At 70.1% G+C, this 57,671-nt stretch carries 46 protein-coding genes and 2 pseudogenes; 11 read left to right on the top strand and 37 right to left on the bottom strand.

What is annotated here, in order from left to right; genetic code table 11:
• Positions 1–83 precede the first annotated feature (83 nt).
• Together ACS04_RS18315 and ACS04_RS18310 are read right to left on the bottom strand one after the other, a co-directional pair.
• Positions 84–1,199, bottom strand: coding sequence for a substrate-binding domain-containing protein (locus ACS04_RS18315; protein ID WP_048477697.1), 1,116 nt, complete (start codon positions 1,197–1,199; stop codon positions 84–86).
• A gap of 117 nt (positions 1,200–1,316) precedes the next feature.
• Positions 1,317–2,519, bottom strand: a complete 1,203-nt coding sequence (locus ACS04_RS18310) for an ROK family transcriptional regulator (RefSeq protein ID WP_048477696.1) — start codon at positions 2,517–2,519, stop codon at positions 1,317–1,319.
• 608 nt (positions 2,520–3,127) lie between these two features.
• Here ACS04_RS18310 and mgtA point away from each other — a divergent pair.
• On the top strand, positions 3,128–5,848 hold the full coding sequence (mgtA, locus tag ACS04_RS18305; RefSeq protein ID WP_107438630.1) for a magnesium-translocating P-type ATPase: 2,721 nt from the start codon (positions 3,128–3,130) through the stop codon (positions 5,846–5,848).
• A 19-nt stretch (positions 5,849–5,867) separates the two neighbouring features.
• A pseudogene (locus ACS04_RS39360) lies at positions 5,868–6,056 on the top strand (MgtC/SapB family protein); the annotation flags it as partial.
• Between the two features lie 114 nt (positions 6,057–6,170).
• Here the strand turns inward: ACS04_RS39360 and ACS04_RS18295 are convergent.
• The 5 genes from ACS04_RS18295 to ACS04_RS18275 all read right to left on the bottom strand — a co-directional run bounded on the left by ACS04_RS18295 (position 6,171) and on the right by ACS04_RS18275 (position 13,746).
• Positions 6,171–7,106 carry a carbohydrate ABC transporter permease gene (locus tag ACS04_RS18295; protein WP_048477695.1) on the bottom strand — a complete coding sequence of 312 codons (936 nt, stop codon included), beginning with the start codon at positions 7,104–7,106 and terminating at the stop codon, positions 6,171–6,173.
• 13 nt (positions 7,107–7,119) lie between these two features.
• Positions 7,120–8,064, bottom strand: coding sequence for a carbohydrate ABC transporter permease (locus ACS04_RS18290; protein ID WP_048477694.1), 945 nt, complete (start codon positions 8,062–8,064; stop codon positions 7,120–7,122).
• A gap of 22 nt (positions 8,065–8,086) precedes the next feature.
• Positions 8,087–9,511 (bottom strand): N-acetylglucosamine/diacetylchitobiose ABC transporter substrate-binding protein, encoded by a 1,425-nt coding sequence (ngcE, locus tag ACS04_RS18285; protein WP_048477743.1) that lies wholly within the window; start codon positions 9,509–9,511, stop codon positions 8,087–8,089.
• 304 nt (positions 9,512–9,815) lie between these two features.
• Positions 9,816–12,530: an aconitate hydratase AcnA gene (gene acnA, locus ACS04_RS18280; protein WP_048477693.1), complete on the bottom strand. Its 2,715-nt coding sequence runs from the start codon at positions 12,528–12,530 to the stop codon at positions 9,816–9,818.
• A gap of 199 nt (positions 12,531–12,729) precedes the next feature.
• On the bottom strand, positions 12,730–13,746 hold the full coding sequence (locus tag ACS04_RS18275) for a LacI family DNA-binding transcriptional regulator (RefSeq protein WP_078864931.1): 1,017 nt from the start codon (positions 13,744–13,746) through the stop codon (positions 12,730–12,732).
• Positions 13,747–13,850: 104 nt separating this feature from the next.
• On the opposite strand from ACS04_RS18275, the gene ACS04_RS18270 reads away from it, so the two are divergent.
• Positions 13,851–15,764 (top strand): amidohydrolase, encoded by a 1,914-nt coding sequence (locus ACS04_RS18270; RefSeq protein WP_048477692.1) that lies wholly within the window; start codon positions 13,851–13,853, stop codon positions 15,762–15,764.
• 145 nt (positions 15,765–15,909) lie between these two features.
• Complete coding sequence (locus ACS04_RS18265) at positions 15,910–17,439, top strand: helix-turn-helix domain-containing protein (protein WP_048477691.1); 1,530 nt, start codon at positions 15,910–15,912, stop codon at positions 17,437–17,439.
• Positions 17,440–17,451: 12 nt separating this feature from the next.
• Here the strand turns inward: ACS04_RS18265 and ACS04_RS18260 are convergent, their stop codons facing one another.
• The 14 genes from ACS04_RS18260 to ACS04_RS18195 form a co-directional block, all read right to left on the bottom strand.
• The gene (locus tag ACS04_RS18260; RefSeq protein ID WP_048477690.1) at positions 17,452–18,729 is read right to left on the bottom strand and encodes a tyrosine-type recombinase/integrase; all 1,278 of its coding nucleotides are present in this window, start codon (positions 18,727–18,729) and stop codon (positions 17,452–17,454) included.
• 71 nt (positions 18,730–18,800) lie between these two features.
• The gene (locus ACS04_RS18255; RefSeq protein WP_048477689.1) at positions 18,801–19,037 is read right to left on the bottom strand and encodes a helix-turn-helix domain-containing protein; all 237 of its coding nucleotides are present in this window, start codon (positions 19,035–19,037) and stop codon (positions 18,801–18,803) included.
• Positions 19,038–19,485: 448 nt separating this feature from the next.
• Positions 19,486–20,961, bottom strand: coding sequence for a hypothetical protein (locus ACS04_RS18250; RefSeq protein WP_048477688.1), 1,476 nt, complete (start codon positions 20,959–20,961; stop codon positions 19,486–19,488).
• Between the two features lies 1 nt (position 20,962).
• Entirely contained in the window at positions 20,963–21,817 is an 855-nt protein-coding gene (locus ACS04_RS37525) for a bifunctional DNA primase/polymerase (RefSeq protein ID WP_048477687.1), read from the bottom strand.
• 85 nt (positions 21,818–21,902) lie between these two features.
• The gene (locus ACS04_RS18240; protein ID WP_048477686.1) at positions 21,903–23,180 is read right to left on the bottom strand and encodes a DNA cytosine methyltransferase; all 1,278 of its coding nucleotides are present in this window, start codon (positions 23,178–23,180) and stop codon (positions 21,903–21,905) included.
• Between the two features lie 77 nt (positions 23,181–23,257).
• Entirely contained in the window at positions 23,258–23,437 is a 180-nt protein-coding gene (locus tag ACS04_RS18235) for a hypothetical protein (RefSeq protein WP_048477685.1), read from the bottom strand.
• A gap of 26 nt (positions 23,438–23,463) precedes the next feature.
• Positions 23,464–23,793 (bottom strand): hypothetical protein, encoded by a 330-nt coding sequence (locus ACS04_RS18230; protein ID WP_048477684.1) that lies wholly within the window; start codon positions 23,791–23,793, stop codon positions 23,464–23,466.
• Between the two features lie 6 nt (positions 23,794–23,799).
• The gene (locus ACS04_RS18225; RefSeq protein WP_078864923.1) at positions 23,800–24,267 is read right to left on the bottom strand and encodes a hypothetical protein; all 468 of its coding nucleotides are present in this window, start codon (positions 24,265–24,267) and stop codon (positions 23,800–23,802) included.
• Positions 24,268–24,448: 181 nt separating this feature from the next.
• Complete coding sequence (traB, locus tag ACS04_RS18220; RefSeq protein WP_048477682.1) at positions 24,449–26,497, bottom strand: plasmid transfer protein TraB; 2,049 nt, start codon at positions 26,495–26,497, stop codon at positions 24,449–24,451.
• Between the two features lie 13 nt (positions 26,498–26,510).
• Positions 26,511–27,092, bottom strand: a complete 582-nt coding sequence (traA, locus tag ACS04_RS39355) for a plasmid transfer protein TraA (RefSeq protein WP_245236433.1) — start codon at positions 27,090–27,092, stop codon at positions 26,511–26,513.
• The gene (locus tag ACS04_RS18210) at positions 27,092–27,604 is read right to left on the bottom strand and encodes a hypothetical protein (RefSeq protein WP_158977325.1); all 513 of its coding nucleotides are present in this window, start codon (positions 27,602–27,604) and stop codon (positions 27,092–27,094) included. Before ACS04_RS18210 ends, traA begins: the two co-directional genes overlap by 1 nt.
• A gap of 30 nt (positions 27,605–27,634) precedes the next feature.
• The gene (locus ACS04_RS18205) at positions 27,635–27,976 is read right to left on the bottom strand and encodes an RRQRL motif-containing zinc-binding protein (RefSeq protein ID WP_048477680.1); all 342 of its coding nucleotides are present in this window, start codon (positions 27,974–27,976) and stop codon (positions 27,635–27,637) included.
• Positions 27,973–29,028: a hypothetical protein gene (locus ACS04_RS18200; protein ID WP_048477679.1), complete on the bottom strand. Its 1,056-nt coding sequence runs from the start codon at positions 29,026–29,028 to the stop codon at positions 27,973–27,975. Before ACS04_RS18200 ends, ACS04_RS18205 begins: the two co-directional genes overlap by 4 nt.
• On the bottom strand, positions 29,025–29,282 hold the full coding sequence (locus ACS04_RS18195) for a DUF6284 family protein (protein ID WP_048477678.1): 258 nt from the start codon (positions 29,280–29,282) through the stop codon (positions 29,025–29,027). Before ACS04_RS18195 ends, ACS04_RS18200 begins: the two co-directional genes overlap by 4 nt.
• Positions 29,283–29,965: 683 nt before the next feature.
• Here ACS04_RS18195 and ACS04_RS36335 point away from each other — a divergent pair.
• A complete protein-coding gene (locus ACS04_RS36335) occupies positions 29,966–30,397 on the top strand; it encodes a GntR family transcriptional regulator (RefSeq protein WP_245236432.1) in 432 nt (143 codons plus the stop codon).
• On the opposite strand, the gene ACS04_RS18190 is transcribed toward ACS04_RS36335, so the two are convergent.
• From ACS04_RS18190 to ACS04_RS36330, 4 genes are all read right to left on the bottom strand, one after another.
• Complete coding sequence (locus ACS04_RS18190; RefSeq protein WP_048477677.1) at positions 30,391–31,335, bottom strand: NAD-dependent epimerase/dehydratase family protein; 945 nt, start codon at positions 31,333–31,335, stop codon at positions 30,391–30,393. The genes ACS04_RS36335 and ACS04_RS18190 overlap by 7 nt on opposite strands.
• An 11-nt stretch (positions 31,336–31,346) precedes the next feature.
• Positions 31,347–32,753: a helix-turn-helix domain-containing protein gene (locus ACS04_RS18185; protein WP_048477676.1), complete on the bottom strand. Its 1,407-nt coding sequence runs from the start codon at positions 32,751–32,753 to the stop codon at positions 31,347–31,349.
• Between the two features lie 675 nt (positions 32,754–33,428).
• Positions 33,429–34,370 (bottom strand): hypothetical protein, encoded by a 942-nt coding sequence (locus ACS04_RS38200; RefSeq protein ID WP_158977322.1) that lies wholly within the window; start codon positions 34,368–34,370, stop codon positions 33,429–33,431.
• Positions 34,371–34,414: 44 nt separating this feature from the next.
• Positions 34,415–35,593, bottom strand: a complete 1,179-nt coding sequence (locus ACS04_RS36330; protein ID WP_078864917.1) for an AAA family ATPase — start codon at positions 35,591–35,593, stop codon at positions 34,415–34,417.
• 652 nt (positions 35,594–36,245) lie between these two features.
• Between ACS04_RS36330 and ACS04_RS18175 the strand changes: the two genes are divergently transcribed.
• The 4 genes from ACS04_RS18175 (at position 36,246) to ACS04_RS18160 (ending at position 41,955) form a co-directional block, all read left to right on the top strand.
• Positions 36,246–37,631 (top strand): 3'-5' exonuclease, encoded by a 1,386-nt coding sequence (locus tag ACS04_RS18175; RefSeq protein WP_048477674.1) that lies wholly within the window; start codon positions 36,246–36,248, stop codon positions 37,629–37,631.
• On the top strand, positions 37,628–38,347 hold the full coding sequence (locus ACS04_RS18170) for a DarT ssDNA thymidine ADP-ribosyltransferase family protein (protein WP_048477673.1): 720 nt from the start codon (positions 37,628–37,630) through the stop codon (positions 38,345–38,347). Before ACS04_RS18175 ends, ACS04_RS18170 begins: the two co-directional genes overlap by 4 nt.
• A complete protein-coding gene (locus ACS04_RS18165; protein ID WP_048477672.1) occupies positions 38,344–40,074 on the top strand; it encodes an ADP-ribosylglycohydrolase family protein in 1,731 nt (576 codons plus the stop codon). Before ACS04_RS18170 ends, ACS04_RS18165 begins: the two co-directional genes overlap by 4 nt.
• A gap of 471 nt (positions 40,075–40,545) precedes the next feature.
• The gene (locus tag ACS04_RS18160) at positions 40,546–41,955 is read left to right on the top strand and encodes a cytochrome P450 (RefSeq protein WP_048477671.1); all 1,410 of its coding nucleotides are present in this window, start codon (positions 40,546–40,548) and stop codon (positions 41,953–41,955) included.
• A gap of 58 nt (positions 41,956–42,013) precedes the next feature.
• On the opposite strand, the gene ACS04_RS18155 is transcribed toward ACS04_RS18160, so the two are convergent.
• Entirely contained in the window at positions 42,014–43,564 is a 1,551-nt protein-coding gene (locus ACS04_RS18155) for an MFS transporter (RefSeq protein ID WP_048477670.1), read from the bottom strand.
• A 97-nt stretch (positions 43,565–43,661) separates the two neighbouring features.
• Here ACS04_RS18155 and ACS04_RS18150 point away from each other — a divergent pair, with 97 nt between their 5' ends.
• Positions 43,662–45,731 carry a S9 family peptidase gene (locus tag ACS04_RS18150; protein WP_048477669.1) on the top strand — a complete coding sequence of 690 codons (2,070 nt, stop codon included), beginning with the start codon at positions 43,662–43,664 and terminating at the stop codon, positions 45,729–45,731.
• 49 nt (positions 45,732–45,780) lie between these two features.
• Here ACS04_RS18150 and ACS04_RS18145 read toward each other — a convergent pair whose 3' ends face one another.
• The 6 genes from ACS04_RS18145 to ACS04_RS18120 all read right to left on the bottom strand — a co-directional run bounded on the left by ACS04_RS18145 (position 45,781) and on the right by ACS04_RS18120 (position 52,467).
• Positions 45,781–46,452 (bottom strand): HAD family hydrolase, encoded by a 672-nt coding sequence (locus tag ACS04_RS18145; protein ID WP_048477668.1) that lies wholly within the window; start codon positions 46,450–46,452, stop codon positions 45,781–45,783.
• An 85-nt stretch (positions 46,453–46,537) separates the two neighbouring features.
• Positions 46,538–47,473, bottom strand: a complete 936-nt coding sequence (locus tag ACS04_RS18140; protein WP_107438639.1) for an ABC transporter ATP-binding protein — start codon at positions 47,471–47,473, stop codon at positions 46,538–46,540.
• 98 nt (positions 47,474–47,571) lie between these two features.
• Positions 47,572–48,696 carry an ABC transporter ATP-binding protein gene (locus ACS04_RS18135; RefSeq protein WP_078864912.1) on the bottom strand — a complete coding sequence of 375 codons (1,125 nt, stop codon included), beginning with the start codon at positions 48,694–48,696 and terminating at the stop codon, positions 47,572–47,574.
• Positions 48,696–49,682, bottom strand: a complete 987-nt coding sequence (locus ACS04_RS18130) for an ABC transporter permease (protein WP_048477666.1) — start codon at positions 49,680–49,682, stop codon at positions 48,696–48,698. Before ACS04_RS18130 ends, ACS04_RS18135 begins: the two co-directional genes overlap by 1 nt.
• Positions 49,679–50,704: an ABC transporter permease gene (locus tag ACS04_RS18125; protein WP_048477665.1), complete on the bottom strand. Its 1,026-nt coding sequence runs from the start codon at positions 50,702–50,704 to the stop codon at positions 49,679–49,681. Before ACS04_RS18125 ends, ACS04_RS18130 begins: the two co-directional genes overlap by 4 nt.
• A gap of 20 nt (positions 50,705–50,724) precedes the next feature.
• Positions 50,725–52,467, bottom strand: a complete 1,743-nt coding sequence (locus ACS04_RS18120; RefSeq protein WP_048477664.1) for an ABC transporter substrate-binding protein — start codon at positions 52,465–52,467, stop codon at positions 50,725–50,727.
• A 131-nt stretch (positions 52,468–52,598) separates the two neighbouring features.
• Between ACS04_RS18120 and ACS04_RS18115 the strand changes: the two are divergent.
• Positions 52,599–52,940 (top strand): annotated as a pseudogene (locus ACS04_RS18115) (SMP-30/gluconolactonase/LRE family protein); the annotation flags it as partial.
• Between the two features lie 87 nt (positions 52,941–53,027).
• Here the strand turns inward: ACS04_RS18115 and ACS04_RS18110 are convergent.
• The 5 genes from ACS04_RS18110 to ACS04_RS18090 all read right to left on the bottom strand — a co-directional run.
• Positions 53,028–53,747 carry a GntR family transcriptional regulator gene (locus ACS04_RS18110; RefSeq protein ID WP_048477663.1) on the bottom strand — a complete coding sequence of 240 codons (720 nt, stop codon included), beginning with the start codon at positions 53,745–53,747 and terminating at the stop codon, positions 53,028–53,030.
• Between the two features lie 56 nt (positions 53,748–53,803).
• Positions 53,804–54,766: an ornithine cyclodeaminase family protein gene (locus tag ACS04_RS18105; protein WP_245236431.1), complete on the bottom strand. Its 963-nt coding sequence runs from the start codon at positions 54,764–54,766 to the stop codon at positions 53,804–53,806.
• Complete coding sequence (locus ACS04_RS18100; RefSeq protein ID WP_048477662.1) at positions 54,763–55,851, bottom strand: proline racemase family protein; 1,089 nt, start codon at positions 55,849–55,851, stop codon at positions 54,763–54,765. Before ACS04_RS18100 ends, ACS04_RS18105 begins: the two co-directional genes overlap by 4 nt.
• Positions 55,848–56,852: a proline racemase family protein gene (locus ACS04_RS18095; RefSeq protein WP_048477661.1), complete on the bottom strand. Its 1,005-nt coding sequence runs from the start codon at positions 56,850–56,852 to the stop codon at positions 55,848–55,850. The genes ACS04_RS18100 and ACS04_RS18095 overlap by 4 nt, the downstream gene beginning before the upstream one ends.
• A gap of 17 nt (positions 56,853–56,869) precedes the next feature.
• On the bottom strand, positions 56,870–57,671 hold an 802-nt coding region (locus tag ACS04_RS18090; RefSeq protein ID WP_048477660.1), incomplete at its 5' end, for a dihydrodipicolinate synthase family protein.

The following is a 57,671-nucleotide window of genomic DNA, read 5'->3' as shown; positions in this document are numbered from 1 at the left end:
CCGGAGGGCGCGGGGCGCTCCTCCGGCCGGCGGGACGACGGGCCTCGCGGGAGGCCGGGAGGGCCTGGATCGGGCCCTTGGGCCTACTTCAGGCCGAGGGTGGTGCAGGCGGCCGCGTACTTGTCGGTGCAGATCTCGTCGGCCGTGTAGACACCGTCCTTGATGACAGTGTCCTTGATGTTGTTCTTCGTCAGCGAGACGACGGGGACCAGGACCGAGGGGACGCCCTTGGTGGTGGGGCTGTCGACCTTGGAGGTGGTGACACCGTCGAGCTTCTCGCCCTTGGCGAGCGCGACGGCCATCTTCGCGGCGGCCTCGGCCTCGGGGGCGTACGGCTTGTAGACGCTCATGAACTGCTCACCGGCGACGATGCGCTGCACGCCGGCGAGTTCCGCGTCCTGGCCGGTGACCGGGGGCAGCGGGTCCATGCCGGCGGCCTTGAGGGCGGTGATGATGCCGCCCGCCATGCCGTCGTTGGCGGAGTAGACGCCGACGATCTTGTCCTTGCCCAGCGCGGAGATCGCACCCGCCATGTTGGTGTTGGCGTTCTCCGGCTTCCACTCCTTGGTGTCGTACTCCTTGCCGATGGTCACCTTGCCGTCGAGGACGGAGTGCGCGCCCTTCTTGAAGAGGGCCGCGTTCGGGTCGGTGACCGAGCCGTTCATCATGACGATCTGGCCGGAGCCGGCCTTGTCGCCCAGCGCCTCCAGCAGGGCCTTGCCCTGGACCTTGCCGACCTCTTCGTTGTCGAAGGAGGTGTAGGCGTCGATCGGACCCTCGGCGAGGCGGTCGTAGGCCACGACGGGGATGCCCGCGTCCTTGGCCTTCTTGACCGAGCCGGCGATGGCCTTGGAGTCCACCGCGTCGACGACGAGGACGTTCACCTTGTTGGTGATCATCGTGTCGACCTGGGAGTTCTGGGTGGTGGCGTCCTGCTTGGCATTGGCGTAGACCACCTCGGCCTTGCCGCCGGTGAGTTCGGCGACCTTCTTCTCGAAGAGCGGCTTGTCGAACTTCTCGTAACGCGCGGTCTGGTTCTCCGGCAGGAGCAGACCGATCTTGATCGCACCACCCGCGGCGGCGGAGCCGGACTCCTTCGGCTTCTCGCCGGCCTCCTTGGCGCTGCCACAGGCGGCAAGGGAAGCGGCCATGGCGGTGGCGGCTACGGCAACGGCGGCTCTGCGCATACGCGTGTTCATTTCCTGAACCTCCCTGACGAGGCCGCAACATTGCGGCCGAGGTGGACGTGAGTCAACCTCGGCCGCAGTTTGCCGTCAAGGAGTGAATCCTTAACGAGATGACAACGGTGCCATCCGTTATCTAACTGAAGGCAAGAGCTTGAGGGTCGGCGAGCCGGCCAGAAGGGTCGAATCGCCCATCTCGCTCAGCACCAGGGCCAGCGCGCCCAGCACTTCGGCCCGGCCGCCCAACGAGCCCGTGAGCACGGAGAGTTGACGTGCCGCACTGGGGATCGCGTACCTCCCCACCGACTCACGTATGGGGGCCAGGATCAGTTCACCGGCCTCCGCCAGAGAGCCGCCGAGGACCACCCGGCTCGGGTTGAGGACATTGCACAGGTTCGCGACACCACTACCCACATGGCGGCCCACGTCGGCGATCACGCGCCGGCAGCCCGGATCGCCCTCCCGCGCCAGTTCGACGACGCGCTCCATGGTGAGTTCGGGCCCGTGCGTGCTCTGGAGCAGGGGCAGTACGTAGCGGGCCGCCGCGAAGGTCTCCAGGCAGCCGCGGTTGCCGCAGCGGCAGACCGGGCCGGACTCGTCCAGGGTGATGTGCCCGATCTCGCCGGCGGTGCCGCCCGGCCCCCGGTAGATCTGCCCGTTGATCACCAGGCCCGCGCCGACTCCGCTCGCGACCTTGATGTAGGCGAGGTCCTTGACCCCCCGGCCGCTCCCCCACACCAGCTCCCCGAGCGCTCCGAGGTTGGCGTCGTTGTCCACGTACACGGGTACGCCGAGGCGCTGCGAGAGCTCCTGGCGCGGGTTGATCCCGGCCCACCCCGGCAGGATCGCGGTGGAGCCCAGGGTTCCGGATTCCACGTCGATGGGGCCGGGGACGCCGAGCCCGACGCCGATGACCTTCTCCAGGCCCACCCCGATGCCCGCGATCAGCTCTCCCACCAGCGTTTCCGCCCGGTCGAAGCCGTCCGCCCAGGAGGCGTCCACGTCCAGCGGGGCCGATTGCTCGGCCAGGACCTGGTGGGCGAGGTTGCCGACGGCCACCCGCAGGTGGGTGTGGCCGAAGTCCACGCCGATCACGATGCCCGCGTCACCGCTGAGCGAGACGCTGCGCGCACGGCGGCCGCCCGCCGAGGTGTCCGTGACCTCGACGGTCCCACCGTCCTTGAGCTCGCGGACGATGTTGGAGACCGTGGCCGCCGACAGTCCGGTGGACCGGGCGATCTCCGCCTGGGTCAGCGAACCCGCGAGCCGCACCGCCCGCACGACCCGTTCGAGATTCGCGCGGTGCAGCGAAGACTGCGATCCGGGAGTCTGCACGACTCATCCACTCCTGCCCATTAGCGACGGCTGGCCGTCGCCCCCCGAGCCGGCGGTCGCGGCTTGGTGCTCCGAGACCCCGGCGTCTCTCCAACTTGTGAACCTTAAGTCGAGCCTTTGGCCCTCCAGACGTCAAGAGGCTGACACGGAACGAATCGGTCACCGCCGGTCATACGTATGAAAGACATCCCTCTGGATCGTGTTACGGTCGCTGAGGCAACCGGTTCTCTGCGGCTTTCGAGCCGGATCGGGTGCTCCGCGATGTCGGCGCTACGCAAGGAGGTGTTCGGGATGAGTCCCGATCGAAGTCTTTGCAGCGCTCTCGTCGGCTGAGCTGATCGGCCGATCCTTCCCTGAGTGCGCACGGCCGTGATCTCCGCGGCGCGGCTGCGGCACACCCCGCTGCCTCCGTGCGGTTCTGCATTCCTTCATCTTTCCCCCCTCCCTTTCCTTCCGCATGCCCCGGCGCCCCCGTCCGGGCGCCGTGCGTCACCCATGCCCCTCGGCGTGCCCGGCGGCGCTTCGCGCCGCCCCGCGCCGATCCATGATCACTCCACGTGACCGTGCGGCTCCGCGCTGCCCGGATCCCGCGGAGGGAGGTATTCGCCATGACCATGCTCACCCCCCGTACCCCGACCCCGCTCGCTCCTCCGGGCAGGGGCCGCCGCGAGCGCAAGGCGGCCGAGCTGGAGAGCCGTACCCGGCTCGCCGGCGAGCGGCTCGCCGCACTCAGCGCCCGCCCGGGCGTCCAGGTCCTCCAGGAGGTCGACGCCTCCCCCGGCGGTCTCACGTACGCCGAAGCGGCCCTGCGCCTGGCGCGGCACGGCGCCAACGTCGTCGCCCACGAGCGTGCCCCGCGCTGGTGGCTCCAGCTGGCGAAGGCGTTCTGGAACCCCTTCATCGGCGTCCTCGTCTTCCTGGCCGCCGTCATGTGGTGGCAGGACCCGGCCGATCCGGGCGTCGTGATCCTCTCCGTGATGGTGGGGGTCAGCGGACTGCTGCGCTTCTGGCAGGAGTTCCGCTCCGGCCGCGCCGCCGACGCGCTCAAGAAGCTCGTCACCACCACCTGCGCGGTGCAGCGGCGGGCCGGCAGCGGCTCCGCGCCCACCACCTTCGAGGTGCCCATGGACCAGGTGGTCCCGGGCGACGTGGTGAAGCTGGCCGCCGGTGACCTGATCCCCGCCGACCTGCGGCTCGTCACCTCCAAGGACCTGATGGTCGGCCAGGCCGCGCTCTCAGGCGAGTCCCTGCCGGTGGCCAAGGCCGACACGCGTGCGCAGGACCTGGGCCAGGGGGAGACCACCGACCCCGTCGAGGCCGACAACCTCTGCCTGATGGGGACTTCGGTCACCTCCGGCACCGCCACCGGCGTGGTGGTCGCCACCGGCGCCAACACGTACTTCGGCTCCATGGCCGGCTCGCTGGCCGGCGAGCGCCCGCAGACCAACTTCGACACCGGCGTCCGCAAGGTCAGCTTCCTGCTGATCCGCTTCATGCTGGTCATGGTCCCGGTCGTGTTCGCGATCAACGGCCTCACCAAGGGCGACTGGGACGAGGCCTTCCTCTTCGCCGTCGCCGTCGCCGTCGGCCTGACCCCCGAGATGCTGCCGATGGTCGTCTCCGCCAACCTGGCGCGCGGCGCGGTCGCCATGTCCCGGCGCAAGGTCGTCGTCAAGCGCCTCAACGCGATCCAGAACCTGGGCGCCATGGACGTGCTCTGCACGGACAAGACCGGCACCCTCACCGAGGACCGGATCGTTCTGGACCGCTACCTGGACGTGCACGGCGACGAGGACGACGAGGTCCTGGAGTACGGGTACCTCAACTCCCACTTCCAGACCGGTCTGCGGAACCTGATGGACCAGGCGGTCGTCAACCGCGTGGACGAGGCCGAGGAGGTTGTCGTCGACGCGCGGTTCTCGGTGGTCGACGAGATCCTCTTCGACTTCGCCCGCCGCCGGATGTCCGTGGTCCTGGACCGCAAGGCCGTCGTCGGCGGCCTCGGCCGCCCCCGGCACATCATGATCACCAAGGGTGCGGTGGAGGAGGTCCTGGCCCTGTGCACCCACGTGCGCGACCGTGGCGAGACGGTCGAGCTCACCGATCAGCTGCGGTGGCACGTCGCCCGCACCGCCGAGGACAACAACCGCCGGGGCCTGCGCGTCCTCGCCGTCGCCACCCGCGCGATGGACGGCGCGCGCTCCACCTACGGCGTCGCGGACGAGGAGGGGCTGACCCTGGTCGGCTTCCTCGCCTTCCTCGACCCGCCGAAGGCCGACGCCGCCCGGGCGCTGCGGGCCCTGGCCGACAAGGGCGTCGCGGTCAAGGTCGTCACCGGCGACAACGAGCTGGTGGCCGCCCGGGTCTGCGCGGACGTCGGCATCGACGTCGGGCAGGTGGTGCTCGGCCCCGAGACCGACTCCCTCGACGACCCGGGACTGCGCGCGCTGGCTGCCCGTACGACGGTCTTCGCCAAGGCCAACCCGGTCCAGAAGGCCCGGATCGTACGGGCCCTGCAGGCGGACGGGCACACCGTCGGCTTCCTCGGCGACGGCATCAACGACGCCGCGGCGCTGCGCGACGCGGACGTCGGCATCTCCGTCGACACGGCGGTCGACATCGCCAAGGAGTCGGCGGACATCATCCTGCTGGAGAAGGACCTGACCGTCCTGGAACAGGGCGTGATCCAGGGCCGGACCACCTTCGGCAACACGATCAAGTACATCAAGATGACGGCCTCGTCGAACTTCGGCAACGTCTTCTCGGTCCTGGTGGCGAGCGCGTTCATCCCCTTCCAGCCGATGCTCGCGATCATGCTGCTCGTGCAGAACCTGGTCTACGACATCGCCCAGCTGGCGACGCCCTGGGACCGGATGGACGAGGAGTACCTGCGGGGGCCCCGCAACTGGGACGCCAAGGGCATCGGCCGGTTCATGGTCTGCGTCGGCCCGATCAGTTCGATCTTCGACATCGCCATGTTCGTGATCATGTGGAACGTGTTCGGCGCCGACAGCGAGGCCGAGCAGGCGCTGTTCCAGTCCGGCTGGTTCGTCGAGGGCCTCCTCTCGCAGACCCTGATCGTCCACATGATCCGTACCCGCAAGATCCCGTTCATCCAGTCCCGCGCCTCCTGGCCGGTGCTGGTGACGACGGTCCTCGCGGTGCTGACCGGGCTCTACCTGCCCTTCTCGCCGCTGGCTTCCTCGCTGGGCTTCACGGCCCTGCCGGCGGGCTACTTCCCGTGGCTGATCGGCGTGCTGCTGGCGTACTGCACGCTCACCCAGCTCCTGAAGACCCTGTACGTCCGCACCTTCGGCACCTGGCTGTAGGAAGCCGCGCAGAGGGAGCGTACGGGGCCTGAACACGGCCGCCACGCTGTGGTGTTCCGCGGCCGTGGGCTGCCTGGCCGGCACCGGGATGTTCGTTCTCGCGGCCTGCGGCACGGCGGGCGTGGTGGGGGCCAACCTCCTGCTGCGCCCGCTGGGCCGGCGCCTGGACCGCGAACCGCGCGGCGGTGAACGGTGTCCGCGCTGCTGACCGCCGAGGGGGCGGCGGGGGGCCGGATGCCGTAGGACGCGGCCGGCAACCCCTCGCTCGCCCCCTCCCACCCGGCGGTCAGCTGGCCGGTCGTGGCCGACCCGACGGCCCCCGCTACTTGAGGGTGGCCGAGGTCAGACCGGCCTGGATCTGCCGCTGGAAGGACAGGTAGACCACCAGCATCGGGATCATCGCGATGGTCACGCCGGCGAACAGCACCGGCAGGTCCGTCTCGTACCCCATCTGGTACTGCAGCTGGATCAGGCCCTGGGTGAGCATGTAGCGCTCGGGGTCCGATCCGGTCTGCGGCTGCATCAGCACCGACGGCAGGATGTACTGGTTCCACTGCCCCAGGACATTGAATATCCCGACGCTGATCAGGCCGGGTTTGGCCATCGGCAGCATCACCTGGAAGAAGATCCGGGTGTCGGATGCCCCGTCGATCACGGCCGCCTCGTGCACGGCCGTCGGCAGCGTGCGGAAGAAGGAGTGCATGAAGAAGACGGTGAAGGGCATCGAGTAGGCCACGTAGACCAGGATCAGACCCTGGTACGTGTTGAGCATGTCCAGGCGCTTGACCATGAAGAACAGCGGGACGAGCGCCAGGAAGACGGGGAACATGGCCCCGCTGACGAAGAAGTAGTAGAAGAGCCGGTTCCCCGGGAAGGGGTAGCGGGCCAGCACGTACGCCGCCATCGAGCCGAGCAGCATGGTCAGCGGGACCGAGAACACCATCACGATCAGCGTGTGGGCGAAGTAGTCGCCGATTCCCTTGTCCCAGGCCCGGGAGAAGGCGTCGAAGTGCCAGTGGGAGGGCCAGCTGAGGGCCGAGCCGCCGATCTGGGCGTCGGTCTTGAACGAGCCGAGCGCCAGCCAGATCAGGGGCAGGACGATCAGTATCGCCCAGACGGCGAGGAACCCGTGGGAGAAGACGTTCAGCACCATGCCGTCGGAGCCGCGCTTCGCGCCCTGACCGGGGCCGGCGCCACCGCCGGAGCGTTCGGCCGAGGCCTCGCCCGGTGCCTTGATCGCCGTGGACTCTGCAGTCATCGTGGGACTCCGCTCAGAACTCGATGCGCTCGCGGCGGGTGGCGCGCAGCGTGACGACGGAGAGGATCATGGTCAGGACGAGCATGACGACGCCCATGGCGCAGGCGTAGCCGCTCTTGCCGAAGTACAGGAAGTTGCGCATCAGCACCGTGGCCATGACCTCGCTGTGGTGGTCGGGCCCGCCGCCGAACTGCCCGGAGGTCATGGTCGACACCAGTACGAACATGTCCATGGCGGCGATGCCCAGGTAGACCGCGGAGGTCTGTACGGAGTCCCACAGCAGGGGCAGGGTGACCTTGAGGAAGGTCTGGGCGCGCCCGGCGCCGTCGAGCAGGGCGGCCTCGTAGATGTCCTTGGGTACGGACTGCATGGCGGCCGAGAAGAGCACCAGGTAGAAGCCGACCCCGTGCCAGACCACCACCAGGAGCAGGCACCACAGCACGAGGTTCGGCCGGTTGAGCCATTCGACGGGGTGGGCCGGGTCCACCAGGCCCAGCTTGGTGAGGAAGCCGTTCAGCAGGCCGCCCTCGTCGCTGCGGTACACCGCGCCGAACAGCACGGCGAGGATGGCGAGCGACAGGACCTGCGGGAAGAAGTAGACGATCTTGTAGATGCCGGAGCCGCGGACGCCCCGCACCCCGCCCGCCCCGCTGCGCCCTCCCGCGTTCACCATGAAGGCGAAGAAGAGGGCCAGCAGGATGGTGACGGTCGGGACGAACACCAGGAGCAGCAGGTTGTGCCAGAGCGCTCCGCGGAAGACCTCGTCCTCCATCAGCGCGGAGTAGTTGTCCAGGCCGACGAAGTCGAACGTGGGCGACTGTCCGGACCAGTTGGTGAAGGAGTAGCCGAACGTCTGAACGTACGGCCAGATGACGAACGTCAGGTACAGCGCGAGCGGCAGGAAGAGGAATCCGGCGATGAAGCCGGTCCTTCCCCTGCCCCGGGCTACTTGGCTCATGGTGTGCGCCCCTTGGACGAGGTCAGCTGCGGTGGTTGTTCTTGGCGTTCGGGTCCTTGGCAGCCTTGTCTACCGCAGCCTGGGCCCGCTTGATCCATTCCTTTGGCTGGATCCGCTTGGCCATCAGCTCATTGGACGCGTTCTGGATCTCGGTGTCCATCTCGCTGTACCAGTCGGGGTACAGGTAGTTGAAGGTGTTCGTCCCGGCCGTCTTGACGGCCGCGACCGCCGAGGCCGTGCCGGGGCGCAGCTTGACGTTCGGGTCGACGCCGTCCTTGACCACGGTGAGGGAGTTCGCCTGCTGGGCGAAGAGGGTGGACCATTCGCGCGAGAGCATCGAGCGCAGGAACTCCAGGCCGCCGGCCTTGTTGGCGGCCTTCTCCGGGACGATGAAGGGCTCGCCGGCGCCGGCCCGGATGGCCTCGAAGGGCAGCTTGCTGTCAGCGAGGGTCGGGACCGGCAGGAACTTCATGTCGAAGTCGTCCGGGGTCTGCTTGAGCTGCTCGTTCTCCAGCCAGGAGCCGGAGGGGATGAAGGCCGCCTTGTACTGGTTCCACGCGGTCTGGGACTCCGTGTGGGTGAGGCCGTTGGTGCCGGCCATCAGCAGGTCCTTCTCGACGACCTCGTAGACCGCCTCGACGGCGGCGAGGGCGGCGGGGTTGCCCTCGAAGGCGTTCGGCTCCAGGTTGTCGATCGCCTTCATGGCCTCCAGACCGCCCTTCTTGGCGATCAGGTCCATGATGACGACGTTGATGTAGTACGGGTACTTGCCCTGGTGGGCGAGTCCGCCGATGCCGGCCGCCTTGGCCTTGGCGCAGATGTCCAGGAACGCGTCCCAGGTCTTCGGCTCGGCCCAGCCCTTCTCCTTGAAGAGCTTGCCGGAGTACCAGAAGCCGAACACGGTGTAGACGTAGTAGAGGGCGACGAACTTGCCCCCCTGGGTGCCCTGTTCGACGGTGCCCGGAATGAGCATGTCCCGGACCTTCTTGGACGGGTCGTCGAGCGAGGGCGCGTCGAGCACCGGGGTGAGCTCGGCGAGCTGGCCGCCCTTGGCGAGGACGTCGACCTTGATCTGCTGGGCGCCGGAGTCGTCGATGACGTCCGGCGGGTTGCCGCCGTTGAAGCGGGGCTGGAGCTTGGCGGCGATCTCCTGGGTGCCCAGGTGGGAGCTGGTGGTGCCCCACTTCTTGTCGAAGGCGGCCTCCCAGGCCTTCGCGTAGTCGTCGCCGAAGCCGCCCTTGAAGACGACCACGTCCAGCTTGCCGCCCTTGGCGACGCCGAACGGGTTCTCCTTGGTCACCGCACCCTTGTCCGGCCCCTTCGTGGTGTCCTCGCCGCCGGAGGCGCAGGCGGACAGGAAGCTCATCGTGGGCACCGAGATCAGTCCCAGCGCCGCGGAGCGCTTGATCAGGTCACGGCGGCCGAGGCCCTCACCAGTGGATCCCATGCTCATGTCCTCGCCTTCGTCAGAAGTGTGAAGGAGGCCGCGACGCGGCGCATGCCCGTGGTCACCGCACATACGGACATCACCGCAGGTCCCCGCCGTCCCCCGGTCCGGTGCCGCTCGTAACGCGATGATCCGGACGAGGCACAGGTATAGTCCACTTCCGTTCATGTGAGCAAGATCATGCACACGGTTGTCCGTCAGCTTTTCCGAGTTGAGACCTCCTCGAAACCTGACCCGGCCCGGAAAAAGCGGAAGGGCCGTATCCCCTTAACGGGGATACGGCCCCTTGGTGCCGCTGCTGCCGTCAGCCTCGGATGAGGTTGCGGAGCACGTACTGCATGATGCCGCCGTTGCGGTAGTAGTCCGCCTCACCGGGGGTGTCGATGCGGACGACCGCGTCGAACTCCACACCGGTGTCGGTGGTGACCTTCACGGTGCGCGGGGTGGTGCCGTTGTTCAGCTCCTCCACACCGGTGAAGGAGAAGGTCTCCTCGCCGGTGAGGCCCAGGGAGGCGGCCGAGGCGCCCTCCGGGAACTGGAGCGGGAGCACGCCCATGCCGATCAGGTTCGAGCGGTGGATGCGCTCGTAGGACTCGGCGATGACGGTCTTGACGCCGAGCAGCGCGGTGCCCTTGGCGGCCCAGTCGCGGGACGAGCCCGAGCCGTACTCCTTGCCCGCCAGGATGACCAGCGGGATGCCGGCGGCCTGGTAGTTCTGGGAGGCGTCGTAGATGAAGGAGACCGGCGCGCCCTCGACCGTGAAGTCGCGGGTGAAGCCGCCCTCGGTGCCCGGCGCGATCTGGTTGCGCAGGCGGATGTTGGCGAAGGTACCGCGGATCATGACCTCGTGGTTGCCGCGGCGGGAACCGTACGAGTTGAAGTCGCGGCGCTCGACGCCGTGCTCGGTGAGGTACTTGCCGGCCGGGGTGTCGGCCTTGATCGCACCGGCCGGGGAGATGTGGTCGGTGGTGACCGAGTCGCCCAGCTTCGCCAGCACGCGCGCGCCGGCGATGTCGGAGACCGGGGTGGTCTCCATCGTCATGCCCTCGAAGTAGGGGGGCTTGCGCACGTAGGTCGACTGCGGGTCCCACTCGAAGGTGTTGCCCGTCGGGATCGACAGCGCCTGCCACTGGGCGTCGCCCGCGAAGACGTCCTGGTAGGACTTGCTGAACATGTCCTCGCCGATGGCGTTCGCCACGACGTCGTTGACCTCGGCCTCGGAGGGCCAGATGTCCGCGAGGAAGACCGGCTTGCCGTCGGTGTCGGTGCCCAGGGCGTCCTTGGTGATGTCCACCTTCATGGAGCCCGCGATGGCGTACGCGACGACCAGCGGCGGGGAGGCCAGGTAGTTCATCTTGACGTCGGGGTTGATGCGGCCCTCGAAGTTGCGGTTGCCCGAGAGCACCGAGGTGACCGCGAGGTCGGCCTCGTTGATCGCCTTCGAGATCTCCTCGTCCAGCGGACCGGAGTTGCCGATGCAGGTGGTGCAGCCGTACCCGACGAGGTTGAAGCCCATCTTGTCGAGGTACGGGGTCAGGCCGGCCTTGTCGAAGTAGTCGGTGACGACCTTCGAACCCGGGGCCAGGGTGGTCTTGACCCAGGGCTTGCGGGTCAGGCCCTTCTCGGACGCCTTCTTGGCCACGAGCGCCGCGGCGACCATGACGTAGGGGTTCGAGGTGTTGGTGCAGGAGGTGATCGCGGCGACGGTGACGGCGCCGTGGTCGATCTCGAAGGAGGTGCCGTCGGCCAGGGTCACCAGGGTGGGCTTGGTGGGCACACCGTTGGCGGACGCCGGGGCGTCGGACGCCGGGAAGGACTCCTTGCCGGCCTCCTCGTCGTCGCTGACGTAGTTGCGCACGTCCAGCGCGAACTGCTGCGAGGCGTTGGCGAGGACGATGCGGTCCTGCGGGCGCTTGGGGCCGGCGATGGAGGGGACGACCGTGGAGAGGTCGAGCTCCAGCTTCTCGGAGAAGTCCGGCTCGGCGGCCGGGTCCAGCCACAGGCCCTGCTCCTTGGCGTACGCCTCGACGAGCGCGACCTGCTGAGCGTCGCGGCCGGTCAGGCGCAGGTACTTCAGCGTCTCGTCGTCGATCGGGAAGATCGCGGCGGTGGAGCCGAACTCCGGCGACATGTTGCCGATGGTGGCGCGGTTCGCCAGCGAGGTGGCGGCGACGCCCTCGCCGTAGAACTCGACGAACTTGCCGACGACGCCGTGCTTGCGCAGCATCTCGGTGATCGTCAGCACGAGGTCGGTGGCGGTGGTTCCGGTCGGCAGCTCGCCGGTCAGCTTGAAGCCCACGACGCGCGGGATCAGCATGGAGACCGGCTGGCCGAGCATCGCGGCCTCGGCCTCGATGCCGCCGACGCCCCAGCCCAGCACGCCGAGGCCGTTGACCATGGTGGTGTGCGAGTCGGTGCCGACGAGGGTGTCGGGGTACGCCTGGCCGTTTCGGACCATGACCGTGCGGGCCAGGTGCTCGATGTTGACCTGGTGGACGATGCCGGTGCCCGGGGGGACGACCTTGAAGTCGTCGAAGGCGGTCTGGCCCCAGCGCAGGAACTGGTAGCGCTCCTTGTTGCGGCCGTACTCCAGCTCGACGTTCTGCGCGAAGGCGTCCTTCGTGCCGAACTTGTCGGCGATGACCGAGTGGTCGATGACCATCTCGGCGGGCGAGAGCGGGTTGATCTTCGCCGGGTCGCCGCCGAGGGCCTTCACGGCCTCACGCATGGTGGCGAGGTCCACGACGCAGGGGACGCCGGTGAAGTCCTGCATGATCACGCGGGCCGGCGTGAACTGGATCTCCTCGCTGGGCTGGGCCTGCGAGTCCCAGTTGCCGAGCGACCGGATGTGGTCGGCGGTGATGTTCGCGCCGTCCTCGGTGCGGAGCAGGTTCTCCAGCAGCACCTTCAGGCTGTAGGGAAGGCGGGCAGAGCCCTCAACCTTGTCCAGCCGGAAGATCTCGTACGACTCGTCGCCCACCTGCAGCGTGCTGCGGGCGTCGAAGCTGTTCGCCGACACGACAGTCTCCTTCATGCATGAAATTCGCGCGTATTACCGCAATCCTGCCGCCACGCCCTGGGGCCAATCCGCTAAGGTAAGGCTAAGTTAGGTGAGCCTTACCAGCAGGGGCGGCTGCGGTACGCCTTCGGCAGATATCTCGATGTCGAGATAACTCTAGTGCATGGCCGCGCCCTGGTCATGCACGGCATGGGCCAGATCACAGTCGGGGCACGCCGCCGCGCGCACGGGAGGACGTACGCACGGTCAGCGCGGCCGGGACGGTCAGCTGGCCGGGTTCCGCCGCGCCCGGTGACTCCAGCAGCGCCACCAGTGCGCCGACCGCCCGCTCCCCGATCACCTCCGGGCGCAGGGTCACGGTGCTCACGGGCGGCTCGCCCGCCGCGTACGAGGGGTCCTCGCTCGCGCAGACGAGCAGCAGCTCGTGCGGTATCCGCAGCCCGTGCCGGGCGGCGGCGGCCAGCGCCTGGCGCCCGCCGGGGTCGTACACGCAGTACACGGCGTCGGGGCGGGAGCGGCGGGGCGCGGCGAACACCGGGTCGAAGGCGTGGCCGGCGGTGTCCTGCGGGTCGAACGCGACCACCAGCTCGGCCGCTCCGCGCTCGGCGCACCAGCCGGCGTAGGCCGAGGTGACGGCCCCGGTGTAGTACTCGCGGCCGTACGCGGAGTGCAGCGCGATCCGGGTGGCCCCGGCGGCGGCGAGGTGGTCGAGGACCTCGCGGGTGGTGGCCTCGTGGTCGTTGTCCACCCACACGTCCCCGGGCCGGGGGTCGGGGGGCCGGCCGTCGAAGACCACCGGCAGACCGCGGGCCCGCAGGGCGCGGAGCACCGGATCGCCGGCCGGACTGTCGAGCAGCAGCATCCCGTCGACGGCGAGGTCGTGCCAGAGCGGCTCGGCGCCCCGGTCGGCGGGCAGCAGGGTGAGGGCGTAGCCGCGGGCGTGGGCGGCCGCGGTGGCGGCGGTCAGCAGGCGGGAGAAGTAGGCGATCTCGACGTAGTTCCAGGGGGAGCCCGCGTACGTGGTGACGGCGAGGCCGAGCGTACGGGTGCGGGGGCCGCGGCGGGCGCTGTAGCCGAGGGCGGCCGCCACCTCGCGGACCCGGCGGCGGGTGGACTCGCCGAGGCGGCCGGTGCCGCCCAGCGCGTGCGAGACGGTCGCGGTGGAGACCTCCGCGGCGCGCGCGATGTCGGCGAGGGTCGGTCCGGGGCCGGGCACGGGGTCATCGTACGGACGGCGGTGCGGATTTCGTGGGCCGCGGCGGGTTCTGGTTAAGGGGTTAATCAAACAGTGTCCTGGCCACACCGACGTTTGGAGTGGCGATGACCCCTGCTTCCTTCTCTTCCCCCTTGTCCCGCCGGCGCCTCCTCGGAGCCGTCGGCGCCGCCGGGGCGGCGGGCGCGGCCGGTCTGCTGGGCGCGGGGCCCGCGGCGGCGGCCCCCGCCTCCGGCGGGCGCGGCTCGGCCGCCCTGGTGATCCACAACGCCCGGGTGTTCACCGGGACCGCCGGCGGCGGGGCGCCGGTCGAGGCGGTGGCGGTCGGGCGCGACGGGAAGATCCTGGCCACCGGCAGCGGTTCGGCGGTGCGCCGGCACGCCGGGCGGGACACCGAGGTCGTCGACGCCCGCGGGAACACGGTGATGAGCGGCATCCACGACGGCCACGTGCACCCGCTGGGGGCGGGCGACCGGTCGCTGCGGCCCTCGCTGGAGGGGGCCGAGACCACCCTGCCCGAGCTGCGGGAGCTGCTGACCGGCTTCCTCGCCGACACCGGGGGCGCGGGCGCGGAGCCGGACCGCTGGCTGGTGGTGGAGGACTGGAACCCGGTCGGGCTGCTGCCGACCGGGAGCGTGCCGCACCACTCGATGCTGGACGCGCTGGCCACCCGCAGGCCGGTCGCGCTGGTCGGCGGCGACGGCCACAACATCTGGGTCAACCGGCGGGCCCTGGACATCGCCGGGATCACCGCGGCCACCCCGGACCCGGTCGGCGGCCGGATCGTGAAGGGGGCCGACGGGCAGCCGACCGGGGTCCTGAAGGACGACGCGCAGGACCTGGTGAAGCGGCACGTCCCGGAGCCCTCCCGGGCCGAACTGGTCGCGGCCTGCGCGAAGGTGCTGGAGCAGGCGGCGGCGTCCGGTGTCACCACGATGATGGACGCCCTGGTCGGGCGGCACGAGCTGGAGCTCTACCAGGCCCTCGCGGCGGCGGGGAAGCTGCCGCAGCGGATCGTCCCGGCGATCCGGCTCGACGCCGGCCAGACCAAGGACCCGGCGGCCGCGCTGGCGTACGCGCGCGGGTTGCGGCGGGAGTTCGAGGGGGTGCGGGGCCTGCGGTTCGGGATGGTCAAGGTGTTCCTGGACGGGGTCATCGAGTACCCGGCGCAGACGGCCGCGCTGCTGGAGCCGTACCTGGACGGGAACGGCAGGCCCACGGCGAACCGGGGCGAGCTCTACACCTCGGCGGCCGACTACGGCCGGCTGACGGCGGCCTTCAACAAGGCCGGCTGGCAGCTGCACGCCCACGGGCTCGGAGACCGTGCGGTACGCACCGCTCTGGACGGGTACGCGTACGCCCACCGGGTGACCGGACAGCGGGACGCGCGCAACGCGATCGCCCACCTGCAGATCGTGGATCCGGCGGACCTGCGGCGCTTCGCCCAGCTGGGCGTCGCGGCCTGTATGCAGCTCCAGTGGGCGGCCGAGGACACCTGGACGATGGACGCTCTGCTTCCGTACATCGGTCCGCAGCGCCACCGGTGGATGTACCCGGCGCGCAGCCTGGAGCGGGCCGGGGCCCGGCTGACTGGCGGCTCGGACTGGCCGGTGGACGCGCTCCAGGTGTGGAACCAGCTGCGGACGGCGATCGACCGGCAGGGCGCGTACGGGACGGGCGAACTGCACCGTGAGCTGGAAGGGCTGAGCCGGAGCTCGGTGCTGCGGATGCACACGGCCGGGACGGCGTGGCAGTTGCGGCAGGAAGGGCTGACGGGGACGGTGGAGCGGGGCAAGGCCGCGGACCTGGTGCTGCTGGACCGGGATGTGACCCGCTGTCCGGTGGCCGACATCAGCGGAACCGGCGTACGGATGACCCTGGTCGGCGGCCGGGTGGTGCACGACGCGGACTCGGAGGCGGGCCGCGCCGCGGTGGCCCGGGCGGCGCGCGCGGGATCCGGACCGCGCCCGGCGTCGTACGCGGCGGTGCACGGCGGCCGCCACCATGCGTGCGGGCACTAAATCTGCATAATGAGGGGGATGTCCGCAATTTGAGCGATGCGTCGGGAGACGGGTGGAAGCGACCCAGGGAGCATCTGACGGTCGGTAACACCCGTCTGCCACACCTGACGCAGGGGGCATCTCATATCTGAGATACGGTGCATCCATGGCAGACGACTACCTCGTACGCATCGGCAAGCTCATCCGTGACGCCCGGCAGCACCGGGGCTGGACGCAGAGTCAACTCGCGGACGCACTGGGCACGAGCCAGAGCGCCGTGAACCGGATCGAGCGCGGCAACCAGAACATCAGCCTTGAGATGATCGCCCGAATCGGTGAGGCACTCGACAGCGAGATCGTCTCTCTGGGCTACGCCGGCCCGATGCATCTGCGGGTCGTCGGCGGGCGCCGGCTGTCCGGCGCCATCGACGTCAAGACGAGCAAGAACGCCTGCGTGGCGCTGCTGTGCGCCTCCCTGCTCAACAAGGGCCGCACCGTGCTGCGCCGGGTCGCCCGCATCGAGGAGGTCTACCGGCTCCTCGAAGTCCTGAACTCCATCGGCGTGCGCACCCGCTGGATCAACGAGGGCGTGGACCTGGAGATCGTCCCGCCGGCCCGCCTCGACATGGACGCCATGGACGCGGACGCGGCCCGGCGCACCCGGAGCATCATCATGTTCCTGGGCCCGCTGCTGCACCGGATGGACCAGTTCCGCCTGCCGTACGCCGGCGGCTGCGACCTCGGCACGCGCACCATCGAGCCGCACATGATCGCCCTGCGCCGCTTCGGCCTGGACATCACGGCGACCGAGGGCATCTACCACGCGAAGGTCGAGGCGGGGGTCTCCCCCGGCCGCCCGATCGTGCTGACCGAGCGCGGGGACACGGTCACCGAGAACGCGCTGCTGGCCGCCGCCCGGCACGACGGCGCCACGGTCATCCGCAACGCCTCCTCCAACTACATGGTCCAGGACCTGTGCTTCTTCCTGGAGGCGCTCGGTGTGCGCGTGGAGGGCATCGGCACGACGACGCTGACGGTCCACGGCGTCCCGAACATCGACGTGGACGTGGACTACTCCCCCTCGGAGGACCCGGTCGAGGCGATGAGCCTGGTCGCGGCCGCGGTGGTCACGGAGTCGGAGCTGACGATCCGCCGGGTCCCGATCGAGTTCATGGAGATCGAGCTCGCGGTACTGGAGGAGATGGGCCTCGACCACGACCGCTCGGCGGAGTACACGGCGGACAACGGCCGCACCCGCCTGGTGGACCTGACGGTCCGCCCCTCGAAGCTCGAAGCCCCGATCGACAAGATCCACCCGATGCCGTTCCCCGGGCTGAACATCGACAACGTCCCGTTCTTCGCGGCCATCGCGGCCGCGGCCCAGGGCCAGACGCTGATCCACGACTGGGTGTACGACAACCGGGCCATCTACCTGACGGACCTCAACCGCCTCGGCGGCCGCCTCCAACTCCTGGACCCCCACCGCGTCCTGGTCGAGGGCCCGACGCGCTGGCGCGCGGCGGAGATGATGTGCCCGCCGGCCCTGCGCCCGGCGGTGGTCGTCCTGCTGGCGATGATGGCGGCCGAGGGCACCTCGGTCCTGCGCAACGTCTACGTCATCAACCGCGGCTACGAGGAACTCGCGGAACGCCTCAACTCGGTGGGCGCCCAGATCGAGATCTTCCGCGACATTTAAGTAAGCCGCAGGTCAGGACGATTTCCCGTCCTCCTGGGCCGTCTGTGGGCCGTCGCCGGTGTCTCCGCCCCCGCGGAAGACCCCGTCGACGGCCCTTCGCGCTCGCGCCTGACTGTTGGGCATGAGATGCGTATAGGTCCGCAGAGTAAACCCGGGGTCGCCGTGACCTAGGTACTCCGACAGGGCCTTGACGTTCTCCCCCGCGTCCAGCAGGACGGACGCGTAGAAGTGCCGTAAGGCATGCATCCCGTGCTCGCGCGACTGAGTGAACCGCTCCCCCGGCTCGCGCGGCGGGATGACGCCGGCTGCGACCAACGCCGGCTTCCACACCCGCATGTTGAAGAAGTTGCGGTTCACCGTCTTCCGCTCCCGCGAGTAGAAGAGCAGTGAAGCCGTAACCGGCGGTCCGTCAGGCGTCTTCCACGGCAGCGTGACGCTGATCGGCGGCCGCTGGGTGATGTGCTCGGCGAGCGCGAACGCCACGGAGTCAGGAAGCGGCACGTCACGCAGCTTGCCACCCTTCGGCGGTGCGAACACCAGCTTCGCCCTGACCATCTTCACCTGGCGTACGACGTGCACGACGCCCCCAGGGAAGTCGACTTCGTCCACAGCCAGGCCGAAGATCTCCCCTTGCCGCAAGCCGCATCCGGCACCGACATCCACCACCTTGCGGTACGGCACAGGCAGGGCCTCGCGGACGGCGAGGACGCGTTCCTGCGGCCACGGCTTGAGCTTCCTCACATCCCGGCGGGGCGGCCGCACGGATCCCGCACGGCACGGATTCCGGTGGATGATCCCGTCGTCGACTGCGGCGCCGAAGACCGCTGACACGTTGGCGAAGATGACCCGCTGGTACGACGTTGCAAGTCCCGCGTCTTGCAGGACGCGCCCCCAAGCCCGGATGTGCGCCGGCAGGAAGGCGCTCATGGGGCGGTGGCCGATGTGGGGGAAAATGTGCAGCCGAAAGCGCTGGTCGATCGCGTCGATCGTCGACATGTCGGTCGTCTGGGAGGCCAGCCACGTGGTGGCGTAGTCCTGGAACGTCACCTTGCCCGCGTCAGGGTCGATGTACTGCCCGCGCGACATGTCAGCGGCCATCTGCGTCAGCCACGCCTCGGCGAGGCGCCGCTGCTTGTCGGGGAACGACCGGCTCTTCTCGGCGCCGCTCGGGCTGACATAGCGGGCCCGGTAGCGGAGCCCACTACCGTAGCGGGCAGTCTTCACCCGCACGGACTTGCCGTCAGGTCCGGTCTCGGTCTTGTACCAGCGATCTTGGATGTGGCCTGCCACGTGTGGCCCCTTCTTGGGTAGCACTGAGGGCGGGCCCGGGGTGGGCCCGCCCTCAGTGGTGATGCGCTTGGTCAGGCGGCTTGGCTGATGTCGTTGCGCTTCTGTTCGGCGATCCAGTCGTAGAGGTCGGCGGGGTCGTAGCGGGTGTGCTTGCCGACGCGGAATCCGGGCGGGCCCGTCCGCTTCTTGCGCCACTGGTAGAGGGTCTCTACGGGGACGTCGAGGAGTTCGGAGACGTCGTCGGGGGTGAGGTAACGGTCGGGGAGTCCACCGCGCAGGATGGCGCGGGGGTCGCTTCGGGCTGGCATTGGTCCTCCGGCGGGTCGGGGGCGGCCGTGTCTGTCCGAGGTCGGGATTCCTGCGTCACCGCGTCATCAGCGTCATTCGAGACCCTGACCTGCGGAGATGGGTGACGCAGGATGCCGAGGCTTGTGTCATCGGTGACGGAGGCGTCCGTCACGGGGTGACGCAGGTGACGCGAGGTGACGCAGGATTTGGGGCTCTGCGTCACCCTTGTCAGCGCAGGTCAGGGCAGGTTTTCGGTGCCCCAGTGACGCAGGTGACGCAGCGTCTTTCTACTTAGGAAAAGAGAGGCGCTGTGTCTGTTGTTGTGCGCGCCTTCGAGCGTGAAGAACGAGCCGCGTAGCGGCACGCCCTTTGGGCGGCGGCGCGGCCGCCGAAGTGCAAGAGGAGCACCGCCCGTCGCCGGGCCGGGGTGCTCCTCTTGCTTGTGCGGGCCCCACGTGCGGCGCGCAGTTAGGAGAGCTGCTCTTGCTCGTCCTGAGAGGGCTCGGGCCGGGTCATTTCGATGTACCGGGCGGCTTTCGTGCGGCCCCAGTCGACGAGGACGCCGCGGGCAGCGAGGACGGGCTGGAGGCGCTTGAGGCGGTCGGAGAGGACTTTGCCGGTGGTAGGCCAGCCTTTGGGCAGGGGCCGGAACTCGTCGCCGGTGTAGAGCTGGGTAAGGCCGTGCAGCCACTCGGCGGAGGTCATCCGGACCTCGGTGCCGGGCGCGTTGCCGGCGGCGTGCTTGAGGACGGTCTGGGCTAGGAGGTCGCCCTCGATGACGTCGTCGTTGAGGTCGTCCAGGCTGGCCCGGTAGGAGTCCAGCGCGCCGAGGCTGCGGGCGGCGTCGAGCTGTGCGCACAGGTGGGCGAAGTCGGCCATGCGCAGGTCGGTGGGGATGTCGGCCTGGGCGGCGCGGACGCTGACGGCGAGGTCGAGGACGGAGCCGAGGATCACGGGCAGCGACTCGGCGAACTCGGCCCACAGCTCCTCCTCGGTGCGCCGCACGCGGGGGCGTTCCAGGCGCAGGGGCAGGAGGCGTTCGGCGAGGTCGGGACGGATCACGCCGACGTCGATCCCGGTGAGGAGGAGGGGGCGGCGGTAGCGGGCGCGGACGACATCGCCGTCGGTGAACAGGGCGCGTTTGACGTTCTCGCCACCGGTGACGATGCAGCACATGAGGTCGGACAGGTCCGGGCCGAGGTGGGAGAGGTTGTCCAGGCCGGTGATCCATCCGGCGGCGACGGCGGTGATCAGGTTCTCCTCGTCTTTGGGCGGGCGGCGCAGGTCTGCGCTCATGCCTTCGATGATCCGCAGGAGCATCTTCCCGGCGGTGGACTTGCCGGCGCCCTGGGGTCCGGTGAGGAAGGGGGCGGGGACAGGGACGTCGGGGCCAAGGCAGCCGACGAGCCAGGCCAAGGCCAGGCCCTCGCTCTGGGCGCTGGAGAAGTTGACCAGCCGCATGAGCAGGTCGATGCCCTTGCCGTCGGTGTCCTTTGCCGGGATGGGGAGTTCCCCGGTGAGCTGAGTGCGCCGCCAGCACACCTCCCTGGGGTCGGGGATGCGGATGTCCCAGCCGGTGGGGTGGATGCGGACGGACTGGCCGTCGTCGCGGCCCAGGTCCAGCCAGGTCGCCCCGTCGAAGCCGGGAGCGACGCGGATGTGGACGGGCTGTACGTCCTGGGTGAGTGCGAGTGCTTCGATCAAGTCGAGTGCCTCTTTCATCGCGGTTCCGTTGAAGACGCCTCGGCCGTCGTTGAACAGGCCGACCATGAGTTCCTGCCGGTGGCTTCCGGCGGTGCCCTGGGAGCGCATCGGGCGGGCCACGGGGTGGCCGTTGCGTTGGGCGTAGACGGTTCCGTCGACGGTGCGGAAGTAGCGAAAGTGGGCCTGGGCGTAGTCGGTGATGACCTCGCGGGCCGCCGGGTTCTTCTCGTCCTCGGGCATGTCACATCCCCAGAGCGGCACAGGCGTTGGACCAGGCCGTCGTGCAGTGCCGCAGAGACTCGCCCTTGGCCTGCGCAGCGGTGAACAGCCGGCCGACGTGGGCCTCGGTGAGGCAGCCGCACCGGCCGTGCGCGGACAGCACCGCCAAGAACGTCCGGTAGACAATCGCGTGCACCCCGCTCTGTGCGGTGGTGATCTGCCGCTCCGCCATCGCGATCCCCCGCTCCAGGTACACCGGCGACCGGTGCGGGCACTCCCCGCCCCCGGCCGGCCGCGCCACGCTGACCGTGCCGGAGGCCGCGCGGGCGACAGCCGGGGTCTTGTCGGCCAGTGCGCGGACGGCGTCCGGGAGCGGCCGCGGCGTGCCGCTGCCGACTCCGCGCCACCGGGCGTAGGAGGCAGCGGATTTGATGTCGATGCCGTCCCGCACGCCGTTCACGGACCGCATGGTGCCCAGGTAGATCCAGTGCTCCCCGCGGGTGGTCACCACCGTCCGGGTAGCGGGCAGGTTCGCGTGGGCCCAGGCCACCGCGTCCGAGTGATCCAGGTCCACGACGGTGAGCCTGGCGCCGCCGGGGTGGTAGGCCACCGCGGCAGCCTGCCGCCAGGCCCCAGCCCACGGGGCGGATGCGAGGACGGCGGGGTTGGTGGTGGCGGCGGCCCAGGCGTGGCAGGGGCGGGGGCAGGTGCACGGGCCGGGAGTCTGCATGTTCGGCCGGCCGCCACAGGCGTTCTTCTGGCAGGCGGCGCAGTTGCCCATGGGGCCCTTGCCGGCCCGCAGCGGCAGGACGGGGATGCCCCGCTCGGCGAGGCCGAGTGCCGCGCGCAGCTGCGGGGAGGGGGCGGTATGGGTCATGCTGGAGACCTCCACAGATCTGTTGTTGGGTTGTGGATGAGGGCGGCCCCGGACTTTGGCGAGACGGGGGCCGCCCTCGGCGTATCTAGGCGATGTCCAGGGCGAGCTGGGCCGCGGCCGGGCTCGCGGCCACGGTGGTGAGGGTGGCGAGCAGGGCGCGGTAGGCGTGTGCGGCCTGGTGGATGACGACGCCGTTGCCGAGGATCTTGAGCTGGTCGGAGCGGGACAGGCCCAGGTCCGGGCTGGTGACCCAGCCGGGGGCGGCGCCCATCATCCATTCGACGAAGGCCGGGGACAGTCGGCGGTTGCCCTTCGTGCCCGGCTCGGTCGGCTCCGGCGCGGGGCGTCCGAGGACGGTTTCCCAGCGGTGGATGGCGGGTCTGTAGTCGGTGCCGTTGGTGGCCAGCCACGCGCCGTCGAGGCGGACGGCCTGGCCGGGCAGGTAGTAGTGTCCGGCCCGGTCGCGCTGGTTCGGCCCGCCGTGCGGCCCGTCCGAGGCCTTCGGCGTGGGCAGCAGGTTGACCACCACCTCGTTCAGCGGGCGGGAGTTGGTGTCCAGGAGGTTGGAGGCGCCGGACTTCCAGTCCCGGGCCGCCGGGGTGGGCAGAAGCGTCACCGCCGTGCGCAGGTTCATCCCGCCCCTGCGCTTGGGGGAGGTGCCGGGGCCGCCGGTGCCGTCGGCGGCGGCCGGGGTGGGCAGCAGGGTCAGCGGCCGCTCGGGGGTAGCAAGAAGACCACTTCGTCCTCCAGCGTGGGCCCGTGCCCGCCGGCCTTGCGTTTGTCCGGGTGCTGCGGTCCCCCGTTCCGTCCGAGCTGTGAGGTGGGGGTCTTCAGCAGCGGGATAGGCGACGGCGAACCAGCGGTCGCGCCGGTGGCAGGCTCCGACCTCGGGATCTCCAGCGCGTAGGCACATCCACCGCGCGTCGTACCCGATCGCGGCCAGGTCGGCGGCGACGGTGTCGAGTCCGCGGCTTCGGATGGCGGCGACGTTTTCCAGGAACACGAGGCGGGGTCGAAGGTGGCGAATGGCGTGGGCGATGGTTTTCCACAGTCCCGAGCGGTCACCGGCGATTCCTCCCCGAGGTCCGGCGTTGGAGATGTCCTGGCAGGGAAACCCGGCCGTCAGCGTCACCGGGCGCGGCAGCGAGACGGACAACGCCGCCCAGTCGACCCCGGTCAGGTCACCCAGGTTGTGGGCATGGGGCATACGGGCGGCGAGGAGCCGGGACGCGGCCGGGTCCTTCTCGCCGACCATGACCGTAGACAGGCCGGTGACGGCTTCCACGGCCAGGTCCAGCGCACCGGACCCGGTGCACAGGCTGATGTTTCCGCCCTGCGGCGGGACGTGGATGGGATGGGTCATGCTGGATGTCTCCAGTTCGTGAGCGTGCTGGAAGACGAGGGCGGCCCGGTTGTCGAGGCGGGGCCGCCTTCGGCCTGTCAGTGGCGGGTGTGGTCGGTGGCCAGGCCTGTGAGGCGCTGGGCTTCCTCCGGGGTGACGGCGCGGTAGCGAACGCTCACGCGGCATCCGGGGTGCGGGCAACGGACGGTGCGCTTGCTGGCGAACAGGGCGGCGGCGTCCGCGATGCGCTCACTCAAGGGCAGGGTGGTGCGGCCCATAGGGCTTCTCCTCAGTGGGGTTCGGGTCAGGCGGCGAAGAGGTCGAGGGGCCCGTCCTCCGGTCCGGGCGGGCGCAGTTCGGTGACCGCGGTCCGGCGCGGGGTCGCTGTGTTGAGCCCGTCGTTGTGGAAGCGCCAAGTCCCGACGTCGTACTGGGGCTTGTCCTTGGCGGGGAGGGTGTAGCGGCGGGGCTGGTCGGGGTTGCCCGCGTTCCAGTCCTCGGCGCACACCTTGTGCACGGGCTCCGCCGTGTGGGAGCGGAGCGGGGTGGGCCTGCCGCAGAGCACGCACGGCAGGTCCCGGGTCCGGTCGTAGTGGCTGGCATCGCCCCAGTTCAGGTACCGGTACGCGGCCATGCCCGGCTACCCGTGGTGGATGGTGCCTCGGGCTCGGCCGAACAAGCCGGTCGCGGTGATGTGCTGCGTGATGTGCGTGGAGGCTGGCGCACGTCGACTCCGGCCCAGGAGGAGAACGGTGCCGCCGGCGGCGATGAGAGCGACGGCCGCCCAGAGCGCTTCGGCCATCGCGAGGATTCCGGGGGCGGCGTAGGAGATTCCGATTCCGGCCGCGCCGATGCCTCCGCCGAGGGTCGGGGCGAGGAGCGCGGTCGTCTTCGCCCACCCCGGAACCCCCGCAGCCCGCGCCGGGACGGGGGCGGGTTCTGCGGGGACGGGGTGGGTGTAGGCGAGGGTGCGGGTCCCGTCCGGCAGGGTCACCAGCGCGACGCCCGCCTGCTCGGGGAAGACGGGTACGAGCGGCACCGGCGTGGTGGCCGGGGCGGGCTGCCGGGTGATGGGTTCGGGGTGGTGGATGGCGGGTTCGTGGGGCATGTGCATGCCTCCCGGGTATGGGTCGGGCCCGCGCCATGGTGGGTGGCGCGGGCCCGGTGGGTGAAGTGTCAGACGGGACTGTCAGGAGGTGTCAGACGGCAGGTGTCAGGCCGCGTGACGGCGGGTTTGCCTAGGGGTTTGGGTGTCACGGTGCCCTGACACTGTCAGGGGGTGTCAGGTGTCAGGCGATCTTGAGGGTGGGGACGATCCGCCACCGGCCGGTGGCCGAGGTCGGCTCCAACCGACCGTCAAGGGCGGCGTCCTTGAGGCGCGCGGAGACCCACGGGCGGGAGAGATGATGGCGGTCGCACCAGTCCATGAAGTCCTTCGGACCCACCACCATCCGACCTGCGCTCTCGAAGTCATCCAGCGCGTCCGCGAACAACTCCCGCGCCTCCTCCGGCGACGGCTTGTGCCCCGGCGACTCCCACAACGGAACGTCGTCGCCTTCCTCCCCGGCGGGTAGGTCGGCGTCAGGGTCGATGCCCGCATCCTCCGGGTCCACGAGCAGTCCACCGGATTCCGCTTCCATCCGAACGCCCTCCTCCTCGACGGCCAGCCGGAGGATCGGCGCGGCGCCGGGGGCGGTGCGGCCGGTGTAGTTCTGCCCGGCCACCGCCCGCGCCGCGCTGCCCGTGACCGGGTCGGCGGTGGCGCCGTGGGCCTGCGCCCACCGGGCAAGCGCCTCGATCGTGGGGGTGGCGGTGTGGGGGATGGCGAAGGTGCGGCCCGGGGAGGGGTAGCGGTCCTCGGGGATGCCGGGTGAGACGACGTAGCAGTAGCCCGGCCGCCGGTTCCCCCACGCCCCCGGATGCGCCCCCGCATCGATCACCACGTCCGGAAGCGAGAACCCCTCATCGCGGGGGTCGCAGCCGAGCGCGATCACCGACGGCAGAGACGCCCGAGTCGAGGTCGACATCTGGTCGTAGGAGGGCCGCTGAAGCGAGACGATCAGGGTGACGCCGGCGGAGCGGGCCTCTTGGGCGATCCCGGTGAATGCGTCGTCGCCCATGAGGCGGAGGGTGTTGGCGGCCTCTTCCATCCAGGTGACCAGGAACGGCATCCCCTCACACCCGCACGGACGCCCGTCCGGCCGGCACGTGTGATCCCGGCTGGTCTGCCGCTGTGCGGCCGCGGGGATCCACTGCCGGTACGAGTGGGCGCCGAGCCAGCGCGTGCGTGCGGGGATGACGGCCTTGATGGCCTCGACCATGACCTCGGTGTCGGGTCCGCCCTCTGCGGCCCAGTCCATGCCGGGCAGCAGGGGGCGGAAGTCCTGGAACATCTTCGGGTCCGACACCCACAGGAGGACGTCGCGGCGGGAGAGGATCTCCAGCATCAGGTTCAGGGCCGTCTCACCCTTGCCCGATCCGGTCCCGCCAGCGATCAGCACATGCGTGGCGTTGCGCTTGATCTCCGGATCACCAGGCAGCCACAGAACGAGCGGCGAGCCATCGTCGTAGCGGCCGATAACCAGCGGATCCACGATCGAGCCGCCCAGGTTGGACGGCTCTTCCCATTCCGCGACTTGGGCGAGCATGTCTTCGGGGACGATGACGAGTTCGCCGCGGCGGGCGGAGTCGGGGTCGGGCATGTAGCGGACGGCGGACTTGGGCAGGTCCAGCGCGGACGCGATCCGCGGCAACACCCGGGCCACGTCCTCGTTGGTCTGCTCGCCCGCCTCCAGCGCCATCTTCGCGGTAACACGGTTGGGTTCCACCGACGTGGCGCCGATCTGCGCCCGCGCCAGCCCGACCTTCTCCAGCAGGCCCTTGTCCGTCCCGCCGGCGGCGGTGCCGTCGACGTTGCGGCGCAAGACCATGCGGATGTTCCAGGAGAGAGCGAGCGCGGGGGCGCCCATCAGGTACAGGTCGGGCAGGGCCCCGGCCGTGGGTCCGGCCAGGCACGCGCCGGTGAGCCAGGCGGAGCCTGCGGCGACGGTGATGGCCGAGTGCAGGCGCCGCTGCTGACCGGTCGCCTTTCCGGCCCACCAGGTGAGGCCGGTCAGGGCGACGGAGGCGAGGGTGAGGCCGACGCCGGCCGCGGCGCTGCCCTCCCACTGGACGCTGCCCAGAGCACCGGCCAGCCCCAGCCCGCCAGCGCACAGCCAGGGCGGCAGGTGGGGCTTGGCGCGGTGCAGGATGTAGGCGGTGATGCCGTTGCCGTCGGAGGAGCCGCGGAGCTGGTCTTCGTACTGCTGCTCAACGGTGGTGCGTTCAGTCGTGGCCATGACTCACTCCCTTCTAGAGCTGACCCCAGTCCATCCGCGGCGTTGCGGCGGGACGGGCGCGGTGGCGGACACGGTTGATCTCTTCCTCGTACTCCTGCTGGAACGAGGCGTAGGTGGCGGCGGCGTTCTTCGCCGCGTCGCGCAGGGCGTCGGCGGCGCGCTGCATCTTCCGCGCGACCTTCGCGGCCCGGAAGCGGGAGCCACCGATGCGGCCGTCGGGGTCGGGGACCTGGACCAGGGTGGCCTTGAGGATCTCCGCGCCCATGGCCACTTCGATGGAGAGGGCGACCCCAGCGGCGCGAACGGCGTTGCAGTACTGCCGGACCTGCGCCGGGGAGCTGAACTCCGGCGCAGGCAACAGCGACTGCGACCGTCCCCCACCCTGCCCACCGCCCCCGGCCGGGGCGGCGTGCCGGCCGCCGCTGTTGCCACGGCCGCCCGCGTTGACGTTCAGGGTGAAGCCGGGCGAGAAGGTCTTGTTGTTGACCTTGGTCTGGGAACCGTTGGCACCAGCCCGCGGCGCGGACCAGGTCCGCTGGGTCCGGGCTTGCTGGCCGCCAGGCTTCCATCCGGCGGCGTTGGTGGTGTTCGCCATCAGGCGCTCTCCTTCTCAGACACGAGGGTCATGCGGCGGGCGACGAGCCAGGCCACCTGCGCGGCCAGGGTCAGGACGGTCCAGGCGGTGAACAGGGTCGGGTGGGTGGGGGCGAACCACACGGCCAGCGCGAACCACGTGGCGACCGCGGTCGTGAACGCGGCGAGGAGGGCCCGCCAGAGGACGGCCTGCCGGGAGGTCGGACGGCGGCGCAGCATGCTCCACGCCCACACGCCGGCCGGGGCCAGCGCGAGCGCGGCCAGGAACCAGGCGGTGCGGGGCTCGATCAGGTGCACGACCCCGGTCACGACGAGCAGCACGGTGGCGATGGCTGTGGGGGCCCAGGCCAGGCGGTGCTTCCACGCCCACCGGCCCACCGCGAGGGCGGCGCGGCTGGTCAGGGTCAGGGACGGTTCGGAGCTGACGACGAGGATGACCGGCTCCCGCCGGCCGCCGCGCTGACGTGGAATGTGGATCGTGGAAGCGGCCGACGGCCGCATGCGGCGAGACACAGCAGAACTCCTGACGAAGACGGAGAGGGTTCAGGCAGTGCACGGATCGGAGTCGGGGAACGCACACGGCACGCACTCGCCCAGACGGGAAGGAATCACGTAGCCCGCGTCCCGGTGGCAGGTCGGGCACGTGCGGCGGGCCGTATTCGCCGCGACGAGGGCCGCGCGCTTGGCTACGGTCATCGGCCGGACCGGCAGGGCACCGTCCACGCGGTACAGGAAGGCGACCAGCGGGCCGCGCCGGTAGCGGGGCCGCTCCAACTGCGCGACCACGTCCTGACCACCGGGCCGCAACCCGGCCGCCCGCAGCTGCCGACGCGTCGCCAGCCCCTCCGGCGCAAGCCGCCACGGGTAGACCGGGAGCGTGCTCACGGGGCGCTCTCTTCCTGGGACATCAGCGCGCCCCAGGCGGTGCGGATCCGCTGCTCACCGCCGACGAACCCGGCGTCACGGAACGCCGTGACGGCCTGCCGGTAGGACAGCGGAGGATCATCCGAGTACCGCAGATGGCGCAGCACCACCACGAGCTGCACGTCCGTGAGCGGCTCGGCCGGGAGAGGCGTAGGTACGCCCGCTACGGCCGCGACCTCGTCCAGCGTCACGGGCGTGACGGCCCCCGTGACGCCGTCCGTCTCAGCCTCCTGCGTCGGGGTGCTGACCTGCGTGTCTTCCCTGTCACGGGACACCGTGACAGCCTCAGCCTCGACCACCGCCGAAGCGGGTTCCGGGGCCGGGGGAAGGGTGGGCGTCACGGGGGCCGTGACGGCGTGACGCTCGGGTGTGACGGCCACGGCGAACATGTCCGCCAGCGCGACATCCGCACCCGTGGTGACCCGCTCGCGCTGCACGTCCAGCAGACGCGTGCCGAGGGAGGCATCCCCGGTGCCGACCTTCCGGGCGAGCCTCCAGGAGGTGCGCTCGGAGCGTGCGCGGATCTTCTCGTCGGGGTGGTTCGCAGCGCGGGCACGGTGGTAGGCCAGCGAGCGGACCACGGCGGCGGCCCGGTGCTCGGCCTCAGCGTCCCGGCCGTCGGTGTGGACCACGATCCGCCGAGCCAAAAACGCCATGCCCTCCGCGGACACGCACATGCCCATCGGCGTCACCGCGTAGATGACCGTACGGCCCGGCCCGTCTGCGGCCATCGCAGCCATGACGGAGGCGGCGGCCGGAAGTAGCCACAGCCCCGCCCGTACCAGGGGCGGCGAGGCCTGCCCCAGCATGGTCAGGCCGAGCAGGACCAGGGCGAGAACGGTGGTGGCGCCTTCGCCCGCGGCGACCGCGCCGAGGGCGGTCCCGGAACCGTACGCACCCTTGATGTTGGAGAACGTGCCGACCCCGCCGGCCGTACCAGTGGCAAGCATCGGCACGAATGCGGTGGTGAGGACGATCCTCTGCGGTCGGGTCAGGGCCCGGCCGGCGCTCATGCCGCCTCCTTCGGACCCTGCCGGTTGGCCAGGTCCCGACGAGCGGCCAACACGCGGTGGTACGCCCGCCGGATCCGACGGGCGTCGAACTCCGACGCCGGCCGGTCCAACAGCGCGATCAGCGCGTCCAGCAACTCGACCTCGGCCGAGATGACCAGCATCTCGGTCTCGATCGCATCCAGCTCCGCATCCGGCGGCTCCAGATCCGGCGGCAGCACGGTAACGGGCTTCTGACGTGCAACGATGAGCTTCATGAGTCGTGTTCTCCCTAGCAGGTGGACGGCTCGCAGCGGCCCCGGTGTTCCAGCACCGGGGCCGCACTTCGTTGAAGCGACTGCTCGATTCCACGAACAGCCGCGGCCGCCGACGCCCGGAGTGCAGAGTCGGGCGTCGAGGACCGTGGTCATTGGTGAGGGGCGGACTGGGCTTCGCACGGCATCGCTCGTTCCGGGGGCGGTCCGAGTCCCCGGAAGTCGTCGCAGCCAATGTCTGGCCGTGCGGATCTTTAGAGCCGATGGCGTGTCCCCCTACGGGGTGTTGGGCTCGGTTGTGACGCGGGCCCGTTCTCGGTCGGCTGGTCTCCACTCGCCTCAGCCGGTGCGGTCACGGCCGTCTTGCTGCGGTGGATCACGCTGTTGAGTTGGCGTTGAGCGTTTGCGCAGCTCAGAGCAGCCCAAAGAAGGCCCCTCATGAGTGGTTCTTCAGCGATTGAGCCGCCGTTTCCGTGGCGGCCCTGCTTGTTGACAAGCCTCTCCGCGTAGAGCTCCGGAATCGAATGACGGCTTGTCATACGAGGCTCGGCACGTCCGCGCTGCCCTCCGCTCAACATGGTGCACCTAGTGCACTATGTTGGCAAGTGGCTCGACCTGCCCATGGGGAATGGATACGGGGAGACTGGTGTACTAGGTACGACATCCCCGACTGGAGGACTCTCCCCGTGACAGAGTTTCGAGGGCAGCCGGCATACCTTCAGCTGGCCGATGACCTGCGGGAACGCATTTGCAGCGGCGAGATCCCGGACGGTTCTCCCCTGCCGTCAGCACAGGATCTGATCACAAGCTCCGGCGCCTCAAGCACCGTCGTGAAGAACGCCGTCTCTCTCCTGCGGGCGGAGGGATACGTAGTCGGCCACCAAGGCAAAGGGGTCTTTGCCCAGTTCCCGCCCCGACTCGCAGATCACTCACGCGGTGCCGCGGATTGGGCCCTGCCGCTGCTGCAAGCAGGCATGGAGGTTGAAGCAGCCCTACGCGAGACTCTGGGGAAGGGTGGAGCCAGTACCGCGCACAGCGAAGCGGCCCTTGACCGCTGGCAGGCGGCATTCGCCGATCTGCCCGCGAGCGTCAAGGACCGCCTGACCAAGTCTCAGTGACTGTCGGCAGATACGACGGACCACGCGTCGCTCACCAGCTGCTCAAGGCTGGAGCGCTCCGGCTTCCACCCCAGATCAGCGGTGATCCTGGAAATGTCCGCCACCAGCCGCGGCGGCTCGGGCTGCGGGGGACGGTGCAGCACAGGCACGCCCCTGCCCGTAACCCGTTCCACCGTGGCCACGATCTCCCGCATGCTGGCCGGGGTGGCACCGACGTTGTAGACCCGGCAGGAAGCAGGGGTATTGGCCTCAAGCGCCATCACGTACGCGCGCGCCAGGTCGTCAACGTGCACGAAGTCCCGGACTGCGTCGCCGTCGCCGTTCATTTCGAGCTGCGGGTAGCGGCCAGCCGCCACCGCCACGGCCTTCGGGATGATCCGGCTCTCGTCGGCATCGCCCTTTCCGCTGACGGCACCCGAGATGTTGAAGCACCGAAGGCTTACCGCCTTGATCGCGCCTGTCTCCGCGCGAGCCTGCAGCGCCCTATCAGCGGCCAGCTTCGACGTGCCGTACGGGTTGCTCGGAGCCGGAACGGTGTCCTCGCCGATGGGCTGATGCTCGGGTGCTCCGTAGACCGCAGCAGTCGAGCCGAGGACAACTGTCGGTGCCTGTGAGCCCGCAGACGCGGCGGCCAGGGCATCGAGCAAGGTCACCGTACCGCCGGCGTTGACGGCTTCGTACTCCTCCGGGCGTTCGAAGGACTCCCGTACCCGCGTGAGAGCCGCTAGGTGGCACACGCCTTGGACCCCCTCAAGAGCTTCCCTGAGGGCGTCCCCGTCACGAATGTCGCCTCGGAACACTCGAGACACGGGCAGCTCCGGTACGGGGGCGTCCGCCGGCCGATGGGTGAGCGCCACGGTGTCGTGACCCGCCTCGGCGAGCCGCCGCACGACCGCATTGCCTACGAACCCGTATGCACCGGTCACAAGTACGCGCACTGATCTGCCTCTCAGCCCAGGATGAGCCCGCGGTGCTGCCACGCCAGGTCGAGGCACGCGGCGGCCGCGGACGCCAGAGGTTCATTGTCCAGCAGACGCCGGACGTTGGACTCGGTGAACTCGATTCCCGCGCCACTCCCGCTGGCGTTGCCTGCCACGACGGCACCCTCGGAGTTCCGGGACACCATGCCGGAGAAGACTGAGTCGTACACCTCCGCCTCGATGACCACCACGCTCAGGATCTCGCCTGCAAGCGTGAGTGGGTCCAGACCGATCCCGAAGCAGTACGGGCGCACTTTGCCCTCGCGCCGAGCTTGGTTGAGCGTACGGAAGGGCTCCGTTTCGTCGTAGTCGATCGGCTCCCCGCTACTGCCGTCGGCTTCGGGGTCCCCGAGGAATTCCTCGGCGTATTCGCGCAGGACGTTGCGCCAGAGGTTGAAGTCGTTCGCTTGGTCCCAGGGCATGACCGAAGACGGCTGGAACACCCCGGCCGGCATCACGTGGTACGTCCCTCCAGCCAGAGCAACGTTGCTCGCGGACCGATGGTGGAGCGGGAAGGACGCCCCATCGGGCCCAAGACGAATGGTCAGAGTGTCGATGGATGGCAGCAATGCCCGATGGGCCAGATCGAACGGGTCTCCGACGAGCGTCCGGAACGGGAGTTCAGCCCAACTTGGCTTACCGATCCACGCTGGGTCGCTGCCCGTCTTCAGCCATGCGCTCGCTAGCTCGTGTGCCACGCCCTCGCAGATGTCGGCCATGTCGAAGTAGGTCGTGTAGCCGAATGACAGCTTGGGACGGCCTTCCGTTCGCCCCACGTCGAGCAGACGGAAACTCGGCCGGTTCACGAACAGCGACGGCCTGTCGATCATCCGAATTGCCTGGGTATAGCGATCGAACTTGGCGCCGTGCGGCGCGAGGGGTCGGACTCCCTCCGCTTTCTTTTCCCGCCCACTGATCTCCGGCGGACTGGCCTGCGTCAGCCAGGCCAGCTCAATGTCCGTGAAGTCGATCGGCTCGGGCCACATCCACGAATCCCGGGTGAGCACCGGACTGTTTCCCGCACGGGAGACGTCGGGGTACAGACGAGCAGCAGCCTGCGTAAGGTCGGCCCGGTGGCGATTCAGTTCGCGGCGCGTCATACGCCAACGCCGCTGATCGTCCACGGCCGCGAGCGGACTCCGCTCGCCTGGGCCGCCGGTGGCCGCCCCGACCGTGACCGCGGCATCGGCCGGCGGAAGGAGTCCGAGCTCGTCTTCGGGCAGCGCCAGTGCATGAGCGAGACGACGCAGCTCGACCATGTCCCGGATGGTCCGCTTGCCACGTTCAAGTAAGGAGACGTACGACTGGTCATAGCCGAGCAAGTCGGCAAGGTCTCGCTGCTTCAGCTTGTGCAGCGCCCGATACGCCTTGAGCACGTCGGCAAGGTTCGAGCCGTCAGGCGGAGCACTCCGCTCAACTTCACCACCAAGCCAGTGCGGCGAGGCGGCCGCTGATGCGGCTTGTACCGGGCTACTTGGGGCTGCAGGACCGACACTGCGACGGCAGGGGCTGCACACGGTATCCGTGTTGCCACGGCTCAGCTTGGTTCCACACCTCATGCACAGCGATGAGGCGGGCAGCATAACGGTCATGGGCTCCTTTTCCCTTCAATGGGGAGGACAGCGGTTCTAGAGGAAAATTTGCCGAGCAGTCGACTGCCAGACCGCTCTCAATCCTATGAACGCTCAAAGCAAACCAAGCCGGTTCTAGACGGTCGGAGTCCGCCAAGGGAAGTTTCCCTGCTTCATCAAGGCACCCGCCGCGCACAGCGCGGCGAGCGCGACCGTCGCCCCTGCCTCTGCCCCGCTCCAGCCCGACCGCCGGCAGCCAGCCGCGCGCCAGACGGCAGAGTTGATGGGCGGTGAAACCCTCTGTGGTTGGCGCCGTCGGCTCCACGACTTTAGGCAGCCCCTTTGGGGCGAGCCTCTAAAATCATGGCCCCAACGTCGTGCTTTACCGGGCAGATCCACAGACTGCCCGACACACCGGACACTTACGGGGCCATGATCACGCCCCAAAGACGCTCCACCGACCTAGACCTTTCAGGAAAGCTAGCCTACACCCGGGGAATCTCTCAGGAGGCTATCAATTACCGGTTCACGCCGCTGGACCGGGATTTCAAGGCCAGCCTTTACGGCCAGATTGCGAACCCTCTTCTGAACGCCGCGCGACCATTCGCTATCGAATTTCATCGTCGCAGCCATATGCTTGACCAAATTAGCGGCAAGCGCACGCTTGTCGATATTTGGGTCTAGATCGATAAGCCATTGCGCTAGAATCTCGGCGTACCATTTCCCTTTGAACGCTTGGTCTTGCAGGCCAGCCCTGTAAAGCGAATCCACCTTTTGCCTAGCTGCATTCCACTCGACACATCCGTTAGGGTTTGCTTTCCTGGCCATCGCATGCGACCTTCTCTCAAAAGCCTCGACCCTATGAACATCCGGAGGCCTGCACGGGTCTGGATTGAGAGGCGAGGGGCGGCCGTAGTTAGACTCGCCGTGGAGCTTCAAAATATTCGCCGCAAAGCACAGGCGAACCCAATCCTTCCAGTAACCCGCAATACGCGCCTGCCACTGGTTTCCTGCCGGCAACTCTCGACGCACACGCTGAGGCGAGAGATTGCATGCGGCCGCGACGGCACGCCGAAGATCACCCTCCGCGAATATGTGGTTCTCCACGTCATAGAACGAAGTATAAATGACGTGCTCAGAGTCGATTTGAATCCCCTTCAAGTCATCCAAGTCCTTGTCCATGAAGAAAACAGCTACAGCCACCTCACCCTTTAGGCTGCTGATCAGCTGACCACTCTGTGTCAGCAGCTCATAGTGGGCCAACAGGCGAGTCTTCCCGCTGCCAACCCCAGAGATCTGCTCTGCTCGGATCACCTCATACTGAACCTGGATTCCCGAAAAGGCCAAGTCGCAGTTGTTTGAATGAACGTACTCGTCGCCGTTCCTGCCTTCCACAAAGATGAAGAACTGTGGGTCCGCCATTTGCATTCGACGTACTAGGCCACCTGGGGAATGCGTCAGTCTGCTCAAAGCTTGAAGATCTTTTCGTCAGAGATGTTGGCCATGATTTCCGGCGAGTGCGTAGCCGCGATTACTTGCGTACTTTCGTCGATGGTTTGAATGGACTCCAGCAGGTCGAGCTGCCAGTTGATGTGCATCGACAATTCCGGCTCGTCAATGATCAGTGGGTGCCCGCTAGCCCAGAGAGTTTCCACGAGGATCCTAATCACCTGCTTCTCCCCGGATGAAAGCCTGTCAAGGGAGACCTCTCGGCCGTTTTTGGTGATCACCCTAATCTGGCTATTCTCGAAACTGATTTGCTTCGGCCCGGAGATTAGACGACTCACCAGGGCTTCAAGCTTTGTGCGGGGGAGCAGGGCACTCTCGATCTGCTCCTCCACCTCATTAATTTCGAGTACTACACGATTGAACGGACGCTCGGAAGCAAACCGGAGATCGAACGTCTCCTTATCTTGGAGCAAATGGGGTGACCCTTGGCGCCTGAGAAACCTCTCTACCCGCTGGAAAGCCATGTCGGGATCAAGGTCTAGCGTCCTCTCCGGATTCGATTGGGCTGGAGAGATTACTCCTTGAAGGATTCTCGCCAAGCCGTCTTCCTGCGCTTTCCGCACGACCCCCAAAACATCGGCGGAATATCGAGACCAGAGTCTCTGAATTGAGTCTGCAAAGTACTCATCCATTGACAGTTCGCGAGAGTTTTCGGGTGAAGATACGTTACCTTCAATTACTCGGGAAGTCGGTAGATACCGATGGGCGAAGGAGCGCGGAATTCTGGGCCCTGCGTCGTCATCCACGACTGTCTCCCAGGTGACACTCGATGGCAGATACTGGCGCCGCTGACTCGGCGGCATTCTCTCAACATTGCGCCGAAAACTCGGGTCTCGACGAAGCAGCTCAAACTCTTCGTCGCTCGGCATGGTGAAATTCTTGATCACCTTACGCTTGATTGCCGGGTACCAGATTTCCACTTCGGCAGACTCGAAGGGAGAGCTGATCAACTGCAACGCGTCACCCGACAGGGCGGAGTGAATAATTCGAAGAAGAGTCGTTTTGCCGCTGCCGTTATGACCAAAGAAGATATTCACATCCGGATTTAGCATGCATTTGAACGTCTCCTCGCGGCCGGCCAGCCCGCTCACTGCGATATTTCGCACATACCATCGACCGGAGCGGGGCGTAGCCATGAGGGGGGACCTTCCTTGATGCCGTCACTGGAAGTGTTCATTGTGCGATGTGGCACCATGACGGCGCGAAGGAATCCGAAATTTACCCTTACGTAGATTGCATGGCTTTTAAGGTGTTTCGCCTACTAATGATTGAGTTGCGCGGCTCAGGTCTAGCTGAGCCCTTCGATGTTTGTCGGCTATGCCGGAGAGTCGACTGCTGTGGTCGTCGATGCTTAGGAAGCACGGTTTGCCGACGAGGCCAGACCATAAGAAGCTGAAGCAAAGATGGGGAAGTTCAGGAAGAAGCGGTGGCGGGAGTGCCAGCCCCGACTGCGGGTGCCACCAGGGGGATCGGACGGGCGTGGTTCTGAGCAGTCCGCCGCGGGCGCAGACCGGCCGGGCCGTCGGTGGGCCGTCCGAGGGCGGCCCAGGGCAGCCGGCAACGACCATCGGCGACCGCTCCCGAGCCGGTCAGGCGTGGTTGAGGATTCGTCCGCTCAGGTCACGACGCTGCGGTGTAACTTCCGCGACATCTAATTCCGAAGGACGCGGAATCCGGACCCCGCCCGATCCGGGCGGGGTCCTTGGCGCAAAACCATCTGGATCATCCGGGCAGAACAGGCATCCTTCACAGAGGCGCTGACGGTGCCTCAGGAATGAAGGGGTGGGGATGGGGATTCCGGAGCCGGTGGGACGGCAGTCGGACGTGGCGTACCTGCCCGCGGCCGGCCATCACGTGGTTCTCGGTACGGCGGGAACCGGCAAGACCGTGATGGCCATGCTGCGGGCGCTGTACCTGTCGGATCCAGGAGTGGCGGGATCCGGCAGGACCCTGCTGGTGACCTACAACAACGCTCTCGTCTCTTACCTCAAACACTTCGCCGGCGAAACCGACCGGCTGCACATCCGCACCTACGGCCGGTTCGCCCGCGGCTTCCTGCATCACCACGGCGCGATGAAGGGCCAGGCGATCGCCTCGTCCCCCAGTCGTCGGCGGCTGATCCGCTCCGCGCTCAGGGCCGTGTCCTCGAAATACGCGGCGCACAAGTTCTTCGAGCGGGATCCCGGATGGTTCGAGGACGAGATCGCCTGGATCTCCGGCATGGGCCTGCGCACGTGGGAGGCGTACGAAGTCGTTGACCGGCTGGGCCGCCGGACGCCCCTGAGCGTCTCGCTGCGCAAGGTTGTCTGGGAGATCACGGAGGAGTACCGGCTGCAGCGGGCAGCAACGGGTCACGCGTACGACTGGCATGACATGGCTGCCGCCGTGCGCGACCACCAGGCCGCGGACGACGGGCCACGCATGTACCGGCACGTGATCATCGACGAAGGCCAGGACCTCTCCCCGGAGGAGATACGGTCGCTTGCTGAGGTCGTCGACCCCGAGGGCTCGGTGACGTTCTTCGGCGACTACGCCCAGCAGATCTACGGGCAGGGGATGTCGTGGCGGGCCTGCGGCCTGAAGGTGGCCCGCGTCGAGATGTTCAAGGACAACTATCGCAATTCGACCGCCATCGCCGAGTTCGCCATCGCCCTGAGCGAGTTGCCCTTCTTCGGCCGCACCGACGAGCTCGTGCCACCGGTCGCGCCCCGCTCCAAGGGTTCGCTGCCCACACTTGTCGCATGCGCCGACCGCGCACAGGAGATAGCGGTGGTCCGGTCGACCGCCCAGCAACTGGGCCAGGTGGGGACGGTCGCCGTACTCGGCCGCACCTGGGCCGATGTGGACGAGGCCTGCGCAGGCCTGGCGGTCCGCCGCATCGACAAGGACCAGAAGTTCCGCTGGGACTACGCACCGGGGGTGTACTGCACCACGTACCACTCAGCGAAGGGCCTCGAGTTCGACACGGTCCTGATGCCCTTCTGCTCCGAGGACACCGTGCCCCTCCCCGAGGTGGTCAAGGCCCTGGGCCTGGACGACGCGGACGAGCGCGAGTCCAAGCTCCTCTACGTCGGCATCACCCGCGCCAAGTCGGACCTGGTCATCACCTACAGCGGAACGAAGACGCGCCTGCTGCCCGAGGGCGACGGCCTGTACGCAGAGGTGCAGCCGTGACGCGTACCAGCGACCTCGCCCTGACCGAAGCGCTGCGACGGAGCAGAGCCACCCGGCTCGCTCACTTCACACCGGCCCGCAGCTTCCCGCACATCCTGCGCGACGGGGCGATCCGCAGCAGCAAGGACCTCGCGGAAACGGCACCGGAGCAGTTCACTCCCACCGATCGCCAGCGGTTCGACCAACAGCCCGACAAGGTCTGCTGCACCTTCCAGTTCCCCAACGGCTACTACCTGGCGCAGGCTCGGCAGAAGCCCGACCACCAGAACTACCCGGACTGGATCTGCCTGTTCCTGGACGTGGAGCTGGCCCTGCGCGAAGGCACGCTCTTCGCGCCGTGCAACGCGGCGAAGCAGAGCGGTGCGCGGCTGCGTCCGGGCCCTGACGCGCTGCTGGAACTCTTTGCCGCGACGAGCGACGGCTGGCCCCGCGGAGCGGGCCATCTCCAGGGGGCCGCCACCAACTTGCAGGCGGAGGTGCTGGTACCGGGACCCATCGAACTCAGACACGTACTGGCCGTCGCCATGCCCAGCCACGAGGCGGTGGCCAACGAGCCTGCGCGACTCCGCCTCCTCAAGGCAGAAGTACCGCCTTTGACCTGGCTCGTAGAGCCGGTGCTGTTTGATAAGAACGGACTGAGCAGCCGCGTGCGCAACGGGCCTCCCCTCGACGAGGCCGTCTGGGTGCCACCGCAGAGTGATGGGATGACCCGGTGACCGGACAGAAGCCGGCAGACCTGTTGAACCGTACCCGCGGCCTGCTGTTCGGAGCGGCCATCGGTGATGCCCTGGGCTGGCCGCAGGAGCAGCGCAGCGGCATCGTCGGCGGCCAGGCATCGCGTACCACAGCCCCGGCTCTCGCCTTCCGCCCGTGGCTGCGCTGGGCCGGCGGCCAGTACTCCCGCTACCGGGACCCGGTAGCAGCGGGCGAGTACAGCGACGACACCCAGCTGCTGCTAGCCACGGCTCGCGCCTGCCTGCACGGAGACGACTGGCGGAGCTGGCTCACCGAAGTCGAACTCCCGGCATGGCCGCTCTACCAGCGCGGTGGCGGTCGGGCCGTACTCAGCGCGTGCCGCAGCTGGCAGGCTGGTGCCCGTCCTTGGGAAGGTCCACGCGCACAAGCCGGCGCCTACTTCAACGCCGGCGCCAACGGTGTGGCCATGAGGATCGCGCCCCACGCCGTCCATACGCTGACCGACTCCACTCCCGAGCGGCTGATGTCGCGCGTGGTGGCCGACGGGGTACTGACCCACGGGCATCCGCGCGCGCTGCTCGGCGCGGCAGTCTACGCCCTGGCCGTCCGGCACACGCTCCGCCGGCAGGACGCCGGCGAGTACGGGGACCTCGTGCTTGCCGTGGCCGACATGCCACAGTGGCGCGACCCCGTCCTCGCGCGCGAGACCCTCCCCGAGGGCTGGTCGGCCGCCTTCACGGACGCGACCGGTGGTTCGTTCGATGCCGCATGGGCCGACACCGCTCGCGAGATGGACGAACTGCTCGCGACGGCGCGATCGTCTTTGGAGCGGGCTGCCCTTGCCGACGACGTGCAGACCCTCGCGGCACTCGGCTGCTTCGACAAGCAGCGCAACGGCGCGGGAACCGTCTCGGCGGCGGCCGCCTGCTACCTGGCGGCGCGTTCCTCCGTACGTCCGGCCATGGGACTGCTCAGGGCCGCCTTCCTGGACCGTGCCGACACCGACACGCTCGCATCGATGACCGCCGCGCTGCTCGGCGCTCTGCACGGCACGGACTGGATCGCGCCGCTCATGCGCGAGGTACAGGACAAGGCCTGCCTCTCGCGCACGGCCGCCGCGTTGATCGAACCGCTCCCCGCCGCGGACGCAACCGAGCAGGAGAGCCCGGAGGCGCATCCGGCCCAGTGGCTCAACTCCCTCGCGGAGGACGGGAGCACGGAGCGGTTCGTCGACGGCCGCGCTGTGACACAGGTGCGGCACTACAGCCTGGACAGCAAGAGCCAGGACGTCACGCGCTTCGCCCTGACCCTCGCCGACGGCCAGTCGCTGTACGTGGATCGCGCGGTGAAGCGGGGAGGGTCTCCGGCCCCCGTACGGCAGGAGCCTCCCGCCCCACCCGCCGCCACGGTGACGCGGATGGCCATCCACGTACGCAACCTCGCGGAGACCAGGAAGTTCTACGGCGAGGTGCTCGGGCTTCCCGTGCAGGACAGGGGGTCTGTGCTCTATGTGACGCCCTGGCTGGCCCTGTTGGAGATGTCGGGCCCCCTGGACAGTCCGACGGCAGGACCGTTGCAGTTCACCGTGCAGACCTCGGACCCGGCGCGCATCACGGCCATGGTGGAGAAGTACAACGTGCCGGTCACCCCGCGGGGCCCCCGCGACATCCCGGGCTCTCTACGGGTGATCGACCCAGACGGTCACGAGGTCCTGGTTTGGCCGGTGGATGGGCGTCCCGTCGCATAGCAGGACCTCGTGACCGGTATGTCATCTCAATGGGCACGGGTCCTCGCCATCGGTGGCGGCGGCATCGACACAAAGAGTTGCCGGAGGGCGCCACCCTCGCAGACCGCCTCGGTCATGCCGATCCCGCATTCACTTTGCGTAACTACGTTCACCGCGTCGCGGGAGCGGGCGCGAAGGTCCGTCAGGCGCTCCGAAGCATGCACGGGAGGGCCGCCTGATGTGCAGACCAGCGCGGTTGTGCAGGGTTTATGCAAGATGATCTCGAAGAACGGTCATCTCTGCAGGCCAGAACACATGTGCCAGAGTTCCGCGACATTTGAGTAAGCCGCGAGTCGCCCGGTCCGGCCGCGGCCCCGTCCGTACCTCGCCCCGGCGGCCGGAATCCGCCGGTCGGGGTGGGTGGGTTCGGCGGGTCGGGGGGCCTGCGGGCAGAATCGGGGCGTCGGTGCGGGCGGTGTCGAGGGGGCGGCCATGGCAGTGGGGACACGTACGGGGTCCGGGAGCGGGAGCGGCGGCGGTGCGGAGGTCCCGACGCTGAGCGGGGTTCCGTTGCTCGGTTCCCTCCTCGATCTGACATCGGACTCCCTCGGGACCTACCTGCGCGCCCAGCGGCGGCACGGCGACATCGTACGGATCACCGCCGGCCCGCCCGGGCTGCGCGCCGAGCTGTACTGCGTCTTCTCCGCCGAGGGCGCGCAGCAGGTCCTGGCCTCGGAGTCGGCCAACTTCCGCAAGGACAACACCTTCTACCAGGAGGTCCGGGACTCCTTCGGCAACGGCCTGCTGACCAGCCAGGACGAGGACTACCTGCGCCAGCGGCGGCTCGTGCAGCCGCTGTTCACCAAGCGGCGGGTCGACGGGTACGCCGGCGCCGTCGCCGCCGAGACCCGGGCCGTCGTCGCGGGCTGGGAACGGGCGCCGGGCGGCGTGGTCGACGTCCGCGACGAGATGATGCGGCTCGCCCTGCGCGCGGTCGCCCGCATCCTCTTCGGCACCGACGTGGAGGCCACCGTCGACGTCGTCGACCGGTGTTTTCCGGTCATCACCGAGTACGTGCTGCGCCGCGGCTACTCCCCCGCCAACATCCCGCGCGGCTGGCCCACTCCGGGCAACCGCCGGGCGGCCGCCGCGATGGACGAGCTGTACGCGGCCTGCGACGCCATCATCGCCGCCCGGCGCAATGACGGTACGGCCGCGGGCGAGGGTTCCGGCGAGGACCTGCTCGGCATGCTCGCCGCCGCCTCCAGCACGGACGACGGGGCGTTCGACGCCGCCGAACTGCGCGACCAGGTATTGATCTTCCTGCTCGCCGGGCACGAGACGACCGCTACCTCGCTCGCCTTCTCCCTGCACCTGCTGGCCCGCCACCCCGAGCAGCAGGCGCGGGCCCGCGAGGAGGTCTCCCGTGTCCTGGGCGACCGTACGCCGGAGGCGGCCGACCTCGACCGGCTCCCCTACCTCACGCGGGTCCTCAAGGAGGCGATGCGGCTCTTCCCGGCGGCCCCGGTCATCGGGCGCAGCGCGGTCGCGGCCACCGAGGTCGGCGGGCTGACGATCCCGGCGGGCGCGAACGTGATCGTGGCCCCGTGGGTGACGCACCGCGACCCGCGCCACTGGCCGGATCCCGACCGCTTCGACCCGGACCGCTTCACTCCGCAGGCGGAGGCCGCACGCCCCCGCTACGCCTGGTTCCCGTTCGGGGGCGGCCCGCGCGCCTGTATCGGACAGCACTTCTCGATGCTGGAGTCGGTGATCGCGCTGGCGATGATCCTGCGCGCGTACGAGTTCGAGGCCGTGGACACCGACGTCCCGGTCACCGCCGGGATCACCCTCCAGGCGCACGGCCCGGTCCGCTGCCGGATCCGCGGTACCCATCGTTAGCCGTCCTCGAAGCTGCCGGATCCGGGTCACCGGGCGGCAGCCGCCGCCGGAAGGGCCGTCAGACCGCCGCCGGAGCGTGGTCGCCCTTGAGGCGTTCCAGGTCCGAGGGGCGTACCTGGATCACCACCAGGGCGATGACCGCCGCGACCAGGGCGAAGGCCGCGGCGACGACGAACGCGGCGCTCACGCCCGAGGCGAGCACCTGGTCGCCCCACGGGTCCGGGAGCTGTCCGGTGCGCAGGAAGAGGGCCTTCTGGGCGGGGTCGGCCTGGCTCAGGAAGGCGGGGACCTGGTCGTGGGCCTCGTTGCGGCTGGCCGTGCCGAAGACCGTGACCAGGATCGACAGGCCCAGCGATCCGCCCACCTGTTGCGTCGTGTTGAGGAGTCCGGAGGCCGCGCCCGACTCCCGGTCGGCGACGTTGGACAGGGCCATCAGGGTCAGCGAGACGAACTGCATGCCCATGCCGAGGCTGAACACGAGCACCGGGCCCAGGATGCTGCCGAGGTACGTCGAGTGGACGTCGGTCTGCGTCAGCCAGGCCAGCCCCGCCGCCGAGCACAGGGCGCCCGCCACCATGAAGGGTTTGGGCCCGACGCGGGGCAGCAGCTGGGAGGTGATGCCCGCGCCGACGGCGATGACGGCGCTCACCGGCAGGAACGCTAGGCCGGCCTGGATGGGGCTGAAGCCGAGCACGTTCTGCACGAACAGGGTCAGGAAGAAGAACATGCCGAACATCGCGCAGGCGAGGAAGAGCATGATGCCGTACGAGCCGGCCCGGTTGCGGTCGGCGAACATGTGCAGCGGGGTGATCGGCTGCGGCGAGCGCCGTTCGTTGAGGACGAACAGCAGGAGCAGGACCACGGCCGCGCCGAAGGAGCCCAGGGTGTACGGGTCGGTCCAGCCCTCCTGGGAGGCGCGGATGAAGCCGTAGACGAGGGCGACCATGCCCAGGGTGGACAGCAGCGCGCCGGCGAGGTCGAAGTGGCCGGGGTGGCGCGTGGACTCGCGGATGACCCGTACGGCCATCACCGCGATGGCCACGGCGATCGGGACGTTGACGAAGAGCACCCAGCGCCAGTCGAGCCATTCGACGAGGATGCCGCCGGCCAGCAGCCCGATCGCGCCGCCGCCCGCCGAGACGGCGGCGAACACGCCGAACGCCCGGTTGCGCGCCGGGCCTTCCCGGAACGTGGTGGTGATCAGCGCCAGGGCGGTCGGGGAGGCGATGGCGCCGCCGACTCCCTGGAGCGCCCGGGCGCCCATCAGCTGGCCCTCGTTCTGTGCGAGGCCGCCGAGCAGCGAGGCCAGGCCGAAGAGCAGGATGCCGAAGATGAACACGCGTTTGCGGCCGAGGATGTCGCCGGTGCGCCCGCCGAGGAGGAGGAGTCCGCCGAAGGTGAGGGTGTAGGCGTTGACGACCCAGGACAGGCTTTCTGTGGAGAAGCCGAGGGCGGTCTGGATGTGCGGCAGCGCGATGTTCACGATGGTGATGTCGAGGACGACCATGAGCTGGCAGGACGCGATGACGAACAGCGCGAGGCCGTTGCCGCTTCCGCTGAGCTTGCCGCCGTCGGTCCCGCTGTGGGTCGGCGCTGTGTTCTGGTCCACCTTGTCGACGCTAAACCCGCTCCCTGGGGTACACCACTCGAATGGCCTAGGCTGCATGACATGTACAGTGTGCCATTTCACATGACACACTACGATCATGGATGACTTCCTCAGGCTCTCCGCGAGCACCGGCCGCTTCACGTACGGCGCCCCGCGCGCGTTCTCCTTCGGGGACGACGGCCGGCTCCTCTGGTTCCTCCGCTCCACGGGCCCCACCGACGCCTTCGACAGCCTCTGGGTCCTGGACACGGCCACCGGCACCGAAACCCTGCTCGCCGATCCCCGGGAGCTCTCCCCCGAGCCGGGCGTCCTGCCGGTCGCCGAGCGCCGGCTGCGCGAGCGGATCCGGCTCGTGGCCGCCGGGATCGGCTCGTACGCGCTCTCCGGCGACGGCCGCAGCGCGGTGTTCGCGCTGTACGGGCGCCTGTACCGGGTGAGTCGCGAGGGCGGCGCCGAAGGCTGGGGCGGTCCCGAGGAGATCCCGGCCGCCGGGCCCGCCCTCGACCCGCGCCCCAACGCCGACGGCTCCCGTACCGCGTACGTCGCCGACGACGCCCTGCACACCCACCCCGGCGGCCGGGTCAGCCCCGACGACGGGGCCCGCTGGGGCCTCGCGGAGTTCGCCGCCGCCGAGGAGCTGGGCCGCGACCGGGGCCACTGGTGGTCCCCCGACGGACGGACCCTGCTCGCCGCCCGCGTCGACGAATCCGCCCTCCAGCGGCGCCACTTCGCCGACCCCGCTCACCCCGAGCTCCCGGCCGAGGACTTCGCCTACCCCGAGGCGGGCGGGCCCAACGCCGAGGTCCAGCTGTGGGTGCTCGGCGAAGACGGCCCCCGCGTGCGGCTGGACTGGGACGCGGCGCGCTACCCCTACGTCTCCGACGCCGGCTGGGAGTCGCCGGCGGAGATCCTGCTGACCGTCCAGGACCGGCTCCAGCAGAGCGTGCTGCTGCTCAGCGCCGACCCGGCCACCGGCCGCACCCGCGAGCTGTCGCGCACCGAACACCCCCAGTGGGTCGACCCGCTGGTGCCCGGCACCCCGGCCCGCCTCGCCGACGGACGGATGCTCACCAGCGCCGACACCGACGGCGGCGCCGCGCGCGCCCTCGCCGTCGACGGGAAGCTCCTGACCGGCGACGGGATCCAGGTCCGCCGGGTGGCCGGGGTCCACCAGGGCCGGCTGCTGATCGAGGCCGGGCAGCGCGACCCCTCCGAGCAGCAGGTGCTCCTGCTCGATCCGGCCACCGGGGAGCTGACCCCGCTCGCGGACGGACCCGGGGTGCACGGCGTGCACGCCGGCGCCGGGACCCTGCTGCTCACCAGCGCCGACGCCGACGGGGTGCGGCGGACCGTACGCACCGCCGACGGGCGCGAGTTCGTACCCCGGGACCTGTCCGCTCCGCTGCCCTACCGGGTGGTGCCGGTGCTGGAGCGGGTCACCGAGCACGGCATCCCGACCGCGCTGGTCCTCCCCCGCGGCCACGTCCCGGGCCGGCGGCTGCCCGTGCTGATGGACAGCTACGGCGGCCCCGGGTACCAGGACGTGTCCGCCGAGCCGCGCCGCTGGCAGCAGCGGCAGTGGTGGGCCGACCGCGGCTTCGCGGTGGTCACCGTCGACAACCGCGGCACCCCGTACGTGTCCCCCGCCTTCACCCACGCCATGTACCGCGGGTTCTCCGAGGTCACCCTGGACGACCAGGTCGCGGCCCTGCACGCCCTCGCCCTGCGCCACCCGGACCTGGACCTCGGCCGGGTCGGGGTGCGCGGGTGGTCGTACGGCGGCTACCTCTCCGCGATGGCGGTGCTGCGCCGTCCGGACGTCTTCCACGCGGCGGCGGCCGGGGCCGCGCCGACCGACTTCCGGCAGTACGACACGGCGTACACCGAGCGGTACCTAGGACTGCCCCAGGACCACCCGGACGTCTACGAGCGGGACTCCCTCGTCCCCGACGCCCCGAGCCTGGTCCGGCCGCTGCTGCTGATCACCGGCCTGGCCGACGACAACGTCCACCCGTCGCACACCCTGCGGCTCTCGCAGGCCCTGACCGACGCGGGCCGCCCGCACCAGCTCCTGGCCCTCCCCGGGGTCACGCACATGACCCCGAACGGCATCCGGGAGAAGATCACGGCACTGGAACTGGAGTTCTTCCGCCGGGAACTCGCTTAGGAAGTCTCGGGTGCCTCGGAGGTATCGAGGGTCTCGGCGGCCTCGCCGATCACGCCGGGGCCGCCCGGCCCGCCCGGCCCGCCGCGAAGGCGAGGATCGCGGGCGCCGCCTCGTGCAGGCTCGCGAAGTGGCGGTGCACGCCCTCCACCGGAGCCGGTGCGTTGACCCCCCAGACCGTCATGCCGGCCCGCAGCCCCGACTCGACGCCGGACGGAGCGTCCTCGACGACCAGGCAGTCCTGCGGCCTGGCGCCGAGGCGCTCCGCGGCCAACAGGTAGGGGGCCGGCGACGGCTTGCCCTCGGCCACGGCGCCGGCGTCCACGAGCACGCCCGGAACCGGCAGTCCGGTCCGGGCGAACCGCCCGCGCACCCGGTGCTCGTAGTTCGAGGTCACCAGCGCCCAGTGCCCCGGGGGCAGCCCGGTCAGCAGCTCCGAGGCGCCCGGGAAGGCGCCGTAGACGCCGCGGCGGACGTCCTCGTCCTCCAGCTCGTGCAGCGCGGCCAGGCACGCCTGCGGATCCCGGCCCGGCGCCACCTCCGCGAAGGTCTCCAGGGGACGGGTCCGCAGCGCCACGCGGTGGACCGCGTCGGGATCGAGTCCGTGGCGCACCGCCCAGGCCGCCCAGACCCGGCGCTGGTTCGCCACCGCGTCGATCAACGTGCCGTCGACGTCGAAGAGGACGAATCTCGCGGGGCCCGGCCGGGTGGTGTCGGTGATCACGCCGCGATCATGCCATCGGCGCGACAGCGGGAGGACCCCGGGCCGAGATGATCGGCCCGGGGTCCTTTCTTCCCCTGGATCCCCGTCAGTCACCGGGGAAGTGGCAGGCCACCTCGCGGGAGGCGGCGATCCGCAGCAGCGGGCGCTCGGTGCGGCAGACCTCCTGTGCCTTCGGGCAGCGCGGATGGAACGTGCAGCCCGGGGGCGGGGCGGCCGGGCTCGGCGGGTCGCCGAGCAGCACGATCCGCTCGCGCCGCCGCTCGGCCGCCGGGTCCGGCAGCGGTACGGCGGACAGCAGCGCCCGGGTGTACGGGTGCTGGGGGCTCTCGTACAGGGCCCGCTTCTCGCCGATCTCGACGATCCTGCCGAGGTACATGACGGCGACCCGGTCGCTGACCCGCTTCACCACGGACAGGTCGTGCGCGATGAACACGTACGCCAGGCCCAGTTCGCGGCGCAGCCGCTCCATCAGGTTGACGATCTGGGCCTGTACGGAGACGTCGAGGGCCGAGACCGGCTCGTCGGCGACGATCAGCCGGGGGCTGGTGGCCAGTGAGCGGGCGATCCCGATGCGCTGGGCCTGGCCGCCGGAGAACTCGTGCGGGTAGCGGTCGATCTGCTCGGGGATCAGCCCCACCAGGTCCATCAGCTCGGCCGCCCGGCGGCGGGCGTCGGTGGCGGACCAGCCCTGGACGAGCAGCGGGTCGCAGATGATCCGGGCCACGGTCTGGCGGGGGTTGAGGGAGGAGTGCGGGTCCTGGAAGACCATCTGGAGGTGGCGCCGGTGCGGGCGCAGCCCGCGCTGCGACAGCCTCGTGATGTCCCGTCCGTCGAAGGTGATGCTCCCGGACGTGGGTTCCAGCAGTCTCACCAGCATCCGGCCGGTGGTGGACTTTCCGCAGCCCGACTCCCCGACGAGGCCGAGGGTCTCGCCCGCCGCGAGGTCGAAGGAGACCCCGTCGACGGCGCGCACGGGCGCCCCCCGGCGTCCGGACGCGGAGCGTCTGCCGGGGAAGGTCATGGTCAGGTCGCGCACGCTGAGCAGCGGCCCGGACGGCGCCGGGTCCGCCGCCGCCCCCTCCGCGCGTGCGGTGGTGTCCGGGGGGCGGGCCTCCACGGTCATCGGTTCGCCTCCGGAGTGGTCGTCGCGGGCGGAGTGGTCCTTGCGGGCGGCGCGGCTGGCGCTGTCCTTGCGGGCGATGCGGGCGGCGCTGTCCTCGCGGGCGGCGCGGACGCCGGGGTGCCCGCTCCCGCGAAATGGCAGGCGGCGGTGTGCGGGCCGGCGCCGTGGGGACGCAGCTCGGGGCGCTCGGTGGCGCAGCGGCCGCGCTGGTCCGGGGTGCCCGCGGCGGCGAGGCCGCACCGCGGGGCGAAGGCGCACCCCGGGGCGGGTGCGAGCAGGGAGGGCGGGGAGCCGGGGATGGCCCGCAGCGGCTCGTCGTCGGCGTCGTCGAGCCGGGGCAGCGAGTCGAGCAGGCCCCGGGTGTACGGATGCGCGGGTCCGGCGAACAGCTCGTCGACCCCGGCCTGTTCGGCGGCCCGGCCGCCGTACATGACCAGCACCTCGTGGGCGACGCGGGCGACGACCCCCAGGTCATGGGTGATCATCACGACGCCGAGGCCGCGCTCCTGCTGGAGCCGGGCGATGAGCTCCAGGATCTGCGCCTGCACGGTCACGTCGAGGGCCGTGGTGGGCTCGTCGGCGATCAGCAGATCTGGCTCGCACGCCAGGGCCATGGCGATCATCGCGCGCTGGCGCATGCCGCCGGAGAACTGGTGCGGGTACTCCCCGGCGCGCCGGGCCGGCTCCGGTATGCCGACCTCGCCGAGCATGTCGACGGCCCGCTTGCGCGCGGCGGCCCGCCCGGCCTTGAAGTGGACGCGGACGTGCTCGGCGATCTGCTCGCCGACCGTGTAGTAGGGGTGCAGGCTGGACAGCGGGTCCTGGAAGATCATGGCCATCTTCCGGCCGCGCAGCCGGGACAGCCGCTTCTCGGACATGCCGGTGAGCTCCTGCCCGGCGAGCGCGATGGAGCCGCCCACCTCGGCCCCCCGGTGCAGGCCCATGACCGCGAGCGAGGTGACGGACTTGCCCGATCCGGACTCGCCGACGATGCCGAGGGTGCGCCCGGCCTCGACGGTGAAGCCGAGCGAGTCGACGGCCCGTACGGGCCCGTGCGGGGTGGCGAAGGTGACGTGCAGGTCGCGCACTTCGAGCAGAGGGGCGTCGGGAACGTCGGCCATCAGTACCTCACCCTCGGGTCGATGACGGCGTACAGGAGGTCGACGACGAGGTTGGCGACGACGATGAAGAAGGCGGCGAGCAGCGTGACCCCGAGGACCACGGGCTGGTCGGAGCCGACCAGCGCCCCGTAGAACAACCGCCCGATGCCCGGGAGTCCGAAGATGGATTCGGTGATGACGGCTCCGGCGAGCAGTCCGCCGAGGTCCATGCCGAAGATGGTGAGGATCGGGGTCATCGCGGAGCGCAGGCCGTGTTTGACGACGACGGTGCGCTCGGGCATGCCCTTGGCGCGGGCGGTACGGATGTACGGCTCGGCCATGGCCTCGATCATGGAGCCGCGGCTCTGGCGGGCGTACATGGCCGCGTACAGCAGGGCGAGCGCGGTCCAGGGCAGCAGCAGGTTGGCCGCCCAGGAGAGCGGGTCGTCGGTGAAGGCCCGGTAGCTCGGGTAGGGCAGGAGCCCGGCGACCCGGATGAACCCGTAGATCAGCATGACGGAGGTGAAGTACACGGGCAGCGAGGCGGCGGCGACCGCGCCGACCATCAGGGCCTTGTCGGTGGCGGTGTCCTTGCGCAGGGCGGCGGTGACCCCGGCGCCGAGGCCGAGCAGCAGCCACAGCGCCGCGGCGCCGACGGCGAGGGAGGCGGAGACCGGGAGCCGGTCCATCAGCAGGTCCCACACGGGCAGGGAGTTCTCGTACGAGTAGCCCAGGCAGGGGAAGTCGCACTGGACGGCGTACTGGCCGGTGCCGAGGGTGCGGCCGGTGAAGATGCCGCCGAGGAAGTCGGCGAACTGCCGCCAGAGCGGCTGGTCCAGGCCCAGGTACGCCCGTACGTCGGCCAGCCGTTCGGCGCTGCAGGTCTTGCCGCAGGCGGCCGCGGCCGGGTCGGTGGGCAGGACGTAGAAGATGAGGAAGGTGACGGCGGCGATGGCGAGCAGGACGCCCGCGAGGGCGAGCAGCCGGCGCGCGAGGTAGAGGATCAACTGCGGCCGCCCCTCGGGTCGAGGATGTCGCGCAGGGCGTCGCCGAGCAGGGTGAAGGCGAGTACCGCGAGGAAGAGGAAGGTGCTCGGGATGACGAAGTACATGGGGTCGGTCTCGTAGAAGGCCACGGACTCGGCGATCATCTGGCCCCAGGACGGGGTCGGCGGGCGGACGCCCACGCCGAGGTAGCTGAGCGCGGCCTCGGTGCTGATCATGCCGGGGATGAGCAGGGTGGTGTAGGCGATGACCGGGCCGGAGACGCCCGGGAGGATGTCGCGGGTCAGGATCCGCCAGGGGCCGGCGCCGCCGACGCGGGCGGCGTCCACGTACTCGCGGTGCTTGAGGGAGAGGGTCTGGCCGCGGACGACGCGGGCGACGCCGGGCCAGCCGAAGAGGCCGATGACGGCGGTCATCAGCACGATCCGGTTGACGTCCTTGGCCACCGACAGCATCGCGATCATGAAGATGAGGGAGGGGAAGGACATGGTCAGGTCCATCAGGCGGGACAGGAGCGTGTCGGTGCGCCCGCCGAAGTAGCCGGCGGCGATCCCGGCGGCGGTGCCCGCGATGACGACGATGGCGGTCGCGGCGAAGGCGATGAGGAGGGAGACCTGGGCGCCGTGGACGACGCGGGCGAACAGGTCGCGGCCGGTGACGGGTTCGACGCCGAGCCAGTGTTCGGGGCTGATCCCGCCGAGGGAGCCGAGGGGCTGGCCGCCGAGGTAGGGGTCGATGGCGGACTTGTCGAACTCCTCGGGGGACCAGCCGCCGAGTGCGCCCAGCCAGGGGGCGGTGGCGGCCATCAGGACGAAGAGGAGGACGACGCAGAGGCTGACGCGGACGGCGGGGCGGCGGCCCAGCTCGCGCCCGGCGAGCCGCCAGGGGCTGCTGCCGGTGGGGCGGGCGGCGGCCGGCGCGCGGCCGTCCCCGGCGGCCGCGGGGCCCGGGGCGGGGGCTCCGGCCGGAGCCTGGGCCGGGGCCTTGGGGGCCTCGCCTCCGGCTCCGGGTGCGGTGGTGGTCATGGTGTCGGGCTCCGTATCCCTCAGCCCTGGCTCTTCGAGGGGTCCTTCAGGCCGACGGTCGCGTAGTCGATGGTGCCGGTCCACACCGGGTGGCCGTAGGCGCCGGCGATGTTGGGGCCGACGAGCAGCGGCTTGCGCTCCAGCAGGACCGGGACGGCCGGGGACTTCTTCATGATCTCGGCGTCGAGGTCGATCCAGGCCTGGTTGGCCTGCTTGGCGTCGGCCATGGCGTTGATCTCGTCGATCCGCTTCATGGTGGCCTCGTCGCGGAACTGGCTGTTGTTGCCCTGGTTGCCCTTCTCCTTGATGGTGCGTCCGTCGAAGACGAAGGGGATCCAGGTGGAGCCGGAGGGGTAGTCGGGACACCAGCCGGAGAGCGTCATGTCGGGCGTGGTGGAGAGGTCGCCGATCACGTCGTAGTACGCGCCCGGGTCGATGGTGTCGACGACGACCTCGATGCCGGCGCGGGACAGCCCCTGCTGGATGGCCTCGGCCTTGCCCTTGTCGCCGGTGGAGACGGCGAGGGAGACCTTCAGCGACTCCTTGCCGGCGGCCTTGAGGAGCTCCTTGGCCTTGGCCGGGTCGCCCGCCGGGGCGATCTTGAGGGTGTCGGCCTGCTTGCCGCCGGAGAGCGCCGGGGGCAGGTAGGCGGTGGCGATCTCGTTGAGGGCCGGACCACCGCCCGCCGTGATCACGGCCTCCTTGTCGACGGCGTACTGCATGGCCTCGCGGACCTTGGGATCGTTGAAGGGCGCCCGGGAGTTGTTGAGGTAGAGCATCTCGGTACAGCCCTGGGACTCGGCGAGCAGGCGCGCCTTGACCTCAGGCTTCGGGAGCACCTTGGGGGCGCTCTCGGGGCGCATGTCCATGTACTGGACGGCCGAGGCGTCGGCGCCCTCGCCGGCGATGATCCGGTCGTCGATCTGGCCGCCCTTGAGGCCCATGACCACGACGTACTTGTCGGGGTAGGCCTTCCTCACGGTGTCGGTCTTCGGGTCCCAGTGCTCGTTGCGGACGAGGACGAGCTTCTTGTCGCGGTCGTACGTCTCGATCTTGTACGGGCCGGAGGAGAACGGCCGGGCGTCGTACTGGGTGCCCTTCTCCTGGGCCTGCGGCACCGGGGCGAAGGTGGGGAGGGTGGCGGTGGCGGAGAACTCCGCGACCGGGCGCTTCAGTTCGAAGACGATCGTGCGGTCGTCGGGGGTCTTGACCGAGTCGAGGTGCTGCCCCTGGAGCGGCCCCTTGTACCCCTCGCCGCCGGCCAGGTACTGGGCCGCGTAGTCGGGGCCGCCGGTCAGGTCGGGGGCGAAGGAGCGCTCCACGTTGTACTTGATGTCCTGCGCCTTGACGGGCGAGCCGTCCTCGTACTTGACGCCCTCCTTGAGGGTGAACGTCCAGGTCTTGCCGCCGTTGGAGGGGGTGCCGAGGTCGGTGGCGAGGTCCGGGACGAGCTCGCTGCCGCCCTTGCCGGGCTCGGCCTTGAAGGTGACCAGGGTGCGGTAGAGGAGGCGGGTGCCGAAGTCCATGGCCGGCATGACCCAGTTGCGGGCGGGGTCGAGGTGGGAGAAGTCCTGGTTGGACAGGACGGTCAGGGTCCCGCCCTTGACCGGGGTGCCGCCGAGGACCTTGCCGTCGTTGGCGGCGGCGGGGTTGCCCGAACCGGCGCCCGCCGAGCCCTTCTTGGGGTCGGAGCAGCCCGAGGCACCGAGTGCGAGTGCCGCCACGAGGGCGGTGGCGAGGGCGAGTTGGGTGCGCTTGGTCATGGGTCACTCCAGTGAAGGGCCGCGCTCTATGATGTGACCGGTAACATAGTAATGTGAAATTGTACTGACAAGGGGTTGGTGCCGCCGTTATCCAGCCGTGTCCAAATCCCGCCGAACGAGGGCGGGTTGGCGGCTTCATCCGGGTCTTCGACGTACGCGACGAGGGCACGCTGTCCGAGGGCAGGGTCTGGGCCGAAGCGGCGCCCGGCAGGGCCCGCTTCGACAGCCTCCGCTTCGACGACGGCGGCAGGCCCTGGGCGGCCGCGATGGACGACGGCGTGCACTGCTACGACCCCGACGGCACCCTGATCGGACGGCTCAACGTCCCCGAAACGGTCTCCGACATCGCCTTCGGCGGCGCCGAGCACAACCGCCTCTTCATCACCGCGGAAACCAGCCTCTACTCGGTGGTCATGGGCATCACCGGCACGCACCCGACCGGGCCGGGGCGCAGGCGCCGGCTCGACGGCTGAGCGACCCGCGGCGCCTCGTCGCCGCGCCGCGGATCCCCGAGCCCGCGCGCCACCCCTTGGCGCGTCGAGGCCTTGGCGCGTTGGCGCCTAGACGCCCTGGATGCCCGAGCCGAGGCCTCCCGGGGTGCGGCCCACCGGTTCGTCCCGGCCCTGGGCCCAGAGGGAGCGGACGTGGCCGAGGTGGCGGGTCATGCAGGCTTCCGCCGCCTCCGCATCGCCGGCGATCATCAGGTCGAGCAGCTCGATGTGCTCCTCGGCGGAGGAGACCAGCTTTCCGGCCTCGTCCAGCCCCGTCAGTCCGTACAGCCGCGAGCGCTTGCGCAGGTCGCCGACGGTCTCGACCAGGCGGTCGTTGCCCGCCAGGGCCAGCAGGGAGAGGTGGAAGCGGCGGTCCGCCTCCAGGTAGCCGATGAGGTTGTGCTCGCGGGCGCTGGTGACGATCTCCTCGGCGATGGGGCGCAGCTCCTCCAGCTGCTCCGCCGTGGCGATCTTCGCGATCCGGCCGATGGTCGGGACCTCGATCATCGTGCGCAGTTCGGTGTACTGGTCCAGGTCCCGCTCGCTGACCTCGGTGATCCGAAAGCCCTTGTTGCGGACGGGTTCCACCAGGCCCTCGCGGGCGAGGTCGAGCATCGCCTCGCGGACCGGTGTGGCGGAGACCCCGAGCTCGGCGGCGAGGCCGGGCGCAGAGTAGACGCTTCCGGGGCGCAGTTCACCCGCTATCAGGGCTGCTCGGAGGGCGTGGCCGACCTGGTCGCGGAGCCGTTCCTGGGCCTTGATGAGGCTGTGCTGCTTCAGGTCACCCATTGCTTTTCCTCCGAACCGGCGTTGCACCACCGGGTGCAGAGGACCAGCGTACAATGTCACGTTGCGCTTGGTCCCCGAGCGGTGGTTCCTCCGGCGGCGTGATACATCGCCACCGCCACGGCCAGATCCTCCCAGGCCATGCCCACACTCTTGAAGAGCTGTGGACAACCCTGTCCCCCGCCCGCCGATATCCGGCCCGCCACCAGGTCGGCCAGGGTGCCGTTGATATGACCGGGACCGATGGCCCCCTCCGCCTCCGGTACCAGCAGATCCCCCGCCTCGCGCAGGGCCGCCGCGCGCGACTCCACGTACACGGCGGCCCGCCGCACCAGGGCGGTGTCGGTCTCCCGGGCGTCCGGCTCGTGCGAGCCGACCGCCACCACCGTCGCCCCCGGAGCCACCAGCCGCCCGTCGAAGAGGGGTTCGCGGGCCGTCGTGCAGCAGAGCACCAGGTCCGCGCCGGCCACGTCCGCCGGGGTGCCCGTGCGCGCCGGAACCCCCAGGGCCCGGGTGTGCTCCGCCAGCTTCCGCGCGGCCGCCGGGTTGCGGCCGACGACCACCACCCCCGCCGGCTCCCGCACCTGCCGCACCGCTTCGAGGTGCCCGTACGCCTGCGGCCCGGTGCCGAAGAGCACCAGCCGCAGCGGCCGCCCGGCCGGCGCCAGGTACCGCAGGGCGAGCGCCGAGACCGCCGGGGTGCGCAGCGCGGTGAGCGCCGCGCCGTCGAACAGGGCCAGCGGGCGCAGCGTCGGCCCGTCCAGCAGGAGGTACGAGCCGGTGATGCGGGGGAGCCCGAGGGCGGGGTTGCCGGGCGCCACCCCGGCGATCTTCACCCCGGCGTACGCCCCCGCCGCGGCCGGCATCAGCAGCAGTTCGCCCCCGCCCGGGACCGCCACCGACGAGCGCTGCGGGCAGGACTCCGGGTCCAGCCCGGCCCGCAGTACGCCGGCCAGGGCGTCGGCGGCCGCGGCCGGGGTCAGCAGCGCGGCCGTCCGCTCCGCATCGAACTGCGGGATCACAGCAGGAATCCGGTTCCGAGGGCGTCCTGCGGATCGCGGACGAAGGCGTGCTCGCCGGTGCGGTACGCCGTGCCGGTGACCTCCGTGACCACGCCCTCGCGGGAGCCGTCCCGGGAGCCCGTACAAAAACCGTCCCCGGATCCCCCGGGAACCACCCGCCCCGTGAACACCGTGCCCACCACCGACTCGTGCAGCAGGTCCTCCCCCGCCCCGATCCGGCCGTCCTCCGCGAGCAGTGCGAGGCGCGCCGAGGTCCCCGAGCCGCAGGGCGAGCGGTCGATCTGCCCGTCGGCGAACACGGTGACGTTGCGCTGGTGCGGCCCGAACGGGGTTCCGGGCAGCTCCTCGTGGAGGATCACCCCGTAGACCCCCGAGAGCAGTGGTCCGCCGGGGTGCCAGGTCCCGGGGTGGGTGGCCAGCGCGGCCCGGATCTCCTGTCCGGCGCGGACGAGTTCGGGCAGCGCCGCCCGCGTCACCTCCAGGCCGAGGTCCCGGGCGGCGACGGACGCGTAGCAGGCGCCGGCGTGCGCGATGTCCACCTCCGCCAGGCCCAGGGTGGTCGCCACCGGCACCTTGCGGGCGCCGACCCGGGCCGGGACGTTGCGGAAGGTGACCCCGGTGGTGCGGCCGCCGGCGCGATGCACGGTCGCGGCGACCCGCCCCGACGGCACGTCGATCCGCACCTGTGCGTCCCCGTCGTCCGGCGCGGCGACCCGGCCGGTGTCCACGGCCCAGGCGCCGAGGGCCATCGTGCCGTGGCCGCAGGCGGTGGAGTAGCCGTCCTTGTGCCAGAACAGCACGCCGAAGTGGGCCCCGTCGTCGTCCGGGGGCACGACGAACCCGCCGTACATCCCGGCGTGCCCGCGCGGCTCCTGCACGAGGAAGCGCCGTACGTCGTCCAGCGGGCTCCGGCGCGGGGCAGTCCCGGAGCCCCCGGGGCCGATGGCGGTGGCGCAGCGCTCGGCGACGGTGTCCCCGGGGACGGGCGGCAGTCCGGCCCCGGCGGTGTCGACGATCCGGAAGGGCTCCCCGGCGGTGTGGTAGTCGGTCGTCCGCACGGAGGTCCCCGCGGCCCCGGCGCTCACAGCAGGAACCCCGCGGGGAAGGGGTCAGAGGGGTCGAGGAAGTACTGGGCGGTGCCGGTGATCCAGGCCCGGCCGGTGACGGTGGGGACGACGGCCGGGAGGGCACCGACGGAGCTCTCCCCGATCAGCCGGCCGGTGAACTGCGTGCCGATGAAGGACTCGTTGACGAAGTCCGCGCCGAGTGCGAGACGGCCGCGGGCGTGCAGCTGCGCCATCCGCGCGCTGGTGCCCGTTCCGCACGGCGAGCGGTCGAACCAGCCCGGATGGATGGCCATGGCGTGCCGGGAGCGGCGGGCGTCGGAGCCGGGCGCGGCGAGGTAGACGTGCTTGACCCCGGCGATGGCGGGGTTCTCGGGGTGGACCGGCCGGTCGCCCGAGGCGTTGACGGCGTCCATGACGGCGAGTCCCGCGGCGAGCAGTTCGTCCCCCCGCTCCCGGTCGAAGGGGAGCCCGAGGGCGTCGAGTTCGACGAAGGCGTAGAAGTTCCCGCCGTAGGCGAGGTCGTAGGTGACCGTGCCGAAGCCGGGTACCTCGGCCTTGAGGTCGAGTCCGGCGCAGAAGGAGGGGACGTTGGTGAGGGTGACGGCGGTGGCCGCCCCGTCCTCGACGCGGACGTCCACGCTCACCAGTCCGGCCGGGGTGTCGAGCCGTACGGTGGTGACCGGCTCGACCACCTCGACCATGCCCGTCTCGACCAGGACGGTGGCGACGCCGATGGTCCCGTGTCCGCACATGGGGAGCAGGCCCGACACCTCGATGTAGAGCACGCCGAAGTCGGCGTCGGGGCGGGTGGGGGGCTGGAGGATGGCGCCGCTCATCGCGGAGTGCCCGCGCGGCTCGTACATGAGCAGGGTCCGGACGTGGTCCAGGTGCTCGATGAAGTGGAGCCGCTTCTCGGCCATCGTGGCGCCGGGGATCACTCCGACGCCCCCGGTGATCACCCGCGTCGGCATGCCCTCGGTGTGCGAGTCCACCGCGTGGTAGATGTGGCGCGTACGCATTCCGGCTTCCCTCGGATTCAGTTGTGGCCCTCGGCGAGGGCCTTCTCGGTGGCGGCGCGGACGGCCGCCTCGGTCTCCCCGGTGAGGGGGAAGCGGGGCGGGCGGGTGGCGCCGCCGGGGCGTCCCGCGAGGTCCATGGAGAGCTTGATGGCCTGGACGAACTCGGTCTTGGAGTCCCAGCGCAGCAGCGAGTGCAGGGACTTGTACAGCGGCAGCGCGGTGGCGAGGTCCCCGGCGACGGCGGCCCGGTAGAGCTCGGCGCAGGAGCGCGGCAGGGCGTTGGGGTAGCCGGCGATCCAGCCGACCGCGCCCGCGAGGGCGAGTTCGAGGAGGACGTCGTCGGCGCCGATGAGCAGGTCGAGGCCGGGGGCGAGTTCGGCGATCTCGTAGGCGCGGCGGACGTCCCCGCTGAACTCCTTGACGGCGACGATGCTGCCGTCGCCGTGCAGGCGGGCGAGCAGGCCGGGGGTCAGGTCCACCTTGGTGTCGATGGGGTTGTTGTACGCGACGACGGGCAGTCCGGCGCGGGCGACGTCGGCGTAGTGGGCGCGTACGGTCGCCTCGTCGGCCCGGAACGCGTTGGGGGGCAGCAGGAGTACGGAGCCGGCGCCGGCCCCGGCGGCCTGGTCGGCCCAGCGGCGGGCCTCGGCGCTGCCGTAGGCGGCGACGCCGGGCATGACGCGGGCGCCGTCGCCGGCCGCCTCGACGGCGGTGCGGACCACGCGGGCCCGCTCCTCGTCGGTGAGGGTCTGGTACTCCCCGAGGGAGCCGTTGGGGACCACGCCGTCGCAGCCGCCGGCGATGAGCCAGGCCACGTGC

Origin of the sequence: Streptomyces roseus (assembly GCF_001044425.1) — a bacterium.
Lineage (GTDB): Bacteria > Actinomycetota > Actinomycetes > Streptomycetales > Streptomycetaceae > Streptomyces > Streptomyces roseus.
This window is presented reverse-complemented; position numbering and strand designations above follow the sequence as displayed.

Excerpts from the sequence above, each read along its gene's own strand:
- ACS04_RS18315 (WP_048477697.1), bottom strand. The coding sequence starts at position 1,199 with ATGAACACGCGTATGCGCAGAGCCGCCGTTGCCGTAGCCGCCACCGCC.
- ACS04_RS18175 (WP_048477674.1), top strand. The coding sequence starts at position 36,246 with ATGGGGATTCCGGAGCCGGTGGGACGGCAGTCGGACGTGGCGTACCTG.
- ACS04_RS18235 (WP_048477685.1), bottom strand. The coding sequence starts at position 23,437 with ATGGGCCGCACCACCCTGCCCTTGAGTGAGCGCATCGCGGACGCCGCC.
- ACS04_RS18160 (WP_048477671.1), top strand. The coding sequence starts at position 40,546 with ATGGCAGTGGGGACACGTACGGGGTCCGGGAGCGGGAGCGGCGGCGGT.
- ACS04_RS18240 (WP_048477686.1), bottom strand. The coding sequence starts at position 23,180 with ATGACCCATCCCATCCACGTCCCGCCGCAGGGCGGAAACATCAGCCTG.
- ACS04_RS37525 (WP_048477687.1), bottom strand. The coding sequence starts at position 21,817 with ATGACCCATACCGCCCCCTCCCCGCAGCTGCGCGCGGCACTCGGCCTC.
- ACS04_RS18295 (WP_048477695.1), bottom strand. The coding sequence starts at position 7,106 with ATGACTGCAGAGTCCACGGCGATCAAGGCACCGGGCGAGGCCTCGGCC.
- ACS04_RS18125 (WP_048477665.1), bottom strand. The coding sequence starts at position 50,704 with ATGACCACCACCGCACCCGGAGCCGGAGGCGAGGCCCCCAAGGCCCCG.
- ACS04_RS18255 (WP_048477689.1), bottom strand. The coding sequence starts at position 19,037 with ATGCCAGCCCGAAGCGACCCCCGCGCCATCCTGCGCGGTGGACTCCCC.
- ACS04_RS18150 (WP_048477669.1), top strand. The coding sequence starts at position 43,662 with ATGGATGACTTCCTCAGGCTCTCCGCGAGCACCGGCCGCTTCACGTAC.
- ACS04_RS18200 (WP_048477679.1), bottom strand. The coding sequence starts at position 29,028 with ATGAGCGCCGGCCGGGCCCTGACCCGACCGCAGAGGATCGTCCTCACC.
- ACS04_RS18120 (WP_048477664.1), bottom strand. The coding sequence starts at position 52,467 with ATGACCAAGCGCACCCAACTCGCCCTCGCCACCGCCCTCGTGGCGGCA.
- ACS04_RS18110 (WP_048477663.1), bottom strand. The coding sequence starts at position 53,747 with ATGGGTGACCTGAAGCAGCACAGCCTCATCAAGGCCCAGGAACGGCTC.
- mgtA (WP_107438630.1), top strand. The coding sequence starts at position 3,128 with ATGACCATGCTCACCCCCCGTACCCCGACCCCGCTCGCTCCTCCGGGC.
- ACS04_RS18140 (WP_107438639.1), bottom strand. The coding sequence starts at position 47,473 with ATGACCTTCCCCGGCAGACGCTCCGCGTCCGGACGCCGGGGGGCGCCC.
- ngcE (WP_048477743.1), bottom strand. The coding sequence starts at position 9,511 with ATGGGATCCACTGGTGAGGGCCTCGGCCGCCGTGACCTGATCAAGCGC.
- ACS04_RS18095 (WP_048477661.1), bottom strand. The coding sequence starts at position 56,852 with ATGCGTACGCGCCACATCTACCACGCGGTGGACTCGCACACCGAGGGC.
- ACS04_RS18225 (WP_078864923.1), bottom strand. The coding sequence starts at position 24,267 with ATGCCCCACGAACCCGCCATCCACCACCCCGAACCCATCACCCGGCAG.
- ACS04_RS18290 (WP_048477694.1), bottom strand. The coding sequence starts at position 8,064 with ATGAGCCAAGTAGCCCGGGGCAGGGGAAGGACCGGCTTCATCGCCGGA.
- ACS04_RS18270 (WP_048477692.1), top strand. The coding sequence starts at position 13,851 with ATGACCCCTGCTTCCTTCTCTTCCCCCTTGTCCCGCCGGCGCCTCCTC.
- ACS04_RS18195 (WP_048477678.1), bottom strand. The coding sequence starts at position 29,282 with ATGAAGCTCATCGTTGCACGTCAGAAGCCCGTTACCGTGCTGCCGCCG.
- ACS04_RS36330 (WP_078864917.1), bottom strand. The coding sequence starts at position 35,593 with ATGGCTACGCCCCGCTCCGGTCGATGGTATGTGCGAAATATCGCAGTG.
- ACS04_RS18250 (WP_048477688.1), bottom strand. The coding sequence starts at position 20,961 with ATGCCCGAGGACGAGAAGAACCCGGCGGCCCGCGAGGTCATCACCGAC.
- ACS04_RS18135 (WP_078864912.1), bottom strand. The coding sequence starts at position 48,696 with ATGGCCGACGTTCCCGACGCCCCTCTGCTCGAAGTGCGCGACCTGCAC.
- traA (WP_245236433.1), bottom strand. The coding sequence starts at position 27,092 with ATGGCGAACACCACCAACGCCGCCGGATGGAAGCCTGGCGGCCAGCAA.
- traB (WP_048477682.1), bottom strand. The coding sequence starts at position 26,497 with ATGGCCACGACTGAACGCACCACCGTTGAGCAGCAGTACGAAGACCAG.
- ACS04_RS18265 (WP_048477691.1), top strand. The coding sequence starts at position 15,910 with ATGGCAGACGACTACCTCGTACGCATCGGCAAGCTCATCCGTGACGCC.
- ACS04_RS18230 (WP_048477684.1), bottom strand. The coding sequence starts at position 23,793 with ATGGCCGCGTACCGGTACCTGAACTGGGGCGATGCCAGCCACTACGAC.
- ACS04_RS38200 (WP_158977322.1), bottom strand. The coding sequence starts at position 34,370 with ATGGCGGACCCACAGTTCTTCATCTTTGTGGAAGGCAGGAACGGCGAC.